Here is a 57,671-nt window from a genome sequence, read left to right on the forward strand (position 1 = left end):
AACCTACTGCACGATCTGTATCTTTCACAATCACTTGTGCGATTGTCTCTCCTAACGGTAATTCTCGCTCCGTCACAACAATTGTTGCGCCACCATCTACAGCCTTTTGCGCATAATCATGCCCATCTACTGTATACCCTTTGATACAAACAAACATGCTATTTGGTTGCACACTTCTTGAATCTACTACGATATCGCTAACCTGATCTGGCAGCACGCCAATTATTTTTTTCAAAGGTAATGCGCTTAACAATTCCTCTGCATACATTTCATAATCCTCCAATCAATCTCTACACTCATGTCATCATTCTTAATAATCGACAAAAAACGACAATATGAAATCCCCCACGTTCTATTGAACTTATTTTACTACTTATTTCATGATAAATAAAATGCCTCTCTAGTGTTTTTTCAACGAAACCGCTTTCATTTGAGGAAAAAATCATGTTTTCTTCAAATTTTCATTTATAATCACCAATCGGCATTTTTCGACATAACGAGAAAAGGTTATTTAGAGAACACTTGTCTATGCATGGTAAGGTTATAGTTACAATGGAGGCATCAAGAAGATACCTCCATTGTTAAACTATTTCATAATTGAGCGCACAATTTTCACTTTCTGTTTATATGGCGGGAACAACACATTTGTCTCCAGCTTGGAAGATTTCTTCAAGATAGATTTCGGGTGAGTAAAGTTTTCAAAGCTCGCTTTGCCATGGTATGCTTTCACACCTGATGGACCTACACCACCAAATGGTAAATGTAAATTTCCAACATGTGTGATGGTGTCGTTAATACATCCCCCACCAAATGGTAATTCTTCTAAAAAGTATTGCATGGCTTTTTCATGTTCTGAGAAGAAGTATGCCGCTAAAGGCTTTGGTAATTGCCGGATTTGATGAATGGCAAGTGGCAAATCATTATACATCATAACAGGTAAGATAGGACCAAATAGTTCTTCCTGCATGGATGGACTTGTCCATTTTACATATTCAACTATTGTAGGTTCAATATATAAATCATCCCGATCTATTCGTCCACCATATGTAATGGCATCACGTTCGTCCACAATTATTTGCTGTAAACGATCAAATTGTTTTAAATTAACGATACGTCCATAATCAGGGCTTTTTAAAGGATTTTTGCCATAAAACGAACGGATTGTTTCTTTTAATATTTTCATAAAACGGTCATAAACGTCTTTGTGTACAAGCAGATAATCAGGGGCCACACATGTCTGTCCAGTATTAGTAAATTTACCCCACACAATCCGCTTTGCTGCTACCTCTAGATTTGCTGTTTGATCGACAATTGCTGGACTTTTGCCACCAAGCTCTAACGCAACTGGTGTCAAACGTTCTGCAGCAGCTTTTGCTACTACTTTACCAACGGCTACACTACCTGTAAAAAAGATATAATCGAAGGAAGCATGAATAAGAGCCGTAACCTCTTCCTTTTCGCCTTCCACGACACGTACATATGAAGACGGGAATGTTTCCTCAATGATTTTTTTCACAATGACTGCTGTGTGTACAGAGGTTTCTGATGGTTTGACGATTGCTGTGTTTCCTCCAACTATGGCGCCAATCAGTGGCTCCATTACAAGTTGGAATGGATAATTAAATGGCCCAATAATTAACGTTACGCCATAGGGCTCACGAACAATAAAGCTCTTGCCCATTTGATATTGTATTGGTGTTTTGACTGCTTCTGGTTCCATCCATTCTTCTACATGTTTTACCATATATGAAATACTATCTAATACAATGCCAATTTCTGTTGCATACGCTTCAAATTCACTTTTACGAAGGTCTAAGTAAAGCGCATTTAATATTTCCTTCTCATATTTCAAAATTGAAGTTTTTAATTTCTTTAATTGCTCTTTTCTAAATTTCACACTTTTTGTAGCACGTGAAAAATAAAATTGACGTTGCTCTGTAATCATATTTTCCACATCTTGTGACGTAAAATTCATCAATAAAGCACCCCTTTTTTTAAAATGGCATACATAGTTTTTTCATTTTGAAACAAACTATCTTTGTCTATACGATACAACATCGAGAGGCAAAAATCCTCTTTCTACATCGAGGGGGTGAAATAGCAATATGTGAAATGAAATGTTTTAGTTTTTTCATCTCGGGAAATATACAACTACATATTAAAACCGAAACGGGGGCGTAGATGAATGACAACAACAACAGGAACATGGTGGGAGTCCATTTTTTCTGGACCATTATCGCATGGAATTTGTGAAGAAAAAATATTGCTATTGCAAGATGAGGCTTTCTTATATCTCTCTACAATACCTGTGGAGAATGAAGAAAATCCAGAAGGAAATTAAAAAATAACGCATTATAGGATGCCCCTATAATGCGTTTTTATTTATTCTAATTAACAATGAATGCTTGCTGCAATTGATTTAATTGTGCTTCAAGTCTACTGATAGCCTCTTCTTCTATCGCAAAGCCGCCCTCTTCCAAACGTATAATTTGTTTATCTACAATGTAAACAGAATTGGTAATGGAAGTGGCTCCTAGTACAGCTAATACTGGCTTTAATGCATATTCCAATGCCAACAAATGACTGATCGAACCTCCTACAGCAATGGGGAGTATAGCCTTATCGAGCAAGGCTTTTTGCGGTAGTAGATCCAAGTAAGTCTTCAAAATACCTGTATAGGATGCTTTATAAATTGGTGTAAGGATGACAATAAAATCTGCTTCCTTAACATGCTCATTTTCAGACTGTATTTGCTTACTAGAAAAATTCGCTGTTAATAAATCTGTAGCTGGGAGCTCATGTATATAATTTGAGTGAACCTCTACTCCTTGTGCAATGAAATGATTCTCCACCTTTTCATGAATGGCGGTAACTCTAGAATTTTTCGAATTACTTCCATTAATAATGACTGCTTTTGTCATCTTGCCCACTCCTTTTAGCAATGTTATAAAAAAGGCCCCTATTCTACAAATCGATGAAACATCGTTTTGTAAAATAGAAGCCTCTAGATGTCTAGTTAACTTAAATTCCTAGTATTCTTATAAAATTAATTTAACATAAATTTCTAGAATGTCAACAGCTTTTTATTGGTGTATTGCTTTCCCAAACACAGCTTTAGCCACATCTCCAATATGCTCCGATACAGTAGGATGTGGAAAAATCATATGTGCAAGTGTTAGAGCTGTACCACCAGCATTTTTTGTTGCTAATAGTGCATTAAGTATTTCTGTTGCACCATCAGCTACTACACAAGCCCCTAAAATTTGCCCATTATCCTTAGATGAAATTAGCTTGACAAAGCCTTCAGTATTCCCCTCCATTAATGCCTTTGGGTTTGTTTGTAGTGGCATTTTGGTTACAATGTACGGTGCCTTGACTTGCTCTTCTAGTAAACCAAATGTAGCAATTTCAGGGTTTGTATAAACACAACGTGGAATGCTTGTTTGATCAATTGGTATTGGTTGATTTCCTACAATATAATCGACAACGTAAATTCCTTCAGCACTGGCAGAATGTGCAAGTTGATAACCACCCACTAAGTCACCTATCGCATAAATATTCGGCAGGCTTGTTTCAAAATGCTCATTAACAGCGATTAATCGACCATCAAAAGCTAATCCTAGTTGCTCAGCAATTTCTATATTGGGACGACGTCCAGTAGCAAATAAAAGGTTTTCATATGTATAAGATCCTTTAGATGTATGAATGATATTACCTTCAAATTTTTCAAATTGAAAATCTGTCACAAGTTCAATACCAAGTTTCTTCATCTTTTCTCGAATCAGCGGTCTTGCATCCGCCTCTTCCGTTTGTAAAATATCCTCGCTATGATTAAGCACTGTTACCTTTGTACCAAGTGGTGCTAAACTAAACGCCATTTCAATGGCAATTACGCCCCCGCCAATGATTGTTAGCTGGGCTGGAAGCTTGTCTATCTCAAAAAATGTGTCCGTCGTATAGTAGGTGGATGTCTCTAACCCTTCGAATCGTGGAACAAAGGGTTTACTACCTGTCGCTAAAATTATATCTGATGCCATTATCGTCTCATTCCCGATAGTTATCGTTAAGTCCTTTACGATTGAAGCTTCACCACGATATAAAGTTATATGATTATCGATAATATATTGCTCAATGTTTGTTAGTAGTTCATGAATAATTGTATCTTTCCGTTGCATTAGTCGAGGAAAATTAATTTCCACTTTAGGCACTTCTATTCCCCAGCTATTCCCTCTTTTTATTTCCTGCACAAGTTTACTATGCTCCAATAAAATCTTTGATGGAATGCAGCCAACATTATAGCAGGCTCCTCCCAATTTATCTCGTTCGATGAGTGCTACTTTTTTGCCATTCTTGGCTGCATGTATGGCAGCCACATAGCCACCTGGTCCCGCTCCAATAATAGCAATATCAAAATTTTCCATAATTTTCACCTCATGTACCACCATATCATTTGCAAATTTTGAATGCAATGACAGACATAGTAAAAGCCTTTCATTACAATGAAAGGCCTTTTGACTTATTTATATACGTTTATGAGCATTCGTTTCTCTTTCGCAGGTATAAGGCTTTCTCTCCGCGGGTATTTGCTTCTCTTTCATGAGTATTCGACGCTCATTGATCTTTTTAATAAATATTTCGTTGCCAAAATCGTTGCTGGGCAATGGCAGCTACAAACTTTTTCGGAAAATCTTTATTACCTGTAGCTAAAACGATTCCTGGCCCTACATTGGCATTCGACATATTGAAGAAGGTTGTGCCAGTTGCAGCAAATCCTATAGGCTTAAAGTGGCGATATGCTTCATTTATATAATTGACGATATAAGTATTGAATTTCGCCTGATTACTTGCCTTTACTCCAACAACATATAATGAGTCAAATAATACAGCATCGGTTGTAATAAATGTGTCAGTAGCCGTTAATTGCACACCATTATTCCCTATTACCACACCTAGTCGATCAGAGATTATGCTATAGCGCACACCTTGTCTTGTTAAATATTTCAATACTTCCCCAACTTCATTTGCATCAAAGCCATCACCAATTAAGACGCCTACTTTCAACGTATAGGGTAATTTAACGGTATTGGCTTGACTCAGTGCAGGTGAAGAGGCCGTTACTTTAGACTGCTCGCCATTAGGTCGATTAACACCAACGTTGTCTGCCACTGTGGTAGCCATTTCTTTATCCACATGAACAAACATATCCACTACTTGCTGTCGAACAGATTTACTTTTCACTTTTCCTACTTCGAAGCTAAAGGCATCGATAATGTGTTGTTTTTCAGGTGGAGACATGCTGTTCCAAAATAGCCTTGCTTGTGAAAAGTGATCGTTAAAGGATTTACTACGCGCTCTCGTGATTCTTCCTTCAACCTTTTCTTCATAATGAACATATCCGCCTTCTCTTGCAGTAGAGGTAGCTGGTGTATTATTTGCTAATGAATTTTTATGATAGCTTACCCTGCCTAAATTAATGGTCTGTCGACTAAAGCCATTACGTTGATTGTTATGCACTGGGCAAATCGGGCGATTAATAGGGATTTCTGCAAAATTTGGTCCACCTAATCGAATCAATTGTGTATCTAAATAGGAAAACAATCGACCTTGTAGTAGAGGATCATTCGTAAAATCTATGCCAGGTACAACATTACCTGGATGAAAGGCAACTTGCTCTGTTTCAGCAAAGACATTATCTACATTGCGATTTAAGGTCATCTTTCCAATTTTCTTCACAGGTACTAATTCCTCTGGCCAAAGCTTTGTCGCATCTAAAATATCAAAATCAAATTTAAATTCATCCTCAGGTTCTAGTATCTGTATGCCTAACTCAAACTCTGGATAATCTCCAATTTCGATGGCTTCCCATAAATCTCTCCGTTGAAAATCTGGATCCTTCCCTGCAATTATTTGTGCTTCATCCCAAACAAGAGAATGCACTCCTAGCACAGGCTTCCAGTGGAATTTCACAAATCTTGATCTTCCCTTGTCATTGACGAAACGGAATGTATGCACACCGAAACCTTCCATCATACGAAAGCTTCGTGGAATGGCACGGTCAGACATTACCCACATTACCATATGTGCAATTTCCTGATTACTGGCTACAAAATCCCAAAAAGTATCGTGTGCAGAGGCTGCTTGTGGCATTTCATTATGAGGCTCAGGCTTTACGGCATGAATTAAATCGGGAAACTTAATGGCATCCTGAATAAAAAATACAGGGATGTTATTACCAACTAAATCATAATTCCCCTCATCCGTATAAAATTTTGTTGCAAACCCACGTACATCACGAGCTGTGTCCATTGAACCTAAGCTCCCTACCACTGTCGAAAATCTGACAAACACAGGTGTCTTCTTTTTCGGATCCTGCAAAAATTTTGCCTTCGTATATTCCGACATGGATTCATATAATTCAAACTCGCCATGTGCTGCAAAACCTCTGGCATGTACAACACGCTCTGGAATGCGTTCATGATCAAAATGGGTAATTTTTTCTCTAAGATGAAAATCCTCCATAATTGTCGGACCACGAACACCTGCCTTTAACGAATCCTCATCATTGGACACCCTTAGTCCCTGATTCGTTGTCATTTTCGTACCCTTATTTTCGACACGAAACGGCTCTAATTGATGATCCTTTGGGTTTCCTTCTCCATTTTTGGATTGATTCGACTTTGAGTTATCCACACAATCCCCTTTCATACATGTACTAATTTCGCTCCATATACACTATATGTTTCGGAAAAAGAAACATACCTTCATTCCGACAAAGCATTATGTAAAGATAAAAAACAGGCTTCTATTTGTTAATAGAAAACCTGCTCAATCTTAAAATATGTATCGTATCATTTCATGTATGTTACAGTATGGGTTGTCACGGCTCTCTGTCTCTCGAAGTGCCATCATATCTGTGCAATTTTTAATCGCTAACTCATGTCGTAATGCAATGGGGGCTATGAGGGATTCATCAGCCTTATGTCGGAAATAACGACTCACACCAAGGTGCTGTTCCATTTTGTCATTAAGGACAGCACGAGGGTACTTTTCTGTACTATCAACTTCCTCAAAATGCAAGAGTAACCACAATTCAAATGCTTCATTTGTATAGGCAATATGAATATTTTTTTCCTCACAAAATTGATTTACTTCCTCTAGTTGCTTTTCGGTTAGATCATCCTTATCAAAAACAATCCAAACTTCATCAAAGTATTGGTAGCTGGAATCTCGATAAGCATGTTGGGCAAGCTTAATCGCTGAACGTTTAACGTTTTTTATCTTGACGCTAACCATCTTAGAGCGCTTTAAAATACGCATTTGTTCAAAATAGATGCGTTCTGTTTCACCTTCACAATAAATTAAAATAGTTTTACGCAGTGTTCGGCTCCCTTGTTGACGTACTCTCACTGCTCAGATACCTCCGCTTCTTCTAAGTATTGTTCAGATAAATACTCATTAATGACAGGCGTTGCACCAAATTCCCCTTTCATATAGCGTTTCGCATAAGAAAGATCTCCACGTTTCCTTTGTAAATCTGCAAAATCAAATAAGGAGTATAGTTCCGATTCATTTTTAAAGCTTTTATTAACAAACCAAATTTGATCGGCGCGTAGTGGCTGATCAAGTAATTCTATTTCATGACTTGTCACGACAAATTGATTACTGCTATTGCGTTTGCTATTCATAATAGCCATTAAAAACTCACAAATCGATACATGGAAGGCTGTGTCGAATTCGTCTATAAAAATGGTTTTTCCTTTATTATAAGCATCCACCATCACACAGGCTAAATGTAGCATTCGCACTGTGCCCTTAGAATCCATTGTCCAATTAATTGTTTTTGTCCCTATCGGTGCACCTGCTTCATCAAATGATAAATAATGTAGATCAATATCTACTTCTTGAATCACCTCAGGCGAATCAAACTCATAGCCAATTGTATTTTTCTCTCTGCGTTCCACACGTCTAGCCGTGACATCTTGAATGGAGAGGTCTGCAATTTTTAGCAGTTTGATCACTTCCTTTTTAAAGGGCTCCTCTTCAAGTTTACGAATAAGAGGATGACTTGATAACCGATTTGCTTCATCTAGGAAAAGAATTTTATGTAAAAACCAATCGAATATCTTTAAAGCGTCTGGATCATTAAAAACATGTAATACGGATAGAAAGGCTGTATTATTACGAGTATATTTTGTCAATTCCTGTGAAGCTGTTTGAAATGTCTCATAAGAATATTCTGTACCATCCCATTGTCTGACAAATAGTTCTTCCTTCAGTGACTTGTTCGTTTTCACAAGACGTTCATAAAGAACTTGAGAAGCATTATACTGTATTTCATAATCATATAAAGCTCCGTCCAAAAAAAGCGATATCATAAACTCTGTTGGTTTGTCTTGCTGACTTCCTAACTTAAACGGTTGATAGGGTAGACGTAACTGCTTTACATTATTTAAGTTTTCAAAATTAAAAAGCAAGGAACGTAATACTTTAATAGCCGTAAACAGATTAGATTTTCCGCTTCCATTTGGACCAAAAATAAATGCGCTTTTTACAAGACGAAGTGTATCAAACTGAATTGTATGGGTATCCTTCCATTTTCGTAGGCGACTTCCAGCTACCATTGAAAACAACGTATCATCTTTATAACTTAAACAATTCTTTACTCTAAAATCTACAAGCATATGTAAACCTCCGTCCACAACCATTTCTTTAATGAATTATTATACTATAGACATAGAAAAAGACATATTACTCAATGTAATATGTCTTTTTACTTTATCCACTTTTTTGTTGAATTTCTGCTAATGATTCATTTTGTAGCGCATGCAATGTACGTTCAATGCCTTCTGCAAAAGATATTTTAGGCTTCCAACCAATTGCATTGGCTAATTTATCATTATTTAAAAATGAATGCTCAATATCTCCTTCTCGTGCTGGGGCATATTGAATTTCAAGTGGATGGTTTAAGTGTTGGAGCAGTAAGATGACCTGGTGAATTGACCAAGCCTCATTAGTGGATACATTATACGTGCCTTGTAAACGTGCAGATACACCTGCGTAAATAGCATCAGCAATATCGTCTACATAAATAAAATCACGTGTTTGTTCACCATCACCATAAATTGTAAATGGTTTACCTGCCATACTGCTTTTTAACATACTTGGAATCACAGCTGCTTCACCTTGCATTTGCTGTCTTGGCCCGAAAACATTGGCAAATCTATAGATAAGAACGGGCAAACGATAATCTTTTTGCCATTTCTCACAGTAGGTTTCGCCAATGCTCTTGTTTAATCCGTACATAGATATTGGTTCACAGACATCTGATTCCTCTAATGGAGGATAGTGACTATCCCCGTAAACAGCTGCTGAGGAGGCAAAGACAAAGTGCTGTACCTTATACTTGGATGATAAAAAAAGCATTTGGCTAAGCCCAACTATATTTGTCAAAATATCCTTTACTGGCTCCTGGATAGATTGCTGCACGCTCGTTTGCGCTGCACAATGGACGACCACATCAAAGTTTATTTCCTTAAAGAGATGCTCGCAAACCTCATCCTCAACATTTAAAAGATAGGATTTATGCTCGAAGTCAACATTCCGTAAATGCCCCGTACTTAAATTATCAATAATATAAACCGTTGCACCTTCTTCAAAAAAGCGCCTACCTACTGCACTGCCAATAAAACCATAGCCACCTGTCACTAATACATTCATCCTATCGCCCCCAAAAACAATATGATGATTTATATGCAGTAATTACTAAAAATATGCAAGAAACTTATTTACTGGAAATTTTTCTCAAATTCTTTTTACTAGATTTCTTCATTCACAAGTATCTATTTTGAGCTATATAAAAAGCATGTTTGAAGATTACTTCAAACATGCCCTAGCTATCTATTTTTAAGCTGGATTAATTTCTAATTCAACCGTTACTTTAATATCTTTCCCAACAAGGACCCCACCAGTTTCTAATGCCGCATTCCAAGTTAGACCAAAGTCTTCACGATTAATTGTTGTTTCAGCTTCAAAGCCGTATACTTCTTGACCCCATGGATTTGTGCCTTTTCCATTAAATTCTGTATCAAATGTTACTGATTTTGTAACGTCTTTGATTGTTAAATCACCAGTTACTGCATATTCATCGCCTGCTTTTTTAGCAATATTTGTAGATTTAAACGTAATCGTTGGATATTTTTCGGCATCAAAGAAATCTGCTGCTTTTAAATGATTATCGCGATCTTCGCTACGTGTATTAATACTTGCTGGATCGATTGTAAAACTAATGTTAGCAGTTGTTAAATCTGCAAGATCTGCTGCCTCAATATCAGCTGAGTAACTGTCAAATACACCCTTAACTTTTGATACCATCATGTGTTTTACTTGAAAGTTAATTGCTGAGTGTCCTAAATCAATGTTCCATTTTGCCATTATAAATTCCTCCAATTGGTTGATTTTATCTCGATTTCGAGATATATTTTAAAATATGAAGCAACTACATCTTTTATGTTACCCAAAATTGGATAGGATAAACATTTGTAGTTACTTATGTGTTTACATCTTAGCTTATGAAAAGTTTTTAATTACTTTCTGTAACCTACTATATATTAATAATTTAGTTACGTCAAGTAATTAAAAATAAATTTTTAAAACATAAAAAAAGTCGAGTCATCGGTACATCCCTCTCTATGTAATAAAAAGAATATCACCAATATTTGGTGATATTTAGCCGCAGCAATATATTATTTTGCAAAAACCTCAAAAATACCAATCATGATAAGTAGCCATCCTGAGATTGCTGTAGAATGCTTGCCAATAAACGTTTTTGCTAGTAAAGAGCCACATCTACTTCCTACTCCAACTGTGATAAAGGAAAATACGCCTATGGAAATGACTGTCCAAAGGGCTGAGATGCCATTTGCGCCTATTGCAATCCCTCCTGCTAAACAGTTTGCTGACAAGACAAAGCCAAGTGCCATTGCTTCTCTTGTTGAGATTACTAGATTTTTATCTTCATCAAATAATTCGGGATTTCCTGCTATCCGCTGATTAGAAAAATTATTGGACATCAAAGTCCATATACCAATCACACACAGTAGTAAACTCCCTAGTAAATTGGCAGTATGCGGTGAAATATACTCAACAACTGTGCTACCAGCTGTTACTGCGACATATGTGACAATCATCGACATAACAGCAATCACAGCATTTGATAAAATTGGAATTTTAACTTGTTTAACTCCATAGGCTAGACCAATCCCCAAGTTATCTAAATTCGCAGCGATTCCTATTAGAATAATTGTAATCCAATGCATACTAAGCCTCCTCAAATCTCCGTCTCCATTTTCACCTATCGTATGACAACAATAAAAAAATTAATGGGCTCAAATAAGTTAGTTGATTATGTTTCATCTTTTTAGCACGGTGTGACTAAACCATCAATTTGACAAAAGTAACAACTTGTTTATAAAATTAAGTTGTTACTTGTTAATATTTTTATTTTTATGTAAGAAATAATAGAAAGGAGATGTAATATGAAACTCATCAAGTTATTGAAAATAGGAATAGCATTTATATGCCTTATTGTGTTAACTGCATGTGGTTCAGAAAATGAGGACACAAAGAATACTGATAAAGGTGAAATTAATTTAGCATATGTTGAATGGGATACTGAAGTTGCATCTACACATGTAGTAGGACAAGTACTAGAAGATTTAGGATATAAGGTAACAGTGACACCTTTAGACAATGGGATCATGTGGGAAGCACTTGCAAACGGAGAGGTCGATGGTATGGTATCTGCTTGGTTGCCACAAACACATGCTCCACAAGTAGAAAAATACAACAATAAGATAGAGAACTTAGGAGAAAACCTAACTGGTGCTAAGATTGGTTTGGTTGTACCAAGTTATATGGATGTCGATTCTATTGAAGATTTAACAAACCAAGCTAATCAAACCATTACAGGCATTGAACCAGGAGCTAATATGATGGCTACGACAGAAAATGCCTATAAGGAATATAAGAATCTGGAAGGTTGGAATGTATTGACCTCGTCTGCTGGTGCAATGACCGCAGCCCTCAGTCAAGCTATCTCTAATAATGAAGAAATCATCATCACAGGCTGGTCACCACACTGGATCTTTAATGCCTATGATTTAAAGTACTTAGATGACCCCAAAGGTTTATATGGAGACGAAGAATATATTGGCACTTTTGCGCGGAATGGTTTAAAAGAGGATGCCCCTGAAGCCTATAGCGTCCTTGACCGTTTCAACTGGAGTGCTGAAGATATAGAAAGTGTAATGTTTGATATAATGGAAGGCATGAGTGCCACAGATGCTGCGAAAAAATGGATTGCCAATAATCAAGATAAAGTAGCCGAATGGACGAAAGATGTACAAGCATAAAAAGAGAACCCATTTACTACTCATTAGTAAATAGATTCAGACTGTAGACGGCTCATTCTATAATAGAATGAGCCGTCTACAATTTTTAACGTTCCCAAAAATGAGGGGGGGTTCAGGAGCGTAATCATGAACTAGCAAACTTCTGGAGAAAAGTAGCTAAAGTTCATCCTCTCTACACTGTATTGTAGAACAAGGAATATTCTTTATATGATAATGATAATCATTATCATATTGATTGTCAACATTAATAAAAATGATTTTTTCATTTATCAGTAGCCGTCTTCCACTGTTAAGTAAACAAAACGTTGCTGGTATCTTGCTTTCCTTTGTGCAATCGCTTTCCGCTACCGTGTGCTGAACCTCTACAGTAGATTTTTACGACCAATATCATGAGTGCATTATATACAGAGAGACGACCCTAGAAAAGGGAATCACCCTCTCATGCCAAAAGCTTTTGCAAAGGGAATTTAAAATAGGAAGCTGCTACCAGTAAGATACTGGAAGCAGCTTCCTAGCTAAAATTAAACTTAAAAGCGTATAGTAATGGATTTATAGATTATTGAACTACTTCAGGGTGAAAACCATCTTTTTGGAAGTAATCCTCATGTGACCAAATATTTAATTTTGCATCCTGAGCTTTTTGTTGAATAGCTCTAAATGCATCTTCAAATGTATTGTTTGGTTTATGAATATAACGTACAACTGCAAGCCCTTCGTTTAATAAAGATTCCTGCAATAAGACATTATCTACAAACACGTAGGCTAGAAGGCGATCATAATTGTCTGTTTCTGGTCCAACATCATAGACCGCTTCAATTTTCTTAGCCTTTTCCAATAAATTGATCGTATACTCTTTTGCTTCTTCCGCATATGGCTGAGCGCCACCTTTATTGTAATTCATTTCAGGAGTATCCACCATTAATAGACGAATTTTTCGTTTCTCACCATTAATTGTCGCCTGAATCGTATCCCCATCATATGCTTTAATATAGTCTATCTCAAAGCGTTTATTACCTGTTTTTCCTTCCACTTGTTCAATGGTAATAGTACCTTGCTGATCTGTAACTGATTTAGTACTTTGATCTTCCGCAGGTGATCTGCCAAATATCATGTACAATGCTACAGCCAAAATAATCGTACCACTTGTTATTAATGTTTTTATATCTTGCATTTTCATGTAGTAGGCCCCTCACAACTAATCATCATTGCTTATACTTACGATTCGTATAAGTTGTGCACCTCATCATCAGAAAGACAACAAGTTTCACGATGTTTCTATTGTAAAATATCAAGCTACTACATTCAAGCTATCATATTGTCACTGCTACCCAGTGATTTGGTAAAACCTCTACTAACTGACTATTTTCTACCTCATAACGTATTTTCACGTCTTCTGCATGATCAGCATCAGTATATTTCTGCTTCTCAATTGCAGGATCTGGAATAGGAATAGAACGTAGTAATGCACGTGTATATGGATGTTGTGGGTTAGCGTATAGCTCTTCACTTTCTGCCAGTTCTACAATCTTTCCACCATACATGACAGCTACACGATCACTGATGTGCTTCACCATGGATAAATCATGGGCAATAAATAAATACGTCAGCCCAAGCTTTTGTTGTAATTCTTTTAATAAATCAACAATCTGCCTTTGAATGGAAACATCCAGTGCCGATAAGGGTTCATCACAAACAATAAAGTTTGGCTCAACCGCTAATGCTCTCGCAATACCAATTCGTTGACGCTGACCTCCCGAAAATTCATGAGGATAACGCATGGCATGCTCTTTTTTCAAACCAACAAGTTCAAGCAATTCCTCTACCCGTTGTCGCCTCTCCACATGTGTCTTCACCAGACCATGAATATCAAGAGCCTCGCCAATAATATCTAAGATTTTTCTGCGAGGATTTAACGATGAATAGGGGTCTTGGAAAATAATTTGCATATGGCGACGCATTGCCTTTAGCTGTTTTTTCGATAGCCTCGTTACAGGTATTCCTTGATATAGAACCTCTCCATTTGTAGGCTGATGAAGTTGAAGAATCGTCCTACCTGTAGTCGATTTACCTGAACCAGATTCACCAACCAAGCCCAATGTTTCACCAGGATATATATAGAACGATAAATCATTCACTGCTTTCAACGTTTGACCACGACCTAATGGAAATTCTTTGGATAGATGGGTCACTTCGATTAACGGTTTATGTCGATCGATACCTGGCTGAATAGTAGCAATCTCTTTTGGCTGCTTTTTCTCATGCAGTTTTGGTAAGGCATTCAATAATTTCTGGGTATACGGATGCTGGGCATTTGCAAAAATTTCTTCTGTTGTGCCCTGTTCAACTATTTCTCCTTCTTTCATCACTATGATGCGATCACACATACCTGCAACAACGCCTAAATCGTGTGTAATTAAAATAATAGACGTTCCCATTTTCTTTTGCATATCGCGCATCAATTTTAGGATTTGAGCTTGAATAGTAACGTCCAGTGCTGTTGTTGGCTCATCTGCAATAAGCAGTGAGGGATTACAAGCAAGCGCCATAGCAATCATTACCCGTTGACGCATACCACCTGAAAATTCATGAGGGTATTGTCGATACCGTTCTTCTGCGTCTCTAATACCAACCAGTTTTAATAATTCTATTGTTTGTTGATAGGCTTCGTTTTTTGACATTGACTGATGCTTGATTAAACTTTCAGCCACTTGATCACCTATTCGAATAGTAGGGTTTGTGGATGTCATCGGATCTTGGAAAATCATACTAATATCTTGTCCACGTATCCCTTCCATTTGTTTTTCACTAAATTCAGTGAGTTCTTGCCCTTTAAACACAATTGAGCCAGATTTCAAAAATGAAGGTGGCGATGGTAATAAACGCATAATGGAGCGAGCCGTTACACTTTTCCCGCTCCCAGACTCTCCCACAATTCCTAGTGTTTCACCTTTATTTAGATGGAAGTTAACGTCCTTAACGGCTTCAAATTCTGTCTCCCCTGTGATAAAGGATACGCGAAGATTATTGATTTCTAAAAGCTTTTCACTCATTCGACCCATCCTTTTTAAAATTTGTGATTGACTTACTTTCAAGTATAATCCATACTTTACAATACTGATAGGAATTATACAATATAATACTGAATATTTTATTTACGTTTGGAGGAAATGCATGGTTACTTCAAAAAATCATTTAAAACCAGAGAAATTTATTTTCTTTTCTACGGTTTATCAAAAACTAATGCATCAAAAGCCTTATCATCTACTTCTTTTTCTTTTTAGTATTTTAGTTCACCCTTTTACATACTTTATCTATCGGAAAAGGAAACTTTCAAACACTTATGATCAGGCTTTTGCATTGCGTAGTCAGTACTATATAGAGCATGGATTGGTTGCCCAGTGGCAAAAGGAATTTGAGCAACAAGAAATAGCAAAAGCTACATTTTTTAAAGAGGCTGTATTGGAGTCACAAATTCAGTTCACAGCCAAGCACTTAGCTCAAAGGAAGCTTCAACAGCAAGTGGATCAGGATTTACAAAAAGAGGACATACAACAACTATCCTATGCCCAATTTTTTAATCAGCAACTAACTAACAAACGTTTTGTGGCTCTTACCTTTCTACCAGCTGTTTTATTTTATGTAGTACTTATCTTATTTGCGAATCCATTTCTGCAATTTATCATTGAACGTATTTTACAAAGCTTCATTGTGATTGTTGGAGTGGCTACATTAGTGTTTACCATTTTATATTTATCACCTTTTGATCCAGCAAGAAACCTACTCGGAGTTGAAGCAACACCTGTGCAAATAGAAAACTTTAATCGCATTCATGGTTTGGATCAACCTTATTTATCACAGCTATGGAACGCATTATCTGGTCTATTTACATTTGATTTAGGTACATCCTTTGCAGGTAAAGAAGATATCACACATAGCATTGCTACAAAATTTCCTGTCACTCTTGAAATTGCCGTATTGTCGTTGCTAATGGCTATTGCTATTGCCATACCAGTTGGAATTATTTCAGCTGTTCGTCCAAATTCATATTTGGATTATACATTTATGTTCATTGCTTTAATTGGTCTATCCATCCCAAGCTTTTGGCAAGGTTTAATTTTTATTTTGACATTTGCTCTAAAGCTACAATGGTTTCCAGCTACCTATAACCCTCATAATTGGCTCTCGCTTATCATGCCAATTGTCGTCTTAGGAACATCCATTACGGCTTCTATTGCTAGGATGACAAGGTCAAGTATGCTTGAGGTGATTCATGAGGATTACATTATTACAGCAAAAGCTAAGGGCTTAAATGAATTCAAAGTGATTTCAAAACATGCCATTCGCAATGCTATGATTCCGATTATTACGGTGATTGGACTTCTTTTTGGAGGTATGTTGGGAGGCGCATCTGTAACAGAAAAGGTATTCAACATTAGTGGTATAGGTAGCTATATCGTCGATAAACAATTTATCCCTGATATTCCGGCAATTCTTGGGGGCGTTGTTTATATTGCCATCACCATTTCGATTGTCAATTTATTCATTGATATCATGTATGCCTTTTTTGATCCACGCATTCGCTCGAAAATGAAGAAGTCTTAAAGGAGGATCACCTGTGAAAAACATCTTACATGTCAAACTACTCTTGAAGATTACACAGGAATATGTCAATTCTCATTTTACTTTTGTCTTTTCCTTACTGTTTTCTTTACTATTTCTAGCCTATAGCTATAATTTTTCCAGCAATAGCTGGCGACCAGTGGTTCTGCTTCTTTTTGTTATTTATGTCATCACTACGGCATATGTTGCCTTCGTCAATTTACGAATTAAAAAGGATTTAGCAACGTATGGTGACATTCAAAAAAATACTCGAATGTTTGGCTATCCTCTTTTAATAACGATACTGTCAGGCAATATTTTTTCGACATCCTTTGCATTTATGCTTGTGTCAAAAAGAAAGACTGCTGAATATACTTTTGCTGCCTATGCCTTTATAACACAGCTATTCATCTTAGGTATTGCAGCATTGAATTTATTTAAGCCATATGTCACAGATACCTTTGTACTGGCAATGGGCGTTTTCTTAGTACTCTCGCTTCTCTATATCGTGATGGCCATTTTATGTACGAAATATGTCACAGCAACTGAGGCACCTAAATGGATGCTCATTCCAGGTATTGTCCTATTATTGGCGACTTTCACTGGTAATCTATTTGCGACTTTACTAGGATATAGCCTTATCCAAAAGGCTCGAAGGGCAAATCCATCTTCTATTGAGAAATGGCAAAAAATATGGGAGAAGATTTTACGCAATACAATGGCTGTATTCGGCTTATTCTTCATTATTTTCATGTTCTCGTTATCCGTTACAAGTTCTTGGACTTTCGACTATGATTTCGCTACTGAAAATAATTATGGAGCATTGCTACAAACACCGACATTAGAATATCCACTAGGTACAGATAATTATGGTCGAGATTTATTTTCTCGTATTGTGTTTGGGGCACAAATATCATTAATCGTCGGATTTTTCTCCACGATTATCCCCGCAGTTATTGGTGGCGCATTAGGAGCATTTTCAGGCTATTATGGTAAATCCACTGATAATATCATCATGCGAAGTCTCGATATTTTATATGCCATTCCTGGGATATTGTTAGCCATTGCTATTATCGCCGCATTTGGTGCTAATACTGTGAATCTTATTATTGCACTTAGTGTTGGAGCAATTCCAACCTATGCCCGTACAATGCGGGCAAATGTTATGCAGCTTGCTAATTATGAGTTTGTAGAATCGGCTAGAGCTTTAGGTGCATCTGATGCAGCTATTATTTTCAAGCACATTGTCCCCAATTCTTTAGCACCAATGATTGTGAAAGCAACATTAACGATTGGTGGAGCTGTTATTTCCACAAGTAGTTTAAGTTTTTTAGGGCTAGGTATTGAGCCACACATTCCTGAATGGGGCAATATTTTAAAAGTTGGTAGTACGTACCTGGAAACACATTCATATGTCGCGATTTTCCCAGGTCTTTGTATTATGCTTCTTGTCCTCTCCTTTAACTTCTTAGGAGATGGTTTACGAGATGCTTTAGATCCAAAAACAAATTAATCGGAGGTAACTATGAAGAAATTACTTGTATTTTTATTCGTTGCAGTACTAGCTTTGGCTGGCTGTGTACAAACAAAAACTGACGTAGAAGGCAGTAAAGATTCAAAAGATAGTGACAAGAGCAATGGCAAGGTTGCCATTGAAGTATTAGGGATGGCAGCTTCTGAAGAAGATATGAATATTGTGCGTGACCAATTAGTGAAAAATGGTTTTGATGTAAAGCTAAATATTCAACCTGATTACGGTTCTTTCTCTGCTCAAAAAGAAGCAGGTAATTATGATCTTGCTCTTTCAAGCTGGACGACAGTTACAGGGAACCCAGACTATGCTGTTCGTGGTTTATTTAAAACTGGCGGTGACTACAGTGTGGTGGCAGATTCAAAACTAGATGCATTGATTGATGAAGCGAGTACATTGACTGGTGAAGAAGCAGCAGCTAAATATAAAGATTTAGAACAATTATTAGTATTCGATGAAGCTTATATTGCGCCTTTATATATTTCCAATAAGTATCAAGGTATCTACTCTGAACTTGTAAACCCTAAAACAGTACTTTTACCAAAATCTCGAGCACAAGTTTGGGAAAAAATAGAATTTAATGATACATCTAAAAATACAACAGAACCTTTAATTTTACACCAAACAATCAATTCTCTTACTTCACTAGACCCAATCAAAGGGAATGATGGTTCAATCAACACATTAAACACGAATATGTATGTTCGTCTTGTTAACTTAACAGACACAGATGAAGTTGTGTCAGATGGTTCATTATCTTACAACCATGTAATGGCTGAAGGGAATCAAGAATATTACTTCATTTTACGAGATGATATCAATTTTGCAGCAGTGAAAGATGGTGCAGCTGTTGATTCAGGTGAATTAGTGTCAGCTGAAGATGTAGTCTTTTCATTAAACCGTGCGAAAGACGCTAATTCAGTACCAGATCATCGTACTTACAGCATTCATGAAAACATTGAAACAGTCGAAATCGTTTCTGATTTAACTGAATTACAAAATAAAAAAGTAGCAGGCTCTGAGCAATCCGTTTTAGAAGCATTATCACAAAACCTACCTGCTTCTGTAGCGCAATTAGCGAAAGATAAAGGTGCTGTTAATAATGCAGCAGGTGCATACCAAGTTGTTAAAATTACAACACCTACACCTTTCCCACAAGTATTAAACTATTTAGCACACCAATCTGGTGGTATCGTATCTGAAAAACAAGTAACAAGTGTTAATACGTATGATGTGGCTAACTACAACCCTGACAAGGACATTGCCTATGGTGATCAAGCTACTGTAACGGAAGGTTCAGCTACATTCAATAACCAGTTATATGCAAGTGGTCCTTACATTTTAGTGAAGAAAAATGATTATGAAGCACAGTTTGTGAAAAATCCTGCTTATCGAGCTGGTAGCGAATATGAGCCAAAAATTGCTAAAATCAATGTCCGTTTTATCTCTGATGTTGATAGTGCCCTATCTGCATTACGTAATGGTGAAATTCATGTTCTGCAAACAGTACCAGAAACGAAACTGGATATTGTCAAATCAGATGCTAAATTAACATTAAATACGGCAGATAGTAATGCTGTGTCTTACCTACAAATGAATACATCTGGCCGTGCGGTTTCTGATTCAGCAGATTTACGTAAAGCAATTCTATACTCTATTAACCAAGATGAATTCATTAGCTATTATCAAGGCAATAAAAAACCAGCTGTATCCACAGTCTCTCCATTAATTGATACTGGTTTAAAACTTGAAGCAGATAGCGAAAAAGTAAAAGAATTGGTAAAAGCATATAACGATAAAAAGTAATACAAATTAGAGCCTTCTCAAAATTTGAGAAGGCTCACTTTTATATAGAAGAAACTCATTTTAAATTTCATTATGTGATTTTGGTTTTGGTCCTAGCTCTTCAGGTTCGATATCAGCGAATGTTTCGCCTTCTTCTTCTAGGTCACGCATACGATGTGCAATACGGGAAGCTGCTGACGCTGCTATACTACCAACCAAATCATCTAAGAACGTGTTGACATGATGTCCGGGTTCTGTATCCAGTTTTTTAATAATCCCTATTTTCTGCTTGTCTAAATGACCAAAAGTAGTAACGGCAATGCTGCCATATGTAAATACAGATCCTAGTGCAATTGTTTCGTCTACACCAAATAGACCTTCATCTGATTCGATAATTTGTTGTAGTGGTGAAGATAATAATTTTTTCTCTGCTAATTCATCTAATTCAATCCCTACTAATAAAGCATGTTGCACTTCTCGCTTACGTAATACACGTTCAACAGAATGAACACAATGCTCTAGTGTTAAACCTTCATTATAGGTTTTTTGCATTTCGTAAACAATTTGCGCGATATCCTCTATCGCTACACCTCTACGAATTAACGCGGCTTGAGCTGCCTTTGCTACTTCGTCAGAGTGCACACGAATACTTTTATTATGCATATTTAACCCTCATTTCGATTTTTATTGCTAGTATAATGCTAGCCCAACCTATTATACCTTTACTTACGTAATATGGTACAATTTTGTTACAAACACAAGAAGGAGTGTCATCATTGGATAAGGGAACAGTACAGGATTTAACATTTTACAGTGAGTCATTACAGGAAGAATTACAGCTCTATATTTATGTTCCTGCAAATTATTCTCCACTATATAAATACAACATTTTAATCGCATCAGACGGTAAAGATTATTTCCAACTTGGTGGTATTACAAAGCTAGCTGATGAACTGATTGATGACTATGAAATCGAAAATTTAATTATTGCATTTGTTCCTTACAAAGACATAAAAGATCGACGTCATAAATATATCCCGAGCGGTGAGCAACATGAAGCCTATCTTCGCTTTTTAGCACATGAGCTAGTGCCTTATTTAGATCAGGAGTATGCCACTTACCAAATGGGTATGAGTCGTGGAGTGATTGGTGACTCTATGGCTGCCACTGCTTCCTTAATGGCTGCTTTAAAGTATCCAAGCATCTTTGGCAAAGTCATCCTACAATCACCTTATGTAGATGCTGATGTATTAAAGGCTGTGGAAAATTTTAAAGATCCAGGATCTATTTCTATCTACCATATCGTCGGCAAAGGCGAAGATCAAGTTGTGACAATGGATAAAACCATCAAAGATTTTTTAACACCTAATCGTCAATTGCATGATCTCATGATAAATAAAGGGTTTACTACATTTTATGACGAGTTTGATGGCAATCATACATGGAAATATTGGAAACCAGACCTTCGACGTGCATTAATTGAAAATTTCAATTAATATGAAGCGATTCAAATTACGAAAACTGAAATTTCTGTTATACTTAATTAGAAAAATTGTTTATTTTCGGGAGGTAATGGACTATGAAGTACGGTATTGTGGCATTTCCATCAAAAAAATTGCAAGATTTAGCGAATACTTATCGCAAACGATACGATCCTCATTATGCAAAGATTACACCGCATATGACATTAAAGGACAGCTTCGATGCGTCTGAAGAAGAGATTCAAACCATCGTCAAGCAATTAGATGAACTTGCTGCTAAATATGCACCTTTAAACATTCATGCATCTCGCATTAGTTCGTTTTTCCCTACAACAAATGCGATTTACTTCCGCATTGAACCAACAGAACAATTAGCAGCATTCCAACATGAACTTCAAGAAAAAATCCCTTATGGGGAAATGAAGCATGTATTTGTTCCACACATTACAATCGCTCAAAAAATGTCAGATTCAGAGCATGATGACATTTTTGGTCAATTACGCATGACAGGCGTTGATGAAAAAGATACAATTGATCGCATTCATCTTTTATATCAATTAGAAGATGGTTCATGGACAACTTACGAAACATTCCGTTTGTCTGGAGCTGAGTGATTGTTGTATAACGTTAAAATTGTTGAAACAAAGCAAGAACACGATGATGCCTTTGCTATTCGCAAAAAAGTATTTGTTGAAGAGCAAGGTGTTCCGCTTCATCTAGAATGTGATGCTGAGGATGCAACTGCAACACATTTCATTATGTATGATAACGATGAGCCTGTAGGAGCAGCACGTTTACGCAGTATTGACAACAATACAGCTAAAATTGAGCGTGTCTGTATTTTACAATCCCAACGCGGCAAAAAATTAGGCGCTTTAATTATGAAGGAAATGGAGAAGCATGCCATTTCTATTAATAAAAAAACCTTAAAACTTCATGCACAAAGCTATGCAATTCCCTTTTACGAAAAGCTAGGCTTTACAGTTACCTCACCTGAGTTTATGGATGCAGGTATTCCACACCGTGCTATGGAGAAGAATATTTAATGAAAGGGTGTTACGATATTTATAATGTCGTAACACCCCTTTTTATGAGACGAATTCGCTTGCCACCATTTATCTACTCTATCGTAACAAGCTGCATTGCCAAGTAGATATGCCATGCGCTACTTCATCATTCTAGTGATTTTATCGAAATCTAGTGATGCGCCATCTTGAATAATAGATTGTACTAATTTATCTTCTAACTCTTGCGTAATTGATCTGTTAGATATTTTAGCAACACGTCGTACAATTTTTCTTACTTGTTTTTCACTGGTAAAATCCGCATGTTGAATGGCATTGGCTAATGCGAAGATTTCATCCATCGATACACCTGTTTTTTGCTCAATCGAATTAAAAAACGAGCGATGCATGTTTTCCCTCCTATCATTAAAACTCAATATGACCTTGCTTCTTGCACGAAACATTTCGCAAATGGTGGAGGCCTTAACTTTATTTAGAATTTCCTAAATAAAAGCTAAAGCCTTTATTATGTTCATCAAATTAGATGTAAGTAGCGCCAACAATAATTAATAGAATGAATAGTACAACAATTAGAACAAATGTAGAACCATAACCATAGTTGTTACCTCCAGAGTATCCTCCGCAGTAGCTATTGTTCCACCCACCAACGTTATTTCCGTACGGTTGTGAGCCCCAGCCTTGGTATCCCATAAAAGCACCCCTCCCTTCTACAACCTATAATATGTTTCGGTCGTAAAAATGGGAGGGGTATTCGTCTAGTCAATATTTCCTTTTGGTCTAAATATTAAGGCACCAATAAAGCCGAACACAATAGCAGCACTGATTCCTGAGCTTGTTACTTCGAACATGCCTGTTAATACGCCAACAAGTCCATGTTTTTCTGCCTCCGCCAGAGCACCATGTGTTAATGAATTCCCGAAGGATGTAATGGGCACTGTCGCCCCTGCTCCAGCAAAATTAATTAATGGCTCATATAAGCCCATACCATCCAAAATCGCACCTACAACCACTAACGTACTTAGTGTATGGCCCGGTGTTAAATTGCCAACATCCATTAATAATTGGCCTATGACGCAAATAATGCCTCCAACAATAAATGCAAATACAAAAGTCATAACCATGTTTTTTGCCTCATTTCATCGTAATTTCTATCGCATGTGCCGTACATGGAATCGTCTCGCCTTGCTGATAGGATAGCGGAGATAATAACGCACCCGTTGCTACTAGTAATACTCGCTTATAGCTCCCTGCACGCATTTGTTGAATAACATAACTAAAAAAAACAGCTGCCGAACAGCCTGCACCACTTGCACCAGATTGGAATGCTTCATCCTGTCCATAAAATTCAGCACCTGCATCACGTAATAACGTGAGCTCTTCATTTTTCACGCCATTTTCCACAAGCATTCCTTTCAATAGCTTTAAGCCAAGCTGGCCCAAATCGCCTGTTAAAATTAAATCGTAATGATAAATTTTTTGATTTCTCTGTTGTAAATGAGATTGAATCGTTTGGAAAGCAGCAGGTGCCATTGCTGCACCCATATGGAAAGGATCATCCATACCATAGTCAACGGATTTGCCAATTGTTGCCGCTTCTATAGAAGGATATTCCTCGCGATGCTTGCCAATTAACGCATAACCAGCAGCAGTTACAGTCCACTGAGCTGTTTGTGGTTTTTGTGCTCCATAATTGATGGGGTAACGAAACTGGCGTTCAATTGCATTATGTTGACTAGAGGCACCTGCTAATGAAAAATTAGCAGCACCTAACTCGGTTAACAGGCATGCAATAATGACTGAAGATACAGATGTGGCACATGCCGAAAAGAGTCCAATAAAAGGGATTTCTAAATCCCTAGCGGCAAAATTAGTTGGTGTCATTTGGTTGACTAAATCTCCACCCATTAAATAATTGATATCACCTTTTTGTACGCCCATTTTTTTCATAGCAAATTCACAGGCCTCTTCGATCATTTTACGATGTCCCTGTTCGTTTGTTTTCATTTGCCAACGTTCATCATCATACACAGAGTCAAAATATTGACTAAAAATACTCCTATTTTCTAATGGACCTGCTACCACACCACCTGCTAAAAGAGAGGGCTTCGATTGAAATACAATTACCATGAAACCACTCCTATCGTTACGAGGATATATTTAATGAGCGCTACAAAAAATGCTGACACTACACCAAATAAAACAACTGATCCTGCTAATTTAAATAAATTTCCTCCGACTCCCAATACTAGCCCTTCAGAACGATGCTCGATTGCTGCCGAAATAACAGCATTACCAAAGCCTGTTACTGGAACTGCTGATCCAGCCCCAGCAAATTGACCAATTCTTTTATAAAGGCCAAGACCTGTTAATATCATTGCGAAAAATACCATCGTTGCAACCGTAGGATTTCCTGCTGTTGCTTCTGTAAAATTGAAGAAAATAATATAAAAAAGAGACACAGCTTGACCGATTGCACAAATAAAACCGCCAACGAAAAAGGCTTTTGCTACATTCTTTAAATAAGGGGGCTTTGGTGTAACATTTTGCTCTAACTGTTGATACTGCTCTTTTTCCATTTATGTCTCCTCCTTTGCAAGCTCTTTTAGTTCTGTAATTTTATCGCTTAATTTATTATCTTCCATCTGATCCTTTTTTATTTTATTGGCTTCATAAAAAATTTTGTAATCAGCGGAGACAAACACTTCTTTGTTTGGATATTTCTCTTCAAATTTCTTTTGCAATTTTTTCTCTAACTTAGTTTTTTTCCACTTTTCCCATGGTTTAATTTGTACTGCGATAAGCATACTATCGTCATATTGAATAACCGTTGAGCGATCAACATAGTCTTCTTCTTTAATAAGGGTTTCGACTTCACTTTCATTTTGTGGAGACCCATAGACGATAAATTTTTCCTTTTCAGCACAACCATTTAACAGCGATAAAACAACTAAGAGAGGTAACGTCATTCCTAGTAGCCTCAAGTTTTACCCTCCTTTTCTTTACAGTTTCTCCACACATAAAAAAACTATTCATTCAAAGAAATACACAAAAGCCCGAGTCCAGTTTTCAAAAGTACATATTGTAGAAGTAGTAACAAGGAAAGGGGGTGACAATATGGGTTGTGGTAAGCCAACAAATCCTATTGGACCAATCCATTCAGCAGGCTGCGTTTGTGACGTAGTTCGCGCTATTTTAGATATTCAAAATCAAGCGGTGCGAGATGAGTGTTCTCCATGTACAGCAAACTGTTTCTTAGAGCCACTAGGCGGGATTGTTAGTCCTGCACGCTCACAAGCAGATACACGTGTTTTCATGTTAATTACAAAAGATGGTACTCCTTTCAAAGCATTCTTTAACTCTCCAACAGCAGATCCTTGTATTTGTACATCCGTATTCTTCCGCGTAGAAGATATGTTTGATGAATGCTGTGCTACTTTACGTGTTTTAGAGCCATTATGTACATTTGACTCTAGTGAAAGTACAGTAGACTTACTAAGCAAAGATGGTTGTTGTATCAACATGAAGAAAATCTGTAAAGTAGATGACTGGAGCTCAACAGATAGCTGTATTACTGTGGATTTATCTTGCTTCTGCGCTGTACAATGTATCGCTGATGTTGACTTAGGGATTTGTGACTAATTCTTTCACCTTTGACACACACACATAAAAAAAGTGTACAGCATCCTCTGCTGTACACTTTTTTTATAAAGTTGGCAATTTTCTTCCTCGCCAAAGTATTTGCTGTATATCTTCAAAATGAATGATTTCCTGTATTTTTAATTCTAATGATGTGAGCATTAAAGAATCATTCTGTACATCTGAAGCTGTCCCAGTTAATTTTCTACCATCCTTTAAACAAACTAATAATGGCTGATAGGCTCTCTGACGAAATGGTTTTTCTAAAAACTGGAGCTGTTTCAGTAAATAAGGATCTATTTGTACTTCATCCACTGTCTCATTTTTTTCTTCAACTATTTGCTCATCGAACATAGTGTCCTTTACATAGACAGATGTACTTTCATCCAAATCAAGTTCATGTAACACCTTAGAAATATTTAAAAAATATGATGGTGATTTTATAAACAAGCGTGGTTCTTGATCCACTTTACTCACTTCCCTTTTTTCCATACAATATGCGAAAGTAAGCAAATTGGTTCTTAGCCTATTTGGCTTAAGAAAACTGTCGCTAAGCCCAAATAAATTAAAATACTTGTAATATCATTTAATGTAGTAATAAAGGGTCCTGATGCAACAGCAGGGTCAATTTTTAGTCGATGCATTAACAATGGAATAAATGAACCAGCTAATGTTGCCACTAAAATAGAACCACAAAGCGCTGCCCCTACTAACATACCTAGGACAAGTTCATGTTTCCAAAAATAAACGATCCCAATAACAATTAATCCACAAACAATGCCTGACATTAAGCCAGTACCTGCTTCACGTAATAGTAACTTCAATTTACTATGTTCTTCTACATCACCTGTTGCAATCCCTCGAATGGCCACGGCCAATGCCTGTGTTCCACTATTACCTGAAGTTCCTGAAATTAATGGAATAAAGACCGCTAGTAAGGCAACCTTATCTAAAGTATCCTCAAATTGCCCCATTAGGTTAGCTGTTAACATACCTAGAAACAGTAGAACTACTAGCCATGGCAAACGTTTTTTAGCTGCTTGGAATGGTGTTACATCAAATTTATCCATATCCGAAATACCAGCTAATTTAGAGTAATCCTCAGAAGCCTCTTCATCAATAACATCAATAATATCGTCAACCGTGATAATACCAAGTAATTCTCCTTTATCATCAATAACAGGTGTCGCTAAAAAATTATAATCCTTCATAATTTGCGCGACTTCTTCTTGGTCATCGCCTACATGTACCATCACGACACGTTCATTCATAATGGAACGAATAAGTGTATCCTCGTCAGCAATGATTAAATCACGTAACGAAATAACACCCGTTAGACGATGTTCTTCATCCACAACAAAAATATAATAAACGGTCTCTGCATCTGGTGCCTCTTTACGCAAAATAGCCATAGCTGAACGAACTGTTGAATTTTCTGGTATAGCGACATATTCAGTGGTCATGATAGAGCCAGCAGTATATTCATCGTAGCTTAGTAGCTCATTAATATCTTCTGCCGCTTCTTCATCCATCATTTCTAAATAGCTTTCGCGCTGTGCTGTATCCAGTTCATTTAAGACATCTGCCGCATCATCCGCATACATATGAGATAGCATTTCTGCACCGTATGATGGATCCATTTCAGCAAGATATGCTTTATACTCATCATCTTCAATATCGATTGCCTCAAAAATATCAGCCATTTCTGTCGGAGACAAGAACGAATAGATGATTTTCCTTATATCAGGTTCCACCTTTTCATAAAACGTTGCCTGATCATATGGATGAAGTTCTAAAAACTCATCACGGAATGCGTCAATATTATGTGCTTCCAGCATTTCTCGTAGATGTGCCTCATCAAATTGCACATCATCCTTTTCATTTCTTTCCTCTATCATGCTTGTCCCCTCCTTCCGAGCTTTCAATCATTTTACGGGCAATGCTGCCGTAAATCTACCTTCTATATAATAGAGTGTAATGTACCTTTTCTGCAAACTCTTTTTTAAGTTATATTTATGAGCAATTGGGCAGATTTTTATAAAATTCAATATTACGCCTAAAATCATGGCGATTCTATTTTACTATACCTTACCTTTGGTCACTTTGTTATGAATAAGGTGTAAAATAATCTAATTCTCTAAACTCCAGGATAGTTGTTGTTGACGCGCAGATAAACAATACATCCAATTTTCACCTACCATACGACCTGTGATATTAAGAATCTCCCTCGTGAAGAAATACGCAGTTTAACCTAATTCAAAAAATGATAAGGAGATGCTCGTTTGCGCGAACACCTCCTTTTATCAAAAATTTATGCTGAAGATTCCTTCAGTAATCTTTGCATGTCTTCATTTAGCATACTTGTAAAGTGTAATGGCACACTTGTTAAAGGATGCTCCATACTTAAAGATACACAATGTAATGCTTGTCGATCAATCTGAAGACGACTACCACCATAAAGGTCATCCCCCACAAGTGGGTGTCCAAGATGTGACATGTGCACGCGAATTTGATGTGTACGCCCTGTATGCAATTGAAGTCGTACATGTGTCATTGGTTCAGCACCCAGTGAAAAACGCTTCAGAACCTTTACATCCGTATGTGCATATTGTCCATCTTCTCGTACTTCTCTTTCAATAATACTAGCTTCTTTACGACCAATCGGAGCTATAATCGATTGAAAGTTTTGTTCGATATGTCCATGTACAATGGCTTCATATTGTCTTGAAATCTCTCTCTTACGCTGAGCAAGCCCTGTTAAATGATGAATATGAGCATGCTTAGCTATGCATAGTAAACCTGATGTATCTCGGTCTAGCCTTGTAACAATATGAGCCGTAGAGGCCAGTCCTTGTTGCTGAAAATAGCCACAAACTAAATTTGCAATACTGTTGGTTGGATGCTCTCGTGAGGGTATCGTACTTTGATGAGCTGGTTTGTTGAGCACTAAGATGGCATCATCTTCGTATACAATGGACAAATCTCCATGCTCGATAGCAAGCCCTTCACTTTTTTCTTCAAGAGGAAACGTTACTTTCACACAATCTCCAACTTGCAGGATATGTCTCACATTACGTTCGACATCATTCACAGTCAACATGCCACCATCAAACTTAATAGCTGTTAGAGCTCGCTTAGAAATACGCCACTCTTGAAGAGCCTCTCGTAATAATTGGCCATTTTTCTTTGCCTCAAATTGTAATGTAAATCTTGTATCCACGTTATTCATTTGCAACAAATGATTCATGCACTCGCTCCCAAAATGGGAATGGTCGGAAACGGGCAAAACGTACTCTTTCATTTGCTACATTAAACGCTATGGCTTTGACATCACCTTGAGTAATTTGCAAGTGATCAACAGTCATATTAAAATTTTGTTCATTTACAGGACGCAATACACAATGATGGTGTGCTGGTAAGATTAATGGCGATCCTACTGTCCTGAAAACGCGGTTATTAATTGAGGCAATTTCAGTGACTTGGAGTGCCGCTAGTGTAGGATGTATGATGGCTCCACCTAGAGCTTTATTATAAGCCGTACTACCCGAGGGAGTGGATACACAAAGACCATCACCACGGAAACGCTCAAATTGATTGCCATTTAACTCTACATCCATCACAAGTGTAACATCTGGCGATTTGACGGTTGCTTCGTTTAAAGCAAGATACGTATTTGATTCGGCATTATGATGCTCTACCCTTACTTCCAGCAGTGGATATTCCACAACATTAAAATCCTTCTTAGCAATGGACAAAACTAATTTTTCTAATTCAGATGGTTTCCAATCCGCATAAAATCCTAAATGCCCTGTATGGATACCAACGAAGGCTACCTGATCTAATAAATGGGAATATCGATGAAAGGCATGCAATAGTGTGCCATCTCCTCCAATCGAAACAACAATTTCTGGCGTCTCTTCATCATAGGTCAAGCCAAAATCCTGTAAATAGGTTTTAGCAAGTTCCATCAGCTCGTTAGATTGTGCATCTCTACGTGATTGAATCGAAAATTTCATTGCGCGTCACGCTCCTTCTCCGTTAGTAAATTAGGATTCGATGCTTCTTTATATTCGCTAAAGTAGGCCTGTGCCTCTTGAATTTCACTACGAATGGATGACATTTCTTCATCCAACCGAAATGCTGCCTCGGCAGCACTTTGCAAGCGATTCTTAATTTCTTCTGGGAACATGCCCTTATATTTATAATTTAAAGAATGCTCTATTGAAGCCCAGAAATTCATGGCTAGTGTACGGATTTGTATTTCTGCTAATACTACTTTTTTTCCTTGAATTGTTTCAACAGGATACTCCACTATCATATGGTAGGAGCGATAACCACTAGGCTTATTATGTGTAATATAATCGCGTTCTTCCACTACACGCATATCTTTTCGCTGACGAATTAGCTCAGTTACCGTTGAAATATCATCAACAAATTGACACATAATCCGAAGGCCAGCAATATCACCAAGTTCATCACCAAGTTGTTTAGAAGGCTCAAAAGCTAGTCCTTTTTCTAACGTTTTGTCATATATACTTGCTAAAGGCTTGACACGTCCTGTAACAAATTCAATTGGTGAATTTGCATTAACAATACCAAATTGCGAACGCATGCCCTTTAATTTTACTTTTAATTCGTCTACTGCTTGTTTATAAGGACTTAAAAAAATTTCCCATTGTCCCATTGTAAAAACCTCCCGACAATCGGTATCGAACACCACCGTCTGTTCGTTTTGTCTTTCTATTCAGCAAGAATAGCCTTGAAGTGTTGTTCCACTGCCTGGACAAATTCTGCCCCATAATTGTAATTTCCTTCAATATTATACACGAGCATTTCCAATTCCTCGTAGAAATTTGTCAGCTCAATCACTTCTTCACCTATTCGTAGCAATGGATTTTTCCCTTTTTGTAAAATATGTACAAGATTCTCCCAACTACTCGGTGGAAAACGCAAGTAATGATAGTCTTCACCTGCATCAAGTAAATAAATGAATGCAAAATCATCTGAATCTGCAATGAGTTGTCCAGCAGGTTTTAACTGTAAATTTACTTCATTGTCGTTTAAACTAAAATGAAGTTGATCTTGTTCAAAATTCGATGTATCTATTGTATAAATTTTACGCACATGCGGTTCCCCTTTTCGTTGTACTCTTCCTCTTATTTTAGCACACAGGGTAAATAGTTGCAGTGTGTAAATATTAATTCGAGCGAAACAACGGATGAAAAATAAAAAATAAATAGGTGACTATAAATGACACAAGAAATTGAAATTGAATTTAAAAATCTATTAACAAAACAACAATACGAGCAATTATTACAAGAGTTCCACATTAGCCAAAATGCTATTCATCGTCAAACAAATCATTATTTTGACACACCTAATCAAGCAATTCGCAACCTACAAAGTGGTCTTCGTATTAGACAAATTGGTGATTATTTCGAATGTACGCTCAAAGAAAAAAACGCCGAGCATGCTCACCTTGAAACGACGGATGAAATAACAGCAATAGAGGCGCAACAAATGTTAGATGGCAAAGGATTTTATGCTCAAGAGGTAGCTAAAAGATTAGCTCTTCATCACATTCCTTTAGAACAATTGCATGTATTTGGTTCTCTCACTACAGATCGTGTCGAAATTCCCTACAAAGAGGGACTTCTCGTTTTTGATCATTCTTTCTATTTGCAGCGTGACGATTATGAGGTAGAATATGAAGCAAAAGATGCAATAAAAGGAAATATAATTTTCGACGAATTTTTACAACAATATGGTATTGATAAGCAACCAACTGATAAAAAAATTGCTCGTTTTATGAAGGCACTAAAAGCACAAAATTTATAAAAGTAGAAAAAAGGAAGGTGTCTGACTCCTTGGATATTCAATCATTCAAATCTTTACTAGAAATTCGGGCTTTGCAAACACTTGGATCAAGCGAAAGTTCACCCACAGACAATGAGTCTATTTTTTCTGATATGATTAACGAATTATTAGGAGAAACTTCGACAGCAAGTAATGCTAAATTATCAAGCTTGCTTGCTACAGGAACAGCAAATAATTCAAATTTCGTCAAAGAATTAGCTACTTTGGAGCAAAGTCCATTAGAATCATTACTTTACAAAGGGTCTAATGCTGTGTTTATACCTGAATCAGTCAAACAAGCTTTAGCAAACACATATGCTAATAACAAACTTGATTCCTATGTTTCAGACGATGTAATAGGCTCTACAGCATATGCTAATTCACTAGCAGGATCAAATGAGTATACTGCCATTATTGAAAAAGCAGCCGCTACTTATCAGATACCCGCGAAGCTTATTGCAGCGGTTATTAAACAAGAATCTAATTTTAATCCAACTGTAGTAAGCCATGCGGGGGCGCAGGGTTTAATGCAACTCATGCCCAAAACAGCACAATATTTGGGTGTGACTAACGCTTTTGATCCAGAGCAGAATATTATGGCTGGTGCAAAATATTTGCGTCAAATGCTAGATAAGTTTAATAATGACCCTTCACTAGCATTAGCAGCTTATAATGCTGGCGCATCTCGTGTTACGAAATATGGAGGAATCCCTCCTTTCAAAGAAACACAGAATTATGTCAAAAAAGTGATGAATTACTTTACAGTGTAATCGCATCTTTCCTGTTATCTATGTCATTTCCAACAAATTTCACCCATAGTGGTGAAATTTGTGCTTTTGTAGCGAACAGCAATTCGAAAGAGCTCTTTGTTTGTGTTAACGAAAAGACGTTGATAGAATGAAGGTAGTCACAAGAATTTCACAATTTGATGAGGATGAAGTATACAATATGGTACTTTACGATATAAAGAATTAAAGGAGCATATAACTTATGAGTCGAAAATACACTGTTCCTTATGAGGAGCTGGGAGCTGAAAAACTGTCAGAACTCATTCATGCGTTCTATAAAAGAGTTGCTCAGCATCCTGATCTTATTCCAATCTTTCCAAAGGATTTAACAGAAACAGCCCGTAAACAAATTCAATTTCAAACACAGTATTTAGGAGGGCCAAATCTTTTTACTGAGGAGCATGGTCATCCGATGATGCGTGCACGTCACATGAATTTTCCTATTACACCTGACCGCGCTCAAGCTTGGCTAGAGTGTATGTCAGAAGCAATGGATGAGGTAGGTTTGGAAGGGAAGTTCCGTGAAACTTATTATCAACGTTTAGTATTAACAGCTCATCACATGGTTAATACGCCAAATGACGATGAGGGGGAATTGTTACGTGAATAATATTCAAATGTTGCAAGAGCCAACGCCAACGATTTCTACTGCAAACAAGCCAATTGAATTGTATATTTTCGTAGATCCACTTTGCCCTGAAGCTTTCAGTATGCAAGCAACTCTTCGTAAATTACAGCTTGAATACAACCATTACTTCACATGGCGCTTTGTTTTAAGTACAGAACTTACTTCTTTAAATTGCTTAAGTAAACGTGTCAAAGGCTGTATTTCGGGAATCGAACTTGATATTAATCACCCTGTTTTACCTTCTATCGCTATTAAAGCAGCTGAATTACAGGGGAAACGTGCAGGTGCGCGTTATTTGTCGAAACTACAAGAATACGTATTATTAAGTCATCAAGATGTAAACTCCTATGCAACGCTTTTAAAAATAGCTGAGGATGTTCAACTCGATATGAATGAGTTTACTGTTGACTTTGGTTCAAAAGAGGCAGCACGTGCTTTCCAATGCGATTTATATATTAAACGCGAAATGGAAGTAGATGAAGTACCAAGTATCGTTTTTTTCAATGAATGTATTGAAGATGAGGGACTAAAAGTTAGTGGTAGCTATTCCTATGAAGTTTATGAACATATTTTACAAGAAATGCTGAACGAACAGCTTGTCCGTCAGCCTTTACCATCAATAGAGGACTTATTTTCTAAATTCCATACTCTTTCTACAAATGAAATAGCTTTTATCTATTCATTAACAGAGCAAGCAGCAGAGCGTGAACTAAAGAAACGCATGCTGCAACAAAAGATCGAACGAATCCAGACTACTCACGCTACGTTATGGCGTCTTAAATAATAAAATAAACAAAAGGGACTCCAATCATCATGATGGAGTCCCTTTTTCAAGATAACGCAAAATACAAAGAAGCGCCTCTATCCTCGACCGATAGAGACGCTTCTTTTTCACAAAGGGGATGGGAGAAATGTTCACGTTCAAACAAAGGGGTGTATGTTTGTTTTGTGATTTATTTCACAAGAATTACTCTATCATGGAATAATATATTTAGCAATGAAACCAATACTAGATTCACAAATTTGTCAAATAGAAAGCGATTACAAACAGTATTTTTCCAAGATGCACACTTTTAAACTATTTAGAAATCAAAAAAAAACATTATTCTTTCCTTTTAATTTATGCTGTTAATAAAAAGAATTAGGCTATAGGAACATTCCTATAGCCTAATTAATTAGTTATTTAACAATAATTTTTCTAATTCATTTAAACGTTCTTCAAATACTTTACATGCATCTTCAATTGGCTTAGCTACGTTCATATCAACGCCTGCTGCCTTTAATACCTCAATAGGGAAATCAGAGCATCCCGCTTTTAAGAAGTTATTAATATAACGTTCTACAGCTGGTGCACCCTCCTCTAAAATTTGTTTACTCAATGCTGTAGCGGCTGATTTACCAGTCGCATACTGATAAACATAGTAATTATAGTAGAAGTGTGGAATACGAGCCCATTCTAAGCCTATTTCCTCATCAACCACCATATCATCACCGAAGTACTTTTTGTTTAATTCATAGTAAACTTCTGTTAAACGATCTGCTGTCAAGGATTCACCGTTCTTATCCATCTGATGAATAAGGTGTTCGAACTCTGCAAACATCGTTTGTCTGAATACCGTACTTCTGAAGCCATCTAGCCAATGGTTTAATAAGTATATTTTTTGTTGTGGATCATCAATTGTTTTCAGTAAATAGTCATTTAATAACTCTTCATTGCAAGTAGAAGCGACCTCTGCCACAAAAATAGAGTAGTCTCCATAAACAAAAGGCTGGTTGTTACGTGAATAATAACTATGAACACTATGTCCAAATTCATGTGCTAATGTAAATAGATTATTCACATTATCCTGCCAATTCATTAAAATATACGGATTCGTACCATAGGCGCCTGAAGAATAGGCTCCACTACGCTTCCCTTTATTCTCTAAAACATCGACCCAGCGGTTATCCAGTCCATTTTGAACGATGCTTTGATATTCCTCCCCTAATGGAGCTAAAGCCTTTACTAAAATATCTTTCGCTTCATCATAAGAGACCTTCATTTCCACCTCTTTAACTAGTGGCGCAAATAAATCCCACATATGCAATTCGTCTACACCCAATAATTTCTTACGCAACGAAATATAACGTTGCATAGCTGGTAAATGCTTATGAATTGTTTCCACCAGCTGATCATAGACATTTTCAGGAATGAAGTTATTAGACATGGCAGCGTGGCGTGCAGATTCATAATGACGAATTCGAGCACTTACATTATGCTTCTTTACATTACCAGTTAGCGTAGCCGAGAACGTATTTTTAAACTTGCCGTATGTTTCGTACATAGCCTTAAATGCGCCTTCACGTACAGAGCGATCCTTGCTCTCTAAAAACTTGATATAATTACCATGCGTAAGTTGTACTTCTTCTCCCTCTTCATTTTTCACATGAGGGAATACCATATCGGCATTGTTTAACATGCTGAATGTATTCGAAGCTGTACCTGTCACCTCAGACATTTGCGCTAGCAATGCCTCCTGTTCGGCTGGTAATACATGTGGACGTGCCATTGTAATTTCTTTTAAAGATTGCTTATATAGTTGTAGGTCTTGATTTTCTGTTAAGTAGCGTTCAATCGTTTCTTCACTTAATGACAGAATTTCTGGCGTTAAATAGGAAAGGCCAGCTGAGATACTCGTTGCCAATGTTTGAATACGGCTGTTCATATCTTGATAAAAGCTATTTGTAGTATCTTGATCATAGCGCATATGAGCATATGTGTAGAGCTTCATTGCACGTTCATATATATGATCATGATACTGTAAAGCTGCTAATAATGCCTCTGCCCCATTATTTAAAGTACCTGCATAGCTAGGTGCTTGTTTAGCAAGCTCTGCAACCTCCTTCAATTCCTCTTCCCAAGCTGCATCTGTTGCAAAGATGTCTTCTAAGCGCCATGTTAATTCTTCTGGTACTTCTTTTCGAACTAAAACCTGATTACTGTTACTAGCCATATATGCCAGCCCCCTTTATATGTGCTTTTTTCCTTTTACTCTCATATTTTCTCAGTATATTGTGGCAATTGCAAATAAATGTACATAGACTTGCTCACAATTATCTAGTAAACCATTCTCATGATGCATACGCTTAAGAAGATACCCATAATTTTGAATAGCCCTGAGTGCTTGTTCGGTTACTTCCAGTTGATGCTTACATAAAAAGTTTTCCATCTGCCCCTTTGTTAATTCAAATGGAAGACGTCCTAATTGTTTACTAAAATAAAACAGCATTATTTGCCACTCGCTCGTAAACAAAGGGATAGCTGCTCCTTCTTTCACTGGAATACCAATGTATGGTGGCAGAGCAGTAAGAGAAAGATTTAATTCATAGCAATTACGTAAAAATGGATCTTGTGCCCCCTTCTTGCTATGTAAAAGACGACTATGCGCAAATCGCCTACAAGTCTGTTTATAGAGCTGCCAATAGCGTTGAAATTCTTCTGGGGTAATACGTTGAGGTCTATAAAAAGGGAAATGTTGTAGATCGACCGAAATTTTCTGTACTTTACCTATGAAAGTATGCCCATGAACATGAAGAAGATTCGTCCAATAAACAAACTGGGCTGTCACCGGGTTGTACGTCAATAAATATGGTAAATCCGTTGTCGTTATAAACGCCTTTTGCAAGAGTGGAGAGATTCTAATTTTTCTGATGCCGTTGACAGCTTCTTTGCCTTGTGGAGTTTGAAAAAGCCAAATTGCTTGTATATCGTTTCTTTCATAGCCCATTGTTCGTTGATGCCATTTTTCATGAGAGATAGTACTACATTGAAATTCAACTGCAAACTGCTCCTTATCGAGTGTAACAAGCAAATCTGGGCGCTGAGAAACCTCCTTTAAATATGGTTCTAGTTTCACCTGATGTCCATGCTTTTGGAGCCACTCATATAATTGCACTTTACCTTGTAAATGTATTTTAGATTCACCTTCTGCGAACAGCTGTGAACATTGATTTTTTGTGAAGTGAGCAAAGTGGGGAATATTATAGTTACCTATTTTCAATTGAACTTGTTCTAAACATTGAGGGCAATAAAATTTCATTTGCCGCCTATATCGCTGTAAAGCTTTCCTCGTATATTGATATGGGAGAAATAGTTGCTGTTGATTGTTATAGGCAATCAGCATAGTATCAGCTCCTTTTTAGCCAACTATAATAGAATGGATTTTCACTAACAAAAATAAAGCACCTTTTTCTTGAAATTTTAAAAATGAGCTCTTATTCAAGCTCTTTGATGCTGAAAACATAAAAAAGGACTGTAGCGAAACTCGATTCATTTACGAGTTTCACTACAGTCTAAAATAATTAGTGTTTCATTGCCTATGCAAAGTATTTTCGAACTGTTTCAAAGCAATTGAATTCCATAATCTTTTCACCGTACTCCTCTAGACGATGAATTGTAAAATTGGATGGTGTTAAAAATTCCTTGATAACTGCATTTCTATCATGACGATTTAAATCCTCATCTGCGTTTCCGAAATCAACAACTAGATAGTACCAATTTTCATATTTGAATAATGAGGAATCCACTAATTCGTCTGTCATTCGTTTTGCGACAGGGATTAACTCATCAATATCTTTAAATTTATAAACATAAATGTCTGTATCCATAAATAATTCTGACTCATCCATGTCACCAAATTGAGTTAGTTGGCTAAGAAGATCCTCTCCAACTTCATCGAATGGTGCAAACATATCTTTGTGTTCATCAAAATTCGAATGACCATCTAATGTTTCACCGTCTTTTAAAATATGTGCACGTGTGACAATGATTTCTAAGCCTACTTCAGATGCATTGATATGAATCCAAATCGGACCCTCTACATCAAAATAATCCTCCGTGTTTACTTCATCAATCATATCCCAAAAAAGTTGTTCACCCTTTGCTCGATTGTACCAAATTTCTTCACGACTATAGCCGCGATCCTCTATATCATTGTACGTAATAAAGAGCTTGAGTGTATTTTCATTTACACGTTCGATGTCCACTAGACCTCATCTCCCTTCACTGTCATATGTCGAAAAACAGTTTGTTTCATTAGTATGCTTTTATTCTTTGTTTTTAACCTTCATACTGCATTTGTTTTTCAACCTTTGACCACACTACAGTAAAACCATCGAGTAACCGTAAACATGAATTTTTGTGTTCACAGTTGTCTCTAACTCTATTGTATGCTGTTCTGTCATAAAATGAAAAGGATATACACCGTTTCACAGAAGATATTTGAATTATTGAAATTGTAGTAAACTATTTAACTTAAATCAAGTTTAACATACTTTTACGGAAATATATGACTTTTCCCTATTAATTATTATACTTCATATAGAAGGTTTTACAGAAGTAAAACATAAAAAAAAGATGTCACAACATGTATTCCACATCTGTAACATCTATTACATATATTATTCAGAATAGAAAGGTTTAATTCACCATTCGTTGCGCTTCTTGTAATTGATATGCTCGAACTTTTCGAGGTAAGAAACGACGAATTTCATCTTCATTGTAGCCAACCTGCAGACGTTTTTCATCTAAAATAATTGGTCTACGTAGTAAGCCAGGATATTCCTGAATTAATTCATATAAACGTTGTAATGGTAAGCTTTCAACGTCCACATTTAATTTTTGGAATATTTTAGAACGAGTGGAAATGATTTCATCAGTCCCATCTTCTGTCATACGTAAAATTTTTTTTATTTCACTTATGCTAAGCGGTTCAGAAAATATATTACGTTCTGTATATGGAATTTCGTGCTCCTCTAACCAAGCTTTTGCTTTACGACAAGAGGTACAACTTGGTGATGTAAATAGGGTTACGATCATTCTGACACATCCTTTCATTTAAAAATCATTATCTATAAACCAGAACCAATGTGTTAAATTAGAATTAATGTAATGTAAAATACACAGTACCATTATACAGTACTCAGCTGTATTTGAATATAGTTCCAATAAAAAAATCTGAACCTATCCATAAATATTCTGTCTATTCATACAGCTTTCAAATATGATGTATTTTCTTCAAACTTATGTGCTACTACTACCATTCCCATTTTTAAAGCATTTTAAACATCTAAACAGATATCTCAGTTGTTCTCATTTAAGAAAAATAATCGAGAAAATTGTCAATCCCATGTGTACATCCAAACAATTTTTTAATAAAAAATTATAAATTTATAACAAAATTACATAACAAAAAAAGCATATAATTTTTTCTAGAAAAAAAACACCGTCAAAAGTCTGACTTTACACAAAGGAATCTTTATAATATAATTCTTTGCAATCAAATCAATTTGAACAATTTAAATTGAGAAAAACGCTGACGAAGAGTAGTACATATGCTAATTCACGTATAGAGAGTCTGTGGTTGCTGTAAACAGATCGTGGATGCATGTGGAATGGACTTCCGAGTTAGCTTTGTGAACGCTACTTGAAGCTATTAGCAAAGCTCGTCCCTTCACGTTACGAAGCTGAGTGGCCTTTTTAGGCAAGCTGGGTGGTACCGCGGATTCAAACATCATTCGTCCCTTCATTAGAAAAAATCTAATGAGGACGCATGATGTTTTTTTGTCTTCATCACCAAGTTGAAAGGTGAAGCCAACGCTGTGACACAAGTTACAGCAATTGAATTCGAGGAGGAATTTTTTAATGACAACTATTTTTTCTGGCGTACAGCCTACAGGTATCGTAACATTAGGGAACTATTTAGGAGCATTCAAGCAGTTCCCGGCACTACAAGATGAAGGAAACGCTATTTATTGTATCGTTGATCAACATGCCATCACTGTTGCACAAGATCCTAAAGAATTACGAGAAAGTATTCGTAAGCTTGCTGCTACCTACATTGCTACTGGCATTGACCCTAAAAAATCGACATTATTTATTCAATCAGAGGTGCCAGCGCATGCTCAGGCAGGATGGATGTTACAATGTGTTGCGTCTATTGGTGAGCTAGAACGTATGACACAATTCAAAGATAAATCACATGGTAAGGAAAGCGTATCTGCTGCTCTTTTAACATATCCACCGCTAATGGCTGCAGACATTCTACTTTATAACACAAATATTGTCCCTGTCGGCGATGATCAGAAGCAGCATATTGAGCTAACTCGTGACCTTGCAGAACGCTTTAACAAACGCTTTGGCGATGTTTTAACAATTCCGGAAATTCAATTACCTAAAGCTGGCGCACGCATTAAATCCTTACAAGAGCCAACAAAGAAAATGAGTAAATCAGATCCAAATACGAAAGCGACAATTCGCTTATTAGATACTGCGAAAGACATTGAGAAAAAAATTAAATCAGCTGTAACTGACTCTGACGGCATCGTTGCATTTGATGTGGAAAATAAACCAGGTGTTTCAAATTTATTGACAATCGAATCAGCTATTTCAGGGGTAGCCGTTGAAGATTTAGTCAAAAAATATGAGGGAATTGGTTATGGTGGATTCAAGCAGGGTGTAGCAACAGCAGTAATTGAACACCTAACACCTATTCAAGAGAAATTCTATCATCTAGTAGAATCATCAGAATTAGATGTCATTCTAGATGAAGGTGCTGAAAAGGCGAATGTGATTGCTAGTGCTACATTAAAACGTATGGAAGATGCTATGGGTCTTGGTCGCGCACGTCGCTAAACTTACGGCTTGTCTGAGGATCGATCAAAGCCCAAATCAAGCACAACTGCGCAGATGATGATACAGGCTCCTACCGCCATATAAAATTCTGTTGTTTGAAAAATAAATTTGAAAACAACCTTCCATGAATAACCTAGTGTGCGGTAATTTAAATACAATATGAGATTCCCTACAGAGAGGATCATTAAGCCATAACTTACTAAAAATAAAAAGAGACGAAACATAGTAATGGCATCCTTTCTATTTCTTCTTACTTATCATTTATTCACAAAACTATAAAAAAAGACGTCAGCCATTTAAATTTGGCTGACGTTTTTTATGTTTATCTATTATGCTTCATATTTTTTGAATAGGAGACTTGCATTATGACCACCAAAACCAAGAGAATTACTCATTGCATATTGAATATTTGCTTCTCTTGCTTCGTTTGGAACATAATCTAAATCACATTCAGGATCAGGATCTTTTAAATTGATTGTAGGTGGTAAAATCCCTTCTTTAAGGGCTAATGCTGTGAAAATAGCTTCCACACCACCTGCTGCTCCTAATAAGTGACCCGTCATAGATTTTGTTGAGCTCATTGCAAGGTTATACGCATGATCACCAAAAGCAGTTTTCACAGCTTGTGTTTCGAATAAATCGTTATATGGCGTACTTGTACCATGGGCATTAATATAATCAACTTGTGATGGCTCTACGCCACCATCTGTTAATGCTTGCGTCATCGCACGTGCTGCACCTTCACCCTCTGGAGCTGGAGCCGTAATGTGATGCGCATCCCCAGTTGCACCATAACCTAAAACTTCAGCATAGATTTTGGCACCACGAGCTTTTGCATGTTCATATTCTTCTAAAATGACAATACCCGCTCCTTCTCCGATAATAAAGCCATCTCGGTTTTTATCGAATGGGCGACATGCAGCTTGTGGATCTTGATTTAATGATAGTGCTGTATTGGCACAAAAACCTGCAACCGCCATTGTTACGATTGGTGATTCAGCACCACCAGAAATCATAACATCAGCATCTCCACGCTCAATTACTTTAAAGGCATCACCAATAGAGTTTGTGCCTGAAGCACATGCCGTTACAGAACAAGAATTTATCCCCTTTGCACCAAAGTGAATAGAGACTTGGCCCGATGCCATATCAGGAATCATCATTGGTATAAAGAAAGGACTAACACGTCTTGCGCCACGCTCTTGGAATGTTAAAAATTGTTGTTCATATGTTTCCATCCCACCGATACCAGAACCAATCCATACACCTGCACGTGGAGCTAGCTCTTCATCAATTGTTAGCTGTGCATCTTCCATTGCCATAATAGAAGCCGCTAATGCGTATTGTGTGAAGCGATCCATTTTACGTGCTTCTTTACGATCAATGTATTTTTCAATATCAAAGTCCTTTACTTCTGCTGCGATTTTTGCGGCAAAAAGATCTTTATTTAAACGTGTCAGCTCACCAATGCCAGATTTACCAGCTTTAATGTTTGCCCATGTTTCTTCGATGCTATTTCCTAGTGGTGTAACTGCGCCAATTCCTGTAATTACTACTCGTCTTTTACTCATTGTCTTACTCCCCTCAAGCATTTTTCCTACTTATTTTCCCCATCTCATGGCTACGGCACCCCATGTTAAGCCGCCACCAAAACCTACAAGGACTAATAAATCATCCTCTTTAATCTTACCTGCTTCGAGCTCATCTACCAAGGAAATACCAATAGATGCTGCTGAAGTATTTCCGTATTTATGAATCGTTTTTGACATTTTTTCTGGTGGTAGCTCTAAACGCTCACGTGCAGATTCCATAATACGTATATTTGCCTGATGTGGCACTAGGAAATCAACGTCTTCTTTTGTTAATCCCGCTTTCTCTAATACATTAACAGCCGATTCACCCATTTGTCGAACAGCAAATTTAAACACTTCACGACCATTCATCGCAATTGTATCTTGCTTCGTTAAATAAAGATTCTTTCCGCCTGTACCATCTGCACCAAGTTCAAAGGATAGAATACCTCTACCTTCAGAGACTTGCCCAATGATAGCTGCACTGGCACCATCGCCAAATAATACAGCTGTATTGCGATCTTCCCAATCAACGACTTTAGACAGCTTTTCAACACCTACTACTAAGACATATTTATAAGCATTTGCCTCAACAAAGTGCTTTGCTGTCACTAAACTATATATAAATCCTGCACATGCTGCTGCTTGATCCATTGCTGCAGCATTTACTGCTCCGATTTGTTCCTGAATCATACAAGCTACACTTGGAAAAGTTTGATCCTGTGTGACAGTTGCTACAAGAATTAAACCAATTTCCTCAGGCGTAATACCCGCATTTGCAATAGCTTCTTTTGCAGCAGCTACTGCCAAATCTGAAGTTTCCTGATCATCTGCCGCAAAATGACGTTCTTCAATGCCTGTTCGAGTACGAATCCATTCATCAGAAGTATCCATGATTTTTTCCAAATCAAAATTTGTAACGACCTTCTCAGGAACATATTTGCCTATTCCTATAATACCAGCGTTCATATAGCAACCCCTCAGCTTTCTTACTATCAATTATTAGTAACTGGTCATAATTATAACGCATATAAAAGGAATGACGCAAGATGATTTAAAATTTATGCGGCTGAGGGTAGTGTTCTTTGAATATAGAAGTGAAGAATTTTATGGAATGAGGTTATTCTATTTAGAGCTTTATCTATCGTACTTTGTTGAGCTTGTTCATTATTTTTCAAAGCACCTTGCATCATGTATGAGCGGTGTTCTTCCCTTTTGGAGCACTTTTCACCCGCTTAGGAGCGCATTCCCCTATTCCAGAGCTGTTCCTAAATACTTTACATTACTAAACATAAAATACTAAATCTCATATTTGTTGTGACAAAATCGCCATGTTTCACATAAATGGTTCATTTTTTTTTGATTTATGTTATGATATGATAATGAATATGAGTAAAACCTTATGATGAAAAAAGTTCGGTTGAGGTGAAATTAATGCAATATATCGTAACGTTCATATGGTCATTCCTACTAGTTTCTATGTTAAACTACGTAGTCAGCTCTGTACTTGGTGTACCATTTGATTTCAAAACTGGAGCAATCGTTTCTGTTGTATTCTCCATCCTTATCTTTATTATTGGAGCAATCATTCCAAACGACCCTACACCAGAAGCTGCAGACCATCATTAATTCAGCTAGAAAAAACCTGTTCAGCTTCATGCCGAACAGGTTTTTTCTGTTATTTTTCCACAACACATTGACCCTCATGCATTTTCACATGCAACGTCTCCCCTGGTAAAACTTCTCCGCGTAATAGTTCTTTAGCAACGGTTGTTTCGATATGTCGCTGTACAAAGCGTTTTAGTGGTCTTGCTCCAAATTGGGCATCTGCACCTTGCTCTACTACCCAATCAATGACTTCTTGCTCGACAGATAAAGTAATTTCTTGCTCTGCTACACGTTTAATCAATTGCTCCACATACTTCCAGGCAATCGCAGTAAAATGTTTAGTAGATAATGCATGGAAGAAGATGATATCATCCATTCTGTTTAATAGCTCAGGTTTAAAATGTTGTCGTAGGGCTGACATGACTAAGTCCTCCACAGCCGCATCATTTTCCTTTGCCTCCATTAAATAACTTGATCCGATATTCGAAGTTAAAATGACTACTGTATTTGTAAAATTCACCATTCGTCCCTGACTATCTGTAATGCGCCCATCATCTAAAATTTGCAATAAAATGTTCGCCACATCAGGATGAGCTTTTTCAATCTCGTCTAGTAGCACCACAGAATAAGGATTTCGGCGAACTGCTTCCGTTAGTTGTCCACCTTCCTCATAGCCCACATAGCCTGGAGGAGCCCCAACAAGTCGAGACACACTATGTTTCTCCATGTATTCACTCATATCAATCCGAATAAAGTGATCTTCTGAATCAAATAACTGTGCAGCAAGTGCCTTGGCAAGTTCTGTTTTACCTACACCAGTTGGACCTAAAAATAAAAAGCTACCAATAGGTCGGTGTGGATCTTTGATACCTGCACGTGCACGCCATACCGCTTCTGTCACTAATTGAACTGCTGTATCTTGTCCAACCACACGTTCATGTAATGTATCTTTTAAACGTAATAGTTTTTCACGCTCACCCTCTACTAATTTTGTTACAGGGATTCCTGTCCAACGTGAAACAATTGCAGCGATTTCATCTGCTGTTACCTCTTCACGTAAAATACGAGATTCTGCACCGTTCTCTAATTCCTTTTCAAGTACCTGAATGTCTTTTTCAAGTGTTGGAATTTTACCATGACGTAATTCAGCAGCTTTATTTAAATCATATTTACTTTCTGCCTCATCTAGATCACGACGATATTTATCCAATGTTTCACGTTTTTTCTGAATATCGTGTAGTTTTTCTTTTTCTGCTTCCCATTGTTGTCGCATGCCCTTAGATGACTCTTTTAACTTAGTTAATTCTTCGCGTAATTGCTCCAGACGTTTTTTACTTGCCTCGTCCTTTTCCTTACGCAATGCCTGTTCCTCAATTTCAAGCTGCATAATACGACGTGTGACTGCGTCTAATTCCTGTGGCATTGAATCAATTTCTGTACGAATCATTGCACAAGCCTCATCAATTAAATCAATGGCCTTATCAGGTAAAAATCGTTCTGTAATATAGCGATTGGATAGTTCTGCTGCCGCAACAATTGCTCTGTCATGAATACGTACTGCGTGATGTAATTCAAAGCGTTCCTTTAAACCACGTAAAATGGATACCGTATCCTCTATAGATGGCTCACGTACTAGTACTTGCTGGAATCGACGTTCTAAGGCAGGATCCTTTTCAATGTACATACGATATTCGTCTAAGGTAGTAGCACCAATACAGTGTAATTCACCACGTGCTAGCATAGGTTTTAGCATATTTCCTGCATCCATAGCGCCATCTGTTTTTCCTGCACCTACGATCGTATGAATTTCATCAATAAATAGAATGATTTGTCCTTCTGATTCTTTTACTTCTTTTAGCACACCTTTTAAGCGTTCTTCAAATTGTCCACGATAACTTGCACCAGCGATTAACGCACTCATATCTAATTCATATAATACACATTCTTTCAAGCCTTCTGGTACATCACCTTTAACAATACGCTGTGCTAAACCTTCCACAATTGCCGTTTTACCAACTCCTGGTTCACCGATTAATACAGGATTATTTTTTGTTTTACGTGTTAGAATACGAATTACATTTCGAATTTCTTCATCACGCCCGATAACAGGATCCATCTTGCCGTTTTTTACTTCTTCAATTAAATTGCGTCCAAATTGTTCTAATGGTTTTTTATTGTCTGTTTGTTGAAATTGCATAGCTAGCACTCCTTTTTTTCATATTTCTCATTATTTATATACCCATTCTTATTCATTAGAAAAAAAGTTTGACCTTTTTTGACTAACTTTATTTTACATCACTCGACAATGCTTAGCAAAGAAATCGTCCTAAAATTTTTTCACTTATTATGGAAGTTTACGTTATAATAATGGTATGTTTCTATGTTTTAGTATCGAAATCCACTATCCTTTTGTAATAATCGCCATTTATTACAAAAAGAAAGCGATGTGTTGGAGATATGGTTTTAATGGATAATATGTTTGAAAAAATTAAAGAACTTTTTCAAAACCACGGTGTTTTTATCAAAGTGAATAAAGGAAATAAAATTTTTCTAGAGGGTGAACGGGCAAAAGAAATTTATTACATCCAATCAGGTGTTATTTCGATTAGCCAAGAATCCGAGACGGGTAAGGAATTAACCATTCGTATTTGTGGCCCTGACAGCATAATAGGAGAAGGTTCGTTATTTTGTAATCTCGTCTATAATTCAATGACTGCCAAAGTTTTAGAACCCTCTACGTTGTATGTTTTGAGTCGTAAATCTTTGGAGCATTTACTAGAAGAGCAGCCGACAGTTATGGTGGAATACATGAAGTGGCTACAAACAGAAAACTTAAAGCATCAGAGTCGTTTGCGCGATTTAGTGTTAAACGGTAAAAAAGGTGCTCTATTTTCAACGCTCATTCGGCTGTCCAATACGTATGGTAAACCTGTAGAAAATGACTCGATTTTTATTGATTTTCAGCTAACAAATACAGAAATTGCAAATCTGTGTGCGACAAGTCGGGAAATGATTAATCGTATGCTGAATGATTTAAAAAAACATGAGATTATCACTTTTGATAAAGGATTTATTACCATTCATGATTTACAATTTTTAAAAAATGAAATTGCCTGTGAAAATTGTCCATTACAAATATGCCGTATCGATTAGTTTCGTTACAAGCAAAAACCCTGCTTATTGAAAAATAAGCAGGGTTTTAAATAATCCATTTTAACGTACGCCCAATGCCATTTTGGCATAGCGTGACATTTTATCTTTCGACCAAGGTGGATTCCATACAATATTAACATTTGTACTTTTCACTTCTGGAAGTTCACCTAACGCCGTATTCACTTGATCCACAATGACTGGACCAAGTGGGCAGCCCATAGATGTTAGTGTCATCGTAACAGTTGCAACACCTTCATCATCTAATTCCACATCATATACTAAACCTAAGTTGACAATATCAATGCCAAGCTCAGGATCAATTACGTTTTCTAAAGCACCTAACATGCTATCTTTCATATCCTGATCCATTCGTATTTCTCCTTCCATCATAGTGTTAACCTTATCATAGCAGATGCACCCTGTTATGCCAAATGCTGTGCAAGCCATGCTGTAGCTGCTAGCATACCGTCACGTGGTACAGCATGTCCAGCCCTTTTGTTAACCATGAACTTTAAATATTCAGGGTTTGCTTCATAGTATTCCCGTAATGTTTCATAAAATTTATACGTTTCGTGAAAAGGAACTGTTTTATCTAATTCTCCATGCCAAAAGAATACAGGGCGACCCGCGAATTTTTCTGGTGTTAAACTGACATCATATTTAGCAAGGGCTTCATTAATTTTTTCTACGTCTTCCTCTGACATCGGCCAGTTAACTCCGCTTTTAGCAAATTGTTGCAATTGGTATTCACCCAATTTTATAAAACCAGGTGCACCCATGCATATTGCAGCTGTTTGTATCCAATCATAAAGTTTCAGACAGCCTGATGTCACGATGCCACCCATTGAAGTGCCTCCTATGCCAATTTTATGACTAGCTAATAAATTTTTATTCTTTAATACATCATATAATTGTTGTACTTCATGAATAGAATTTAAAACAATGTCCCAAAAATTTAAATTCATTTGCATTTCTGTTAGGCCTTCGCTACGCTCACCATGAAATTTTGCATCTGGCAATAGGACACGCACCCCTTTATGCACCAATTGGTATGCATAGTGTAAGTTATGTTCTTTTGCACTCATAAAGCCATGCAAAAAAATGACTACCGGGGTTTCTTCATTCATATTGTCTGTATGTATATGTAATAAAGGAATATTTCCCCACACTTCTTTTTCTACAAACATTATTGTCACTCCCAACTATTCTCTCATCTTTATGTTAGCAAACTTTTTTCACTGTGACAAAATTTTGACGAATGTAAGACAAAGAGATACTATTCAAACTATAGGAAAGGGGCAACGAGCTATGAAACCGCATTTAATCGTATTAGACTTAGATGGAACTTTATTAACAGATCAACAGCAAATTTCTGCAAAAACGAAAAAAACATTATTGCAGGCTAAGGAACAAGGGCATCAAGTGATGATTGCGACAGGACGTCCTTACCGAGCAAGTACTATTTATTATCAAGAACTTGGGCTCACTACACCCATTGTTAATTTTAATGGCGCATATGTGCATCATCCTAAAAATGTCTCTTGGCAACATATGCACACACCAATTGATTTAAGTGTCGTACATGATGTCGTTGATTCTATTAACAGTTATGAATACGAAAATATTATCGCTGAGGTAAAAGATGAAGTTTATGTTCACACAGAGGACGATCGTATCTTAAATATCTTTAATATGGGTAACCCAAAAATTACACTTGGCGATTTATACACACACCTATTGGAAAATCCTACAAGTTTGCTGATTCAGGCAAATGAAGCCAATTCGGTTATTATACGTGATCATTTACAGGCAGTGCATGCTGAAGTCATCGAGCATCGTCGCTGGGGCGCGCCACTTCATATTATTGAAATTGTGCGTCGCGGCTTAAATAAAGCTGTGGGTATTGCACATGTCGCAAAAGATTTAGGTATTCCTCGTGAGCGCATCATCGCATTTGGTGATGAAGACAATGATTTAGAAATGATCGAATATGCTGGACTTGGTGTAGCGATGGGGAACGGTATTTCAAGTCTTAAAAACATTGCCAATGAAATTACGACAACGAATAATGATGATGGAATTGCAAAAATACTCATTGAACGCTTGAAATTATCATAGTTAAGTAGTAAGTTCAAGTTAACATTCCATTTTTACCAGTTTAACTTTATTCAGTGGTACCCCTTCCATTTATCTAAAGTGAGTATCTACTGAATAAAGTTAAAAAGCTTTAAAAGTAAGTTGAAATTAGGGGGACAAGAGAATGAAGATTTTTACGGATAGTGGATGTGATCTACCAAAATCTTACTATGAAGAAAAAGATGTCGTGCTACTCCCTTTACGAGTGCAATTGAACAACAAAGAATATGAAGATGTGATTTCAATTGATTCCAAAGAGATCTATGATGCAATACGCCAAGGTGCTCAGCCAAAAACATCACAAGTGTCACCTGAGCTCTTTTTGAAGCATTTTGAGGAGCTAGCCAAAAATGATGAAGAAGGTATTTATATCGCTTTTTCATCAGAATTATCAGGCACATATAGTACCGCTCAAATGATTCGCAATCAGGTACTTGAGCAGTATCCTTCCTTAAAACTAGTCATTATCGACTCTAAATGCGCATCACTAGGACATGGCCTTGTCGTGGAAGAAGCTGTACGACTGCGAAATATAGGAGTATCCTTAGAAGACATGGCCTCTAAAATAAATACCCTTGCACCTCAGGTCGAGCATTTATTTACAGTAGAAGACTTAGATTACCTTGCAAAAGGTGGTCGTGTATCAAAAGCTAGTGCATTTTTAGGTGGCCTTCTTAGTATTAAGCCTATTTTAAATGTAGAAGATGGCAAACTTGTACCGATTGAAAAGTCACGCGGTCGAAAAAAAGCACTTAATCGTATGTTAGATTTAATGCAGGAGCGTGGTGGCAGCTTTACAAATAAAATCGTAGGTATTAGCCATAGTGACGACGCTGCCTTTGCGAATGAAGCAAAAGCCTCTATTCAGGAGCGTTTTTCACCTCAAGCTGTGCAAATTACCATGATAGGTTCCGCGATCGGCTCACATGTCGGACCTGGGACTATTGCAATTTTCTTCACAAATAAAAGCTTTGAAGGCTAATAAAAAGCATGCTAGGATGGTTCCTGGCATGCTTTTTTGTCGTGTTATTATTATTGGACGTCTTGCTCCTGACGACGAACTTTCCCTCGTTTAATGATGATGACAACAAAGCCAATAAAGATCACCCATACTAAGCCAAGAGCCACCATATAAGGAGTGTTTAAGCCTTCATCATTGCGAACTTGATAAATTTCAACCATTTCTCTGTCTAAAATAACAGGATAGACTTCTTTTTCATTTAAGCGAACTTTTTCCTCATGTAAAATACCGTTCAGCATTTTCCCTTCACCAAGTTGTTCAGGTGTTAAGTCGACGCGTTGTGTTTTACCAGTATTATTAACCATGATTACCCACTTTTCTTCGTCAGAAGAACGTGTAAAGACAAGAAGGCCATTTTCATTTGTAATGACTTCAAAATCGCCATTACGTAAAGTAGCTGATTGATTACGTAAAGATTGAACATTTTTAATATAATCAATCAGTTCTTCGTCTGTTTTAAAGTTATAAAGCTGGTGTGTATCTGGTTTTGCTTCCCCATTCATAGCAATTTCTGTCCCGTATTGTACGACAGGAATTCCTGGTAGCATAAATAAAGCACCCATCGCCATTTTTAAGCGGGTAGGTGGGAACATATTTTCATTAGCAGAGTCAAATGTAAAACGATGGGTTTCAAGTGAATCCACCATAATTTGTGTCGGTTTTTCTCCTGTGAAGGGTTCCATTAATTTAGAAGAATCCATATCCACGTTTTTAAATATATTACGATAGATATCTGCCGTTACAGGTGAGAAAGTTGCATCAAAGTCAGCATCGCTTTCTTCATTTGCTATCACATAAAGTGATGTTTTTGTCTCTTTTAATGCAGCTATTACTGCATTCATAAACGCTGTATCAGCCCCTGCGATATTTGTTAAACGAATGCCACCGATGTCATATGTAGAAACAAATTCAGTTACTGCTTGAATAAGTGCTTCTTGCACATCCTTATTCGATAAATCCCACTGTACTTGTCCATTATTGGTAGATACAATCCAATCCGCTTTCGATGCATCCTTTGCCCACTCATGATTTGGACTCACATTTGTAAGTGGAAAATCCACCATAATGGACATATTTTTCGCTTTGTAGGCCTCTACAGTACTTTGGAATTCTTCCGTTGTTCCAAAATGACGTTCTATTGTAGTATAACTTGTGGGCATTGATCCATCATACTTCTCTGTAGAAAAAATAGGCCCAATGGAAACAATTGTATAGCCCATCTCACCGATAAATTTCAATTTATCCTGTAAACCTGTAAAATCGCCCCCTGCAAATTTCGAAGGGTCCTGCGTATTTGTATCAAAATCGTTTGTGCCCGAGCCATTAAAGAAACGGTCAACGAGTAAATCATAGATGCTTTCTTCTGCTATTGTTCTAGTCGCTGATTCATCCGCATGTGCTACTGGTATAGTACTTACTAATGAAGTTGCTAATAAAAGTGATGCAGCCGTCGCACTTATCCACTTCTTAAATTTCACTGTTATTCCCTCTCTTTCAAACCAATCAACGTCATTTTACCAAATAACTCTGTCACGTCGCTATCTTTTCCAAAGATTTTGCGTAAAAGCGAAATGAATTACGACAAAAAGGTGTCAATTCCGTCTTCCGTTTTCGTTTACAAAATAAAAGCCGTGAAGCAACTACTTCACGACTTTTAAATCATTATGCTAAGAAATCTTGACCCATTGGCAGTTTAAATCCTAGGAACAAAGTGATTAATAGGAATACTGCAAATAAAATCCAAAACATAGCTGTTGGTTTATTTTTCTTTTGACGCACTAAGACCATTTCCATCATGCCAATTACAAGTATGCCACCTAAGAACTTAAATCCGTAAAGCATACCTTTACCATAGTCCATTGCCTCGATAAATAATGCCCCACCTGTGATGATTATTAGTACATAAAACAGACGTAATGTCATATGTAAGCCTTTTGATTGCTTGCCCATTAGTGCCGCAATTAAAAAGATGACAATACCTACTACCCACGTAGTAATATGCAAATGCGTTTGGCTAGTTAAAAAACTCATGTTTATCCCCCTCATTCTTTTTCTATCAAACTCTATCCTACCATGCGATGGAAAGGGTTTCAAATATTACAATAGTGTTCACACAATTTACATCATTTAAAACTTGGAATCCTTGCATCTCATAGTTTTTACTTCTGTTACTATGCCTTAAAGCAGTAAAAAATCCGCGGAGTATAGACTCACGCGGATTGATATCATCATTATTCAAAATGGTTGACTAAAGTACCAATTCCTTGAATAGATACTTTTACTGTATCTCCAGCTTTTAAGAATTGCGGCGGGTTCATCCCTTTGCCAACACCAGCTGGCGTACCTGTTAAAATCACATCTCCTGGCTCTAATGTTACATGCTGAGATAGGATGGATACTAACGTTTCAACAGAGAACATCATATCTTTCGTAGAGCCATTTTGACGTACTTCATCATTGACCTTTGTCACTACTGTTAAGTCTTGTGGATTTGGGATCTCATCCTTTGTCACAAGGTATGGTCCAAGAGGGCAAGTACCATCCAAGCTTTTACCCAAGAAGAATTGTTTATGTTTCTCTTGTAAATCACGAGCTGTTACATCATTGGCAATTGTATAACCAAATACATAATCAAACGCTAAGTTTTTAGGAATGTTTTTGCCACGTTTACCAATAACGATAGCTAGCTCACCTTCATAATCCATTTTTGAAGAAAGATCTGCATGAATGGAAATTGTTTGTCCATCTGCAGCAATTGCAGTTGGTGATTTTGTGAATACCATTAAATCCGTTGGTGCTGCCTCTGCACCCATTTCCTTTGCATGTTCATCATAGTTTTTACCAATACACATAATATTTTTAGGTGTACGTGGAATTGGTGAAAGCCATTCGATCTCTGTAAATTCACGTTTAAAACTATTAGCATTATCTGATTTTTCCGCTGCTTCTACTAATTTACGAATCTGTTCCACAAAATCAAAGCCTAAAGCAATGCCATCCACGATTGAACTTGAAAAAGAAGGGAGAACTTGAAGTTCACTTTGAATAGCGAGTACATCCCATACCGCTTCTTCTTTTTTTACTTTTGGTCCAAAGCTTACATGTCCACCTAATTTGAATGATAAAATTTTCATGATTGAAAGAGCTCCTTCTTTTTTCTACATAATACAACAATATGATAGAAATTACCTCATTTTTGCGACAACATTTTTATAAGTTGTTATATCTTCATAAAATATGCATGTGAAGAGGAATATATTAACGCACTTCTACTTTTTGCTTATATGTTAATTTACGCCATATTGTCTCTAACGGCCCTTGTTTCCACTTAGATAACCAGATTTCTGCTATGATCATTTGCACAACAATAATGCCGACAGCAATTAATACCCCTGTTTCTACACTTACTTTACCATACCAGCCAAAGCCAAATTGGTAGAATAAACAAGTACCTATAATAGATTGAAGAATATACATCGTTAATGACATGCGTCCGATTTTAGCAAAAGGACTAAGTAGTTTTAGCATTATTGGCACTAAGCAAAGTAACACAATGACCCCAATATAGCCCACCGATAGAACTGGGCCCCCTATGTATACCTTTAAATAATCTAGTAAATATGTTCTTGTAAACATAATAGATAAGCTTTTTATACCAATACCGATGACCAATCCAGCAATTGCAAACGTCAGCCAGAGCCACTTCAATTCTTTAGCCCGTTCTACTAAACGCCATTTAGAGGCAGCGGCACCTATTAACATATACGGTAAAATCGTGAACAGTGCGACAAACCACATCTCGATGCCTGCCTGCGTCGATAAATCTGTTAAGCGTTGCAAAAAGGCATCTACCCAGTTTCCTGTCCCATAAGCCGTGATGGCCTTCTCTACTGAAACGATATCTAAGTAATCATCTACTTTTGTATTAAAATTTACAATCCCTACTACAAAGAGCATAAAAGCTTGCATCAAGCCATTAATAATCAAAGCACTCGCTAATAGCCAGATGGGACTCAATCGTAGTAAAAGCACTAAGAAAACGCCACAAAATGCATACATCATTAATATGTCGCCCCACCAAATTAGCACAGCATGGATAAAACCAAAAGCAAACAGGATGGACAGTCTACGAAGCCCCAGGGTATAAAAGTTTTGTTGACGACTTTGAGCCTTTTGCCACTGCATGGCTAGCCCATAACCAAATAGCATGGCAAAAAGCGGGTAAAAGCTGCCTTGCACATAAATATCTATATTTTTCTGCCAAACAATATCTGATGGGGTTGTAAACCATGATGCCAAATCAATATGCGGCATTGGCAAATAAAAGGTATACATATTTACTAATAAGATACCTACTAAACTAATACCTCGTAAAATATCTAATGTTGCTATTCGTTCCTGCAACATTGTTGGTTTTAACTCCACAAAATAGCCTCCTCTTGACTAGCAGCTATGGTGAAAGCAGGGCAAGAAAAAACTTTGCCCCACTTTGCCCGTAACAAGTTCTTTATGCGTGTATGGTCTGTTCATTATCGAATAAAAATAATACTTTATCGTTCACCTTGATGTGTAAGATGGATTCAATGGCTTCGCTATAAACACGAAGCTGTACGGCATAACGACCTAGTATTTCCTTTGACAAGGCTGGCTCCTGCGCAAAATGAGATTGTATACGATCCGTTTTATAATCCAACAAGACCCAATTACCGTATTCATCCTCAAATAGGCAGTCAATGATCCCTTGCACAATTTGAGCATCACCATCTTCATCGATTCTACTAATTGTAAACGGCATTTCTCTACGTATCTGCCTTGCGCGTTGAAAGCGTTGCCCTATTTCTGTCTCAAAAAAACGATAAATTTTCGCTTGCGGAACTACTTTGCCCTCCGCCTCTGTTAAAAGCTGTCTTGCCACTAAATCCTCCACAAAGTCCCTTACAGCATCGATATGACTAAAGCCATATTGAGGAACATGCTGCATCACTGTGTGTACAGCTGTACCAATTTCAGCACCAGTTAGCTGTTGCTCCTGTAAAAAAGCGGGTCGAGGTGCAATGGACGAAGCCTTTTGCTTGATAGGAGAGGCAAAATAAAATTCAGGTTCCTCCTGGCGCTGTAAATTTTCTAATCGCTTTATTTCACTAACAGATGTTTTGGAGCGCTTTCTTGTAGATTTTTGATAGACATACTGCGCTTGAAAGCGGGTAGTGATTTCAGCCAGCAAGTCCTCATCCTCTTGCATCGCAAGCACTTGCTGTACTTCATCGCCCATCGCCTCTATCTCATATGAATAATGCTTTGTATCGATGGCTTGAACCCACCAATGTGATTGATCCTCCACTTCTTTATAAGATGTGCTTGCTACTACTGCAAAATCTGCATGTCTTGCTACTGCTGGGCCAACCCAGTCCAAATAGCTATTAGCTCTTGCACGTAAATATTCTTGAAGCGGTGCATCCATTGGTAAACTTTGTGCGTCCTGCCAGTTGTCGCGTGTTTTCTCCCAGTTCTTCACTGAGCCTACTAAAATCAAACGCTCCTTCGCACGAGTCATCGCAACATATAAGACACGCATTTCTTCTGCACGCATCTCCAGTTCTTTTTTCTCCTTCAATGCTAAAAACGGTAACGATGTATAGGTGATACGATTTTCGGGATCAATGGCCTTAACAGCTAGTCCAAAATCTTGATCAAACAAATAGGGCTGATGAAAATCCATTTTATTAAACGGACGTCCCATTCCTGCAACAAAGACGACTGGATATTCTAACCCCTTGGAAGAGTGTATTGTCACCAGACGTACTACATCATCCTTTTCGCCAATTGATTTGGCCGTACCTAAATCATCGCCACGCGTACGCATACGATCAATAAAGCGTAAAAAACGGAATAGCCCACGAAATGCCGTTTTTTCATACATTAATGCACGATCATGTAATACGCGTAGATTTGCTTGACGCTGTTTGCCATTCGGCATTGCCCCAACCATTTCATAATAATGTGTATCTAAATAAATTTTCCAAATTAAATCTGATAATGATCCACGACGTGCTAAATCACGCCAATTTTCAAAGGCTAGCATAAAGCGTTGCAACTTCTCAAATGTAGTGGTTTGCACACCATGTCCTTCACTACGAATAAATTGTCGTAAAGCATCATAAAAAGGTACCTTTTGATCGGCTAAACGAATTTTCGCCAGCTCATTTTCCGTTAAACCAACAAACGGTGCGCGCAGTACAGAGGCTAAGGGGATATCCTGATAGGGATTATCGACTACCTTCAGGACATTTAACATAATCATTACTTCGAGTGCGTCAAAATAACCTTTAGATGATTCTGCATAGAGTGGAATCCCTGCCAGCTTAAATTCCTCTACTAAGTCTGTTGACCATGTCATCGAGCGCATTAAAATCACAATATCACTATACTTTAATGGTCGCTCTGTTTTTGTTTTCGTATCGTATACGGTTGTTCCATCTTCCATCATTTGACGTATACGATCGATAATAAATCGTGCCTCGTACTGTGATTTTTTTAATTCCTCTAGCTCCGTTGCCTCATTGCTTAGTTCTTCCAGTTCTTCTGGTGTTTCCTCTTCCTGTGGTGGATGCAATACGACCAGCTCAACAGGTATTTCTTTATCATCATAGGGCGCAGCAGGCTTTAGTGACGCATTGTCATCATACGAAATCTCACCGACACGCTCACCCATAATTTGTGCAAAAACATAGTTTGTAGCATTTAATACTTCTTTTCGACTTCGGAAGTTAG

General features: G+C 37.2%; 58 protein-coding genes and 1 other annotated feature (2 of these 59 only partly in view). Of the genes, 18 read left to right on the top strand and 40 right to left on the bottom strand.

Annotated elements, in window-relative coordinates; genetic code table 11:
• A protein-coding gene (locus AC1RFD_RS13405) for a UDP-N-acetylmuramoyl-L-alanyl-D-glutamate--2,6-diaminopimelate ligase (protein WP_054549802.1) crosses the window boundary here: on the bottom strand, positions 1-268 show its start. 1,199 nt of this gene lie to the left of the window's left edge; 268 of the gene's 1,467 nt are visible here — the first part of the coding sequence; it begins with the start codon at positions 266-268; its stop codon lies beyond the left edge, outside the window.
• Between the two features lie 318 nt (positions 269-586).
• Complete coding sequence (locus AC1RFD_RS13410; RefSeq protein ID WP_054549801.1) at positions 587-1,975, bottom strand: aldehyde dehydrogenase; 1,389 nt, start codon at positions 1,973-1,975, stop codon at positions 587-589.
• A 210-nt stretch (positions 1,976-2,185) separates the two neighbouring features.
• On the opposite strand from AC1RFD_RS13410, the gene AC1RFD_RS13415 reads away from it, so the two are divergent.
• Complete coding sequence (locus AC1RFD_RS13415) at positions 2,186-2,341, top strand: hypothetical protein (protein ID WP_004224556.1); 156 nt, start codon at positions 2,186-2,188, stop codon at positions 2,339-2,341.
• 46 nt (positions 2,342-2,387) lie between these two features.
• Here AC1RFD_RS13415 and ssuE read toward each other — a convergent pair whose 3' ends face one another.
• From ssuE to AC1RFD_RS13455, 8 genes are all read right to left on the bottom strand, one after another.
• Positions 2,388-2,921 (bottom strand): NADPH-dependent FMN reductase, encoded by a 534-nt coding sequence (gene ssuE / locus AC1RFD_RS13420; RefSeq protein ID WP_048392005.1) that lies wholly within the window; start codon positions 2,919-2,921, stop codon positions 2,388-2,390.
• 162 nt (positions 2,922-3,083) lie between these two features.
• Positions 3,084-4,421: a dihydrolipoyl dehydrogenase gene (lpdA, locus tag AC1RFD_RS13425; RefSeq protein ID WP_279494025.1), complete on the bottom strand. Its 1,338-nt coding sequence runs from the start codon at positions 4,419-4,421 to the stop codon at positions 3,084-3,086.
• Between the two features lie 202 nt (positions 4,422-4,623).
• Positions 4,624-6,705 (bottom strand): catalase, encoded by a 2,082-nt coding sequence (locus AC1RFD_RS13430; protein ID WP_492474975.1) that lies wholly within the window; start codon positions 6,703-6,705, stop codon positions 4,624-4,626.
• A gap of 126 nt (positions 6,706-6,831) precedes the next feature.
• The gene (locus tag AC1RFD_RS13435) at positions 6,832-7,407 is read right to left on the bottom strand and encodes an RloB family protein (protein ID WP_048392008.1); all 576 of its coding nucleotides are present in this window, start codon (positions 7,405-7,407) and stop codon (positions 6,832-6,834) included.
• Positions 7,404-8,681, bottom strand: coding sequence for an AAA family ATPase (locus tag AC1RFD_RS13440; protein WP_066036265.1), 1,278 nt, complete (start codon positions 8,679-8,681; stop codon positions 7,404-7,406). Before AC1RFD_RS13440 ends, AC1RFD_RS13435 begins: the two co-directional genes overlap by 4 nt.
• Before the next feature lie 94 nt (positions 8,682-8,775).
• Complete coding sequence (locus AC1RFD_RS13445) at positions 8,776-9,717, bottom strand: NAD-dependent epimerase/dehydratase family protein (RefSeq protein ID WP_048392010.1); 942 nt, start codon at positions 9,715-9,717, stop codon at positions 8,776-8,778.
• 186 nt (positions 9,718-9,903) lie between these two features.
• A complete protein-coding gene (locus AC1RFD_RS13450) occupies positions 9,904-10,431 on the bottom strand; it encodes a YceI family protein (RefSeq protein WP_004224534.1) in 528 nt (175 codons plus the stop codon).
• Between the two features lie 311 nt (positions 10,432-10,742).
• Positions 10,743-11,315 (bottom strand): manganese efflux pump, encoded by a 573-nt coding sequence (locus AC1RFD_RS13455; RefSeq protein WP_048392011.1) that lies wholly within the window; start codon positions 11,313-11,315, stop codon positions 10,743-10,745.
• A gap of 219 nt (positions 11,316-11,534) precedes the next feature.
• Here AC1RFD_RS13455 and AC1RFD_RS13460 point away from each other — a divergent pair, with 219 nt between their 5' ends.
• The gene (locus AC1RFD_RS13460; RefSeq protein WP_054549796.1) at positions 11,535-12,410 is read left to right on the top strand and encodes a glycine betaine ABC transporter substrate-binding protein; all 876 of its coding nucleotides are present in this window, start codon (positions 11,535-11,537) and stop codon (positions 12,408-12,410) included.
• A 556-nt stretch (positions 12,411-12,966) separates the two neighbouring features.
• Here the strand turns inward: AC1RFD_RS13460 and AC1RFD_RS13465 are convergent.
• Positions 12,967-13,587 carry a thermonuclease family protein gene (locus AC1RFD_RS13465; RefSeq protein ID WP_066036266.1) on the bottom strand — a complete coding sequence of 207 codons (621 nt, stop codon included), beginning with the start codon at positions 13,585-13,587 and terminating at the stop codon, positions 12,967-12,969.
• 133 nt (positions 13,588-13,720) lie between these two features.
• Complete coding sequence (locus AC1RFD_RS13470) at positions 13,721-15,460, bottom strand: ABC transporter ATP-binding protein (protein ID WP_054549794.1); 1,740 nt, start codon at positions 15,458-15,460, stop codon at positions 13,721-13,723.
• Between the two features lie 121 nt (positions 15,461-15,581).
• Here AC1RFD_RS13470 and AC1RFD_RS13475 point away from each other — a divergent pair, with 121 nt between their 5' ends.
• The 3 genes from AC1RFD_RS13475 to AC1RFD_RS13485 are packed head-to-tail and all read left to right on the top strand — an operon-like array spanning position 15,582 to position 20,346.
• Positions 15,582-17,012: an ABC transporter permease gene (locus AC1RFD_RS13475; protein WP_054549793.1), complete on the top strand. Its 1,431-nt coding sequence runs from the start codon at positions 15,582-15,584 to the stop codon at positions 17,010-17,012.
• A 13-nt stretch (positions 17,013-17,025) separates the two neighbouring features.
• Complete coding sequence (locus AC1RFD_RS13480; RefSeq protein WP_048392016.1) at positions 17,026-18,522, top strand: ABC transporter permease; 1,497 nt, start codon at positions 17,026-17,028, stop codon at positions 18,520-18,522.
• A 12-nt stretch (positions 18,523-18,534) separates the two neighbouring features.
• Entirely contained in the window at positions 18,535-20,346 is a 1,812-nt protein-coding gene (locus tag AC1RFD_RS13485) for an ABC transporter substrate-binding protein (RefSeq protein WP_054549791.1), read from the top strand.
• 60 nt (positions 20,347-20,406) lie between these two features.
• On the opposite strand, the gene AC1RFD_RS13490 is transcribed toward AC1RFD_RS13485, so the two are convergent.
• Entirely contained in the window at positions 20,407-20,988 is a 582-nt protein-coding gene (locus AC1RFD_RS13490; protein WP_054549790.1) for a phosphatidylglycerophosphatase A family protein, read from the bottom strand.
• 113 nt (positions 20,989-21,101) lie between these two features.
• Between AC1RFD_RS13490 and AC1RFD_RS13495 the strand changes: the two genes are divergently transcribed.
• The 3 genes from AC1RFD_RS13495 to AC1RFD_RS13505 all read left to right on the top strand — a co-directional run bounded on the left by AC1RFD_RS13495 (position 21,102) and on the right by AC1RFD_RS13505 (position 22,852).
• On the top strand, positions 21,102-21,821 hold the full coding sequence (locus AC1RFD_RS13495) for an alpha/beta hydrolase (RefSeq protein ID WP_054549789.1): 720 nt from the start codon (positions 21,102-21,104) through the stop codon (positions 21,819-21,821).
• A gap of 83 nt (positions 21,822-21,904) precedes the next feature.
• Positions 21,905-22,420, top strand: coding sequence for a YjcG family protein (locus tag AC1RFD_RS13500; RefSeq protein ID WP_054549788.1), 516 nt, complete (start codon positions 21,905-21,907; stop codon positions 22,418-22,420).
• 3 nt (positions 22,421-22,423) lie between these two features.
• Entirely contained in the window at positions 22,424-22,852 is a 429-nt protein-coding gene (locus AC1RFD_RS13505) for a GNAT family N-acetyltransferase (RefSeq protein WP_054549889.1), read from the top strand.
• 119 nt (positions 22,853-22,971) lie between these two features.
• Here the strand turns inward: AC1RFD_RS13505 and AC1RFD_RS13510 are convergent, their stop codons facing one another.
• The 6 genes from AC1RFD_RS13510 to AC1RFD_RS13535 all read right to left on the bottom strand — a co-directional run bounded on the left by AC1RFD_RS13510 (position 22,972) and on the right by AC1RFD_RS13535 (position 25,812).
• Positions 22,972-23,220 (bottom strand): stage VI sporulation protein F, encoded by a 249-nt coding sequence (locus AC1RFD_RS13510; protein ID WP_004230969.1) that lies wholly within the window; start codon positions 23,218-23,220, stop codon positions 22,972-22,974.
• Positions 23,221-23,350: 130 nt separating this feature from the next.
• Complete coding sequence (locus AC1RFD_RS13515) at positions 23,351-23,521, bottom strand: YjcZ family sporulation protein (protein ID WP_009374137.1); 171 nt, start codon at positions 23,519-23,521, stop codon at positions 23,351-23,353.
• Positions 23,522-23,586: 65 nt separating this feature from the next.
• Positions 23,587-23,946 carry a stage V sporulation protein AE gene (gene spoVAE, locus AC1RFD_RS13520; protein ID WP_369700615.1) on the bottom strand — a complete coding sequence of 120 codons (360 nt, stop codon included), beginning with the start codon at positions 23,944-23,946 and terminating at the stop codon, positions 23,587-23,589.
• Positions 23,947-23,962: 16 nt separating this feature from the next.
• A complete protein-coding gene (locus tag AC1RFD_RS13525; RefSeq protein WP_054549787.1) occupies positions 23,963-24,958 on the bottom strand; it encodes a stage V sporulation protein AD in 996 nt (331 codons plus the stop codon).
• A complete protein-coding gene (gene spoVAC, locus AC1RFD_RS13530; RefSeq protein ID WP_004230957.1) occupies positions 24,952-25,407 on the bottom strand; it encodes a stage V sporulation protein AC in 456 nt (151 codons plus the stop codon). The genes AC1RFD_RS13525 and spoVAC overlap by 7 nt, the downstream gene beginning before the upstream one ends.
• Entirely contained in the window at positions 25,408-25,812 is a 405-nt protein-coding gene (locus tag AC1RFD_RS13535; protein WP_225340734.1) for a YhcN/YlaJ family sporulation lipoprotein, read from the bottom strand. It lies immediately after the preceding gene.
• Between the two features lie 133 nt (positions 25,813-25,945).
• Between AC1RFD_RS13535 and AC1RFD_RS13540 the strand changes: the two genes are divergently transcribed.
• On the top strand, positions 25,946-26,470 hold the full coding sequence (locus AC1RFD_RS13540) for a CotY/CotZ family spore coat protein (protein ID WP_004230953.1): 525 nt from the start codon (positions 25,946-25,948) through the stop codon (positions 26,468-26,470).
• Positions 26,471-26,533: 63 nt separating this feature from the next.
• Here AC1RFD_RS13540 and AC1RFD_RS13545 read toward each other — a convergent pair whose 3' ends face one another.
• The 6 genes from AC1RFD_RS13545 to AC1RFD_RS13570 form a co-directional block, all read right to left on the bottom strand.
• Positions 26,534-26,935: a hypothetical protein gene (locus AC1RFD_RS13545; RefSeq protein WP_231595610.1), complete on the bottom strand. Its 402-nt coding sequence runs from the start codon at positions 26,933-26,935 to the stop codon at positions 26,534-26,536.
• 53 nt (positions 26,936-26,988) lie between these two features.
• On the bottom strand, positions 26,989-28,365 hold the full coding sequence (gene mgtE, locus AC1RFD_RS13550) for a magnesium transporter (RefSeq protein ID WP_048392024.1): 1,377 nt from the start codon (positions 28,363-28,365) through the stop codon (positions 26,989-26,991).
• Positions 28,366-28,778: 413 nt separating this feature from the next.
• Positions 28,779-29,714 carry an RluA family pseudouridine synthase gene (locus tag AC1RFD_RS13555; RefSeq protein WP_288581722.1) on the bottom strand — a complete coding sequence of 312 codons (936 nt, stop codon included), beginning with the start codon at positions 29,712-29,714 and terminating at the stop codon, positions 28,779-28,781.
• Positions 29,689-30,483 carry an NAD kinase gene (locus tag AC1RFD_RS13560; RefSeq protein WP_004227435.1) on the bottom strand — a complete coding sequence of 265 codons (795 nt, stop codon included), beginning with the start codon at positions 30,481-30,483 and terminating at the stop codon, positions 29,689-29,691. The genes AC1RFD_RS13555 and AC1RFD_RS13560 overlap by 26 nt, the downstream gene beginning before the upstream one ends.
• Positions 30,480-31,151, bottom strand: a complete 672-nt coding sequence (gene yjbM / locus AC1RFD_RS13565; RefSeq protein ID WP_004227437.1) for a GTP diphosphokinase — start codon at positions 31,149-31,151, stop codon at positions 30,480-30,482. Before yjbM ends, AC1RFD_RS13560 begins: the two co-directional genes overlap by 4 nt.
• 56 nt (positions 31,152-31,207) lie before the next feature.
• Positions 31,208-31,591 (bottom strand): UPF0738 family protein, encoded by a 384-nt coding sequence (locus AC1RFD_RS13570; protein WP_004227440.1) that lies wholly within the window; start codon positions 31,589-31,591, stop codon positions 31,208-31,210.
• 126 nt (positions 31,592-31,717) lie between these two features.
• Between AC1RFD_RS13570 and AC1RFD_RS13575 the strand changes: the two genes are divergently transcribed.
• The 4 genes from AC1RFD_RS13575 (at position 31,718) to AC1RFD_RS13590 (ending at position 34,523) form a co-directional block, all read left to right on the top strand.
• Positions 31,718-32,305 carry a CYTH domain-containing protein gene (locus AC1RFD_RS13575; RefSeq protein ID WP_066036269.1) on the top strand — a complete coding sequence of 196 codons (588 nt, stop codon included), beginning with the start codon at positions 31,718-31,720 and terminating at the stop codon, positions 32,303-32,305.
• Positions 32,306-32,334: 29 nt separating this feature from the next.
• Positions 32,335-33,093 (top strand): lytic transglycosylase domain-containing protein, encoded by a 759-nt coding sequence (locus AC1RFD_RS13580; RefSeq protein ID WP_048392027.1) that lies wholly within the window; start codon positions 32,335-32,337, stop codon positions 33,091-33,093.
• 220 nt (positions 33,094-33,313) lie between these two features.
• Positions 33,314-33,721 carry a globin domain-containing protein gene (locus tag AC1RFD_RS13585; RefSeq protein ID WP_004227447.1) on the top strand — a complete coding sequence of 136 codons (408 nt, stop codon included), beginning with the start codon at positions 33,314-33,316 and terminating at the stop codon, positions 33,719-33,721.
• Positions 33,714-34,523, top strand: coding sequence for a DsbA family protein (locus AC1RFD_RS13590; protein ID WP_004227450.1), 810 nt, complete (start codon positions 33,714-33,716; stop codon positions 34,521-34,523). Before AC1RFD_RS13585 ends, AC1RFD_RS13590 begins: the two co-directional genes overlap by 8 nt.
• 391 nt (positions 34,524-34,914) lie before the next feature.
• Here the strand turns inward: AC1RFD_RS13590 and pepF are convergent, their stop codons facing one another.
• The 4 genes from pepF to spxA form a co-directional block, all read right to left on the bottom strand.
• A complete protein-coding gene (pepF, locus tag AC1RFD_RS13595) occupies positions 34,915-36,732 on the bottom strand; it encodes an oligoendopeptidase F (RefSeq protein ID WP_112117412.1) in 1,818 nt (605 codons plus the stop codon).
• Positions 36,733-36,783: 51 nt separating this feature from the next.
• Positions 36,784-37,902 carry a competence protein CoiA gene (locus AC1RFD_RS13600; protein WP_492474976.1) on the bottom strand — a complete coding sequence of 373 codons (1,119 nt, stop codon included), beginning with the start codon at positions 37,900-37,902 and terminating at the stop codon, positions 36,784-36,786.
• Between the two features lie 193 nt (positions 37,903-38,095).
• A complete protein-coding gene (gene mecA, locus AC1RFD_RS13605) occupies positions 38,096-38,764 on the bottom strand; it encodes an adaptor protein MecA (protein WP_004227456.1) in 669 nt (222 codons plus the stop codon).
• Between the two features lie 433 nt (positions 38,765-39,197).
• Positions 39,198-39,593, bottom strand: coding sequence for a transcriptional regulator SpxA (gene spxA / locus AC1RFD_RS13610; RefSeq protein ID WP_025116803.1), 396 nt, complete (start codon positions 39,591-39,593; stop codon positions 39,198-39,200).
• Between the two features lie 490 nt (positions 39,594-40,083).
• Positions 40,084-40,305 (top strand) — a binding site (T-box leader).
• A gap of 116 nt (positions 40,306-40,421) precedes the next feature.
• Here spxA and trpS point away from each other — a divergent pair.
• Positions 40,422-41,411, top strand: coding sequence for a tryptophan--tRNA ligase (gene trpS, locus AC1RFD_RS13615; RefSeq protein ID WP_259951051.1), 990 nt, complete (start codon positions 40,422-40,424; stop codon positions 41,409-41,411).
• A 2-nt stretch (positions 41,412-41,413) separates the two neighbouring features.
• On the opposite strand, the gene AC1RFD_RS13620 is transcribed toward trpS, so the two are convergent.
• The 3 genes from AC1RFD_RS13620 to AC1RFD_RS13630 all read right to left on the bottom strand — a co-directional run bounded on the left by AC1RFD_RS13620 (position 41,414) and on the right by AC1RFD_RS13630 (position 43,951).
• Entirely contained in the window at positions 41,414-41,635 is a 222-nt protein-coding gene (locus tag AC1RFD_RS13620; protein WP_016994330.1) for a YuzI family membrane protein, read from the bottom strand.
• A gap of 105 nt (positions 41,636-41,740) precedes the next feature.
• A complete protein-coding gene (fabF, locus tag AC1RFD_RS13625; protein WP_048392031.1) occupies positions 41,741-42,982 on the bottom strand; it encodes a beta-ketoacyl-ACP synthase II in 1,242 nt (413 codons plus the stop codon).
• A gap of 30 nt (positions 42,983-43,012) precedes the next feature.
• On the bottom strand, positions 43,013-43,951 hold the full coding sequence (locus AC1RFD_RS13630) for a beta-ketoacyl-ACP synthase III (protein ID WP_048392032.1): 939 nt from the start codon (positions 43,949-43,951) through the stop codon (positions 43,013-43,015).
• Between the two features lie 465 nt (positions 43,952-44,416).
• Between AC1RFD_RS13630 and AC1RFD_RS13635 the strand changes: the two genes are divergently transcribed.
• The gene (locus tag AC1RFD_RS13635) at positions 44,417-44,611 is read left to right on the top strand and encodes a YjzD family protein (RefSeq protein WP_004227469.1); all 195 of its coding nucleotides are present in this window, start codon (positions 44,417-44,419) and stop codon (positions 44,609-44,611) included.
• A 49-nt stretch (positions 44,612-44,660) separates the two neighbouring features.
• Here the strand turns inward: AC1RFD_RS13635 and AC1RFD_RS13640 are convergent, their stop codons facing one another.
• Positions 44,661-46,787 (bottom strand): ATP-dependent Clp protease ATP-binding subunit, encoded by a 2,127-nt coding sequence (locus tag AC1RFD_RS13640; protein WP_492474977.1) that lies wholly within the window; start codon positions 46,785-46,787, stop codon positions 44,661-44,663.
• Positions 46,788-47,056: 269 nt separating this feature from the next.
• On the opposite strand from AC1RFD_RS13640, the gene AC1RFD_RS13645 reads away from it, so the two are divergent.
• Positions 47,057-47,743 carry a Crp/Fnr family transcriptional regulator gene (locus AC1RFD_RS13645; protein WP_048392033.1) on the top strand — a complete coding sequence of 229 codons (687 nt, stop codon included), beginning with the start codon at positions 47,057-47,059 and terminating at the stop codon, positions 47,741-47,743.
• A gap of 60 nt (positions 47,744-47,803) precedes the next feature.
• Here the strand turns inward: AC1RFD_RS13645 and AC1RFD_RS13650 are convergent, their stop codons facing one another.
• Both AC1RFD_RS13650 and AC1RFD_RS13655 read right to left on the bottom strand, forming a co-directional pair.
• Complete coding sequence (locus AC1RFD_RS13650) at positions 47,804-48,112, bottom strand: metal-sulfur cluster assembly factor (protein WP_004227477.1); 309 nt, start codon at positions 48,110-48,112, stop codon at positions 47,804-47,806.
• A gap of 53 nt (positions 48,113-48,165) precedes the next feature.
• Complete coding sequence (locus AC1RFD_RS13655; RefSeq protein ID WP_048392034.1) at positions 48,166-48,930, bottom strand: prolyl oligopeptidase family serine peptidase; 765 nt, start codon at positions 48,928-48,930, stop codon at positions 48,166-48,168.
• Between the two features lie 121 nt (positions 48,931-49,051).
• On the opposite strand from AC1RFD_RS13655, the gene AC1RFD_RS13660 reads away from it, so the two are divergent.
• Entirely contained in the window at positions 49,052-49,861 is an 810-nt protein-coding gene (locus AC1RFD_RS13660) for a Cof-type HAD-IIB family hydrolase (protein ID WP_048392035.1), read from the top strand.
• A gap of 142 nt (positions 49,862-50,003) precedes the next feature.
• The gene (locus AC1RFD_RS13665) at positions 50,004-50,861 is read left to right on the top strand and encodes a DegV family protein (RefSeq protein ID WP_048392036.1); all 858 of its coding nucleotides are present in this window, start codon (positions 50,004-50,006) and stop codon (positions 50,859-50,861) included.
• 50 nt (positions 50,862-50,911) lie between these two features.
• Here AC1RFD_RS13665 and AC1RFD_RS13670 read toward each other — a convergent pair whose 3' ends face one another.
• The 5 genes from AC1RFD_RS13670 to addA all read right to left on the bottom strand — a co-directional run.
• Complete coding sequence (locus AC1RFD_RS13670) at positions 50,912-52,378, bottom strand: alpha-amylase family glycosyl hydrolase (RefSeq protein ID WP_492474978.1); 1,467 nt, start codon at positions 52,376-52,378, stop codon at positions 50,912-50,914.
• A 184-nt stretch (positions 52,379-52,562) separates the two neighbouring features.
• On the bottom strand, positions 52,563-52,931 hold the full coding sequence (locus AC1RFD_RS13675) for a YisL family protein (protein ID WP_004227486.1): 369 nt from the start codon (positions 52,929-52,931) through the stop codon (positions 52,563-52,565).
• Between the two features lie 200 nt (positions 52,932-53,131).
• On the bottom strand, positions 53,132-54,034 hold the full coding sequence (locus AC1RFD_RS13680) for a fumarylacetoacetate hydrolase family protein (RefSeq protein ID WP_048392038.1): 903 nt from the start codon (positions 54,032-54,034) through the stop codon (positions 53,132-53,134).
• 124 nt (positions 54,035-54,158) lie between these two features.
• Positions 54,159-55,325, bottom strand: coding sequence for a DUF418 domain-containing protein (locus tag AC1RFD_RS13685; RefSeq protein WP_016993448.1), 1,167 nt, complete (start codon positions 55,323-55,325; stop codon positions 54,159-54,161).
• A gap of 82 nt (positions 55,326-55,407) precedes the next feature.
• Positions 55,408-57,671, bottom strand: the 3' portion of a protein-coding gene (gene addA / locus AC1RFD_RS13690; RefSeq protein WP_492474979.1) for a helicase-exonuclease AddAB subunit AddA. The gene runs 1,453 nt beyond the window's last position; the window shows 2,264 of its 3,717 coding nt (coding positions 1,454-3,717); its start codon lies off the right edge, out of view; the stop codon is at positions 55,408-55,410.

Source organism: Lysinibacillus sp. GW823-FHT02G10 (assembly GCF_058797135.1).

Coding starts and splice junctions, on each gene's coding strand:
- AC1RFD_RS13410 (WP_054549801.1), bottom strand. CDS start 1,975: ATGAATTTTACGTCACAAGATGTGGAAAATATGATTACAGAGCAACGT.
- AC1RFD_RS13415 (WP_004224556.1), top strand. CDS start 2,186: ATGACAACAACAACAGGAACATGGTGGGAGTCCATTTTTTCTGGACCA.
- ssuE (WP_048392005.1), bottom strand. CDS start 2,921: ATGACAAAAGCAGTCATTATTAATGGAAGTAATTCGAAAAATTCTAGA.
- lpdA (WP_279494025.1), bottom strand. CDS start 4,421: ATGGAAAATTTTGATATTGCTATTATTGGAGCGGGACCAGGTGGCTAT.
- AC1RFD_RS13430 (WP_492474975.1), bottom strand. CDS start 6,705: ATGAAAGGGGATTGTGTGGATAACTCAAAGTCGAATCAATCCAAAAAT.
- AC1RFD_RS13440 (WP_066036265.1), bottom strand. CDS start 8,681: ATGCTTGTAGATTTTAGAGTAAAGAATTGTTTAAGTTATAAAGATGAT.
- AC1RFD_RS13445 (WP_048392010.1), bottom strand. CDS start 9,717: ATGAATGTATTAGTGACAGGTGGCTATGGTTTTATTGGCAGTGCAGTA.
- AC1RFD_RS13450 (WP_004224534.1), bottom strand. CDS start 10,431: ATGGCAAAATGGAACATTGATTTAGGACACTCAGCAATTAACTTTCAA.
- AC1RFD_RS13455 (WP_048392011.1), bottom strand. CDS start 11,315: ATGCATTGGATTACAATTATTCTAATAGGAATCGCTGCGAATTTAGAT.
- AC1RFD_RS13460 (WP_054549796.1), top strand. CDS start 11,535: ATGAAACTCATCAAGTTATTGAAAATAGGAATAGCATTTATATGCCTT.
- AC1RFD_RS13465 (WP_066036266.1), bottom strand. CDS start 13,587: ATGAAAATGCAAGATATAAAAACATTAATAACAAGTGGTACGATTATT.
- AC1RFD_RS13470 (WP_054549794.1), bottom strand. CDS start 15,460: ATGAGTGAAAAGCTTTTAGAAATCAATAATCTTCGCGTATCCTTTATC.
- AC1RFD_RS13475 (WP_054549793.1), top strand. CDS start 15,582: ATGGTTACTTCAAAAAATCATTTAAAACCAGAGAAATTTATTTTCTTT.
- AC1RFD_RS13485 (WP_054549791.1), top strand. CDS start 18,535: ATGAAGAAATTACTTGTATTTTTATTCGTTGCAGTACTAGCTTTGGCT.
- AC1RFD_RS13490 (WP_054549790.1), bottom strand. CDS start 20,988: ATGCATAATAAAAGTATTCGTGTGCACTCTGACGAAGTAGCAAAGGCA.
- AC1RFD_RS13500 (WP_054549788.1), top strand. CDS start 21,905: ATGAAGTACGGTATTGTGGCATTTCCATCAAAAAAATTGCAAGATTTA.
- AC1RFD_RS13510 (WP_004230969.1), bottom strand. CDS start 23,220: ATGCATCGCTCGTTTTTTAATTCGATTGAGCAAAAAACAGGTGTATCG.
- AC1RFD_RS13515 (WP_009374137.1), bottom strand. CDS start 23,521: ATGGGATACCAAGGCTGGGGCTCACAACCGTACGGAAATAACGTTGGT.
- spoVAE (WP_369700615.1), bottom strand. CDS start 23,946: ATGACTTTTGTATTTGCATTTATTGTTGGAGGCATTATTTGCGTCATA.
- AC1RFD_RS13525 (WP_054549787.1), bottom strand. CDS start 24,958: ATGGTAATTGTATTTCAATCGAAGCCCTCTCTTTTAGCAGGTGGTGTG.
- spoVAC (WP_004230957.1), bottom strand. CDS start 25,407: ATGGAAAAAGAGCAGTATCAACAGTTAGAGCAAAATGTTACACCAAAG.
- AC1RFD_RS13540 (WP_004230953.1), top strand. CDS start 25,946: ATGGGTTGTGGTAAGCCAACAAATCCTATTGGACCAATCCATTCAGCA.
- mgtE (WP_048392024.1), bottom strand. CDS start 28,365: ATGATAGAGGAAAGAAATGAAAAGGATGATGTGCAATTTGATGAGGCA.
- AC1RFD_RS13555 (WP_288581722.1), bottom strand. CDS start 29,714: ATGAATCATTTGTTGCAAATGAATAACGTGGATACAAGATTTACATTA.
- AC1RFD_RS13560 (WP_004227435.1), bottom strand. CDS start 30,483: ATGAAATTTTCGATTCAATCACGTAGAGATGCACAATCTAACGAGCTG.
- yjbM (WP_004227437.1), bottom strand. CDS start 31,151: ATGGGACAATGGGAAATTTTTTTAAGTCCTTATAAACAAGCAGTAGAC.
- AC1RFD_RS13575 (WP_066036269.1), top strand. CDS start 31,718: ATGACACAAGAAATTGAAATTGAATTTAAAAATCTATTAACAAAACAA.
- AC1RFD_RS13585 (WP_004227447.1), top strand. CDS start 33,314: ATGAGTCGAAAATACACTGTTCCTTATGAGGAGCTGGGAGCTGAAAAA.
- pepF (WP_112117412.1), bottom strand. CDS start 36,732: ATGGCTAGTAACAGTAATCAGGTTTTAGTTCGAAAAGAAGTACCAGAA.
- AC1RFD_RS13600 (WP_492474976.1), bottom strand. CDS start 37,902: ATGCTGATTGCCTATAACAATCAACAGCAACTATTTCTCCCATATCAA.
- trpS (WP_259951051.1), top strand. CDS start 40,422: ATGACAACTATTTTTTCTGGCGTACAGCCTACAGGTATCGTAACATTA.
- AC1RFD_RS13620 (WP_016994330.1), bottom strand. CDS start 41,635: ATGTTTCGTCTCTTTTTATTTTTAGTAAGTTATGGCTTAATGATCCTC.
- fabF (WP_048392031.1), bottom strand. CDS start 42,982: ATGAGTAAAAGACGAGTAGTAATTACAGGAATTGGCGCAGTTACACCA.
- AC1RFD_RS13630 (WP_048392032.1), bottom strand. CDS start 43,951: ATGAACGCTGGTATTATAGGAATAGGCAAATATGTTCCTGAGAAGGTC.
- AC1RFD_RS13635 (WP_004227469.1), top strand. CDS start 44,417: ATGCAATATATCGTAACGTTCATATGGTCATTCCTACTAGTTTCTATG.
- AC1RFD_RS13640 (WP_492474977.1), bottom strand. CDS start 46,787: ATGCAATTTCAACAAACAGACAATAAAAAACCATTAGAACAATTTGGA.
- AC1RFD_RS13645 (WP_048392033.1), top strand. CDS start 47,057: ATGGATAATATGTTTGAAAAAATTAAAGAACTTTTTCAAAACCACGGT.
- AC1RFD_RS13650 (WP_004227477.1), bottom strand. CDS start 48,112: ATGGATCAGGATATGAAAGATAGCATGTTAGGTGCTTTAGAAAACGTA.
- AC1RFD_RS13655 (WP_048392034.1), bottom strand. CDS start 48,930: ATGTTTGTAGAAAAAGAAGTGTGGGGAAATATTCCTTTATTACATATA.
- AC1RFD_RS13660 (WP_048392035.1), top strand. CDS start 49,052: ATGAAACCGCATTTAATCGTATTAGACTTAGATGGAACTTTATTAACA.
- AC1RFD_RS13665 (WP_048392036.1), top strand. CDS start 50,004: ATGAAGATTTTTACGGATAGTGGATGTGATCTACCAAAATCTTACTAT.
- AC1RFD_RS13675 (WP_004227486.1), bottom strand. CDS start 52,931: ATGAGTTTTTTAACTAGCCAAACGCATTTGCATATTACTACGTGGGTA.
- AC1RFD_RS13680 (WP_048392038.1), bottom strand. CDS start 54,034: ATGAAAATTTTATCATTCAAATTAGGTGGACATGTAAGCTTTGGACCA.